55 protein-coding genes and 1 pseudogene (1 of these 56 running past the window's edge) are annotated in these 55808 nt (G+C 68.3%); 25 read left to right on the top strand and 31 right to left on the bottom strand.

The genetic code is table 11. The features are described from left to right. The 4 genes from PSV23_RS04620 to PSV23_RS04605 form a co-directional block, all read right to left on the bottom strand. On the bottom strand, window positions 1-529 hold the 5' portion of the coding sequence (locus PSV23_RS04620) for a peptidase (RefSeq protein ID WP_300466348.1). It extends 245 nt beyond the left edge of the window; the window shows 529 of its 774 coding nt (coding positions 1-529); the start codon lies at window positions 527-529; the stop codon falls past the left edge of the window. A 69-nt stretch (window positions 530-598) separates the two neighbouring features. Next, window positions 599-1426: a transglutaminase family protein gene (locus PSV23_RS04615; RefSeq protein ID WP_300466347.1), complete on the bottom strand. Its 828-nt coding sequence runs from the start codon at window positions 1424-1426 to the stop codon at window positions 599-601. Window positions 1427-1430: 4 nt separating this feature from the next. Further along, the gene (locus PSV23_RS04610) at window positions 1431-2363 is read right to left on the bottom strand and encodes an alpha-E domain-containing protein (RefSeq protein ID WP_300466346.1); all 933 of its coding nucleotides are present in this window, start codon (window positions 2361-2363) and stop codon (window positions 1431-1433) included. Window positions 2364-2510: 147 nt separating this feature from the next. Next, a complete protein-coding gene (locus tag PSV23_RS04605) occupies window positions 2511-3923 on the bottom strand; it encodes a circularly permuted type 2 ATP-grasp protein (protein WP_300466345.1) in 1413 nt (470 codons plus the stop codon). A 231-nt stretch (window positions 3924-4154) separates the two neighbouring features. Here PSV23_RS04605 and PSV23_RS04600 point away from each other — a divergent pair, with 231 nt between their 5' ends. Further along, on the top strand, window positions 4155-6728 hold the full coding sequence (locus PSV23_RS04600) for a TonB-dependent receptor (RefSeq protein WP_300466344.1): 2574 nt from the start codon (window positions 4155-4157) through the stop codon (window positions 6726-6728). Between the two features lie 11 nt (window positions 6729-6739). Continuing rightward, a complete protein-coding gene (locus PSV23_RS04595; RefSeq protein ID WP_300466343.1) occupies window positions 6740-8416 on the top strand; it encodes an alkaline phosphatase in 1677 nt (558 codons plus the stop codon). A gap of 156 nt (window positions 8417-8572) precedes the next feature. Here PSV23_RS04595 and PSV23_RS04590 read toward each other — a convergent pair whose 3' ends face one another. The 9 genes from PSV23_RS04590 to PSV23_RS04550 all read right to left on the bottom strand — a co-directional run bounded on the left by PSV23_RS04590 (window position 8573) and on the right by PSV23_RS04550 (window position 18982). Next, a complete protein-coding gene (locus tag PSV23_RS04590) occupies window positions 8573-11008 on the bottom strand; it encodes a prolyl oligopeptidase family serine peptidase (RefSeq protein ID WP_300466342.1) in 2436 nt (811 codons plus the stop codon). A gap of 65 nt (window positions 11009-11073) precedes the next feature. Beyond that, on the bottom strand, window positions 11074-11919 hold the full coding sequence (locus PSV23_RS04585; protein WP_300466341.1) for a hypothetical protein: 846 nt from the start codon (window positions 11917-11919) through the stop codon (window positions 11074-11076). Further along, window positions 11916-13181, bottom strand: coding sequence for a tyrosinase family protein (locus PSV23_RS04580; protein ID WP_300466340.1), 1266 nt, complete (start codon window positions 13179-13181; stop codon window positions 11916-11918). Before PSV23_RS04580 ends, PSV23_RS04585 begins: the two co-directional genes overlap by 4 nt. Window positions 13182-13266: 85 nt before the next feature. Continuing rightward, window positions 13267-13782, bottom strand: a complete 516-nt coding sequence (locus tag PSV23_RS04575) for a hypothetical protein (RefSeq protein ID WP_300466339.1) — start codon at window positions 13780-13782, stop codon at window positions 13267-13269. 15 nt (window positions 13783-13797) lie between these two features. Continuing rightward, entirely contained in the window at window positions 13798-15198 is a 1401-nt protein-coding gene (locus PSV23_RS04570; RefSeq protein ID WP_300466338.1) for an MBOAT family protein, read from the bottom strand. Beyond that, window positions 15199-16503 carry a GDSL-type esterase/lipase family protein gene (locus PSV23_RS04565; protein ID WP_300466337.1) on the bottom strand — a complete coding sequence of 435 codons (1305 nt, stop codon included), beginning with the start codon at window positions 16501-16503 and terminating at the stop codon, window positions 15199-15201. A gap of 2 nt (window positions 16504-16505) precedes the next feature. After that, on the bottom strand, window positions 16506-17390 hold the full coding sequence (locus PSV23_RS04560) for a DUF459 domain-containing protein (RefSeq protein WP_300466336.1): 885 nt from the start codon (window positions 17388-17390) through the stop codon (window positions 16506-16508). A gap of 127 nt (window positions 17391-17517) precedes the next feature. After that, complete coding sequence (locus PSV23_RS04555; RefSeq protein ID WP_300466335.1) at window positions 17518-17931, bottom strand: DUF2177 family protein; 414 nt, start codon at window positions 17929-17931, stop codon at window positions 17518-17520. A gap of 13 nt (window positions 17932-17944) precedes the next feature. After that, complete coding sequence (locus tag PSV23_RS04550; RefSeq protein ID WP_300466334.1) at window positions 17945-18982, bottom strand: cyclopropane-fatty-acyl-phospholipid synthase family protein; 1038 nt, start codon at window positions 18980-18982, stop codon at window positions 17945-17947. A gap of 117 nt (window positions 18983-19099) precedes the next feature. Between PSV23_RS04550 and PSV23_RS04545 the strand changes: the two genes are divergently transcribed. The 5 genes from PSV23_RS04545 to PSV23_RS04525 all read left to right on the top strand — a co-directional run bounded on the left by PSV23_RS04545 (window position 19100) and on the right by PSV23_RS04525 (window position 23902). Continuing rightward, window positions 19100-20470, top strand: coding sequence for an NAD(P)/FAD-dependent oxidoreductase (locus PSV23_RS04545; RefSeq protein ID WP_300466333.1), 1371 nt, complete (start codon window positions 19100-19102; stop codon window positions 20468-20470). After that, the gene (locus tag PSV23_RS04540) at window positions 20467-21435 is read left to right on the top strand and encodes a DUF1365 domain-containing protein (RefSeq protein WP_300466332.1); all 969 of its coding nucleotides are present in this window, start codon (window positions 20467-20469) and stop codon (window positions 21433-21435) included. Before PSV23_RS04545 ends, PSV23_RS04540 begins: the two co-directional genes overlap by 4 nt. Before the next feature lie 178 nt (window positions 21436-21613). Beyond that, complete coding sequence (locus PSV23_RS04535) at window positions 21614-22351, top strand: CoA transferase subunit A (RefSeq protein WP_300466331.1); 738 nt, start codon at window positions 21614-21616, stop codon at window positions 22349-22351. Next, a complete protein-coding gene (locus PSV23_RS04530) occupies window positions 22352-23005 on the top strand; it encodes a 3-oxoacid CoA-transferase subunit B (protein WP_300466330.1) in 654 nt (217 codons plus the stop codon). Window positions 23006-23056: 51 nt separating this feature from the next. After that, window positions 23057-23902, top strand: coding sequence for a hypothetical protein (locus PSV23_RS04525; protein ID WP_300466329.1), 846 nt, complete (start codon window positions 23057-23059; stop codon window positions 23900-23902). On the opposite strand, the gene PSV23_RS04520 is transcribed toward PSV23_RS04525, so the two are convergent. The 6 genes from PSV23_RS04520 to flgK form a co-directional block, all read right to left on the bottom strand. Further along, window positions 23899-24519, bottom strand: a complete 621-nt coding sequence (locus tag PSV23_RS04520) for an ABC-type transport auxiliary lipoprotein family protein (RefSeq protein WP_300466328.1) — start codon at window positions 24517-24519, stop codon at window positions 23899-23901. The genes PSV23_RS04525 and PSV23_RS04520 overlap by 4 nt on opposite strands. Beyond that, the gene (locus PSV23_RS04515; RefSeq protein WP_300466327.1) at window positions 24516-25454 is read right to left on the bottom strand and encodes an MlaD family protein; all 939 of its coding nucleotides are present in this window, start codon (window positions 25452-25454) and stop codon (window positions 24516-24518) included. Before PSV23_RS04515 ends, PSV23_RS04520 begins: the two co-directional genes overlap by 4 nt. A gap of 14 nt (window positions 25455-25468) precedes the next feature. Beyond that, window positions 25469-26263 (bottom strand): ABC transporter ATP-binding protein, encoded by a 795-nt coding sequence (locus tag PSV23_RS04510; protein WP_300466326.1) that lies wholly within the window; start codon window positions 26261-26263, stop codon window positions 25469-25471. Then, window positions 26260-27375, bottom strand: coding sequence for an ABC transporter permease (locus tag PSV23_RS04505; protein ID WP_300466325.1), 1116 nt, complete (start codon window positions 27373-27375; stop codon window positions 26260-26262). The genes PSV23_RS04510 and PSV23_RS04505 overlap by 4 nt, the downstream gene beginning before the upstream one ends. Before the next feature lie 170 nt (window positions 27376-27545). Then, window positions 27546-28475: a flagellin gene (locus PSV23_RS04500; RefSeq protein ID WP_300466324.1), complete on the bottom strand. Its 930-nt coding sequence runs from the start codon at window positions 28473-28475 to the stop codon at window positions 27546-27548. Further along, window positions 28475-30589, bottom strand: a complete 2115-nt coding sequence (gene flgK / locus PSV23_RS04495) for a flagellar hook-associated protein FlgK (RefSeq protein ID WP_300466323.1) — start codon at window positions 30587-30589, stop codon at window positions 28475-28477. Before flgK ends, PSV23_RS04500 begins: the two co-directional genes overlap by 1 nt. 544 nt (window positions 30590-31133) lie before the next feature. On the opposite strand from flgK, the gene PSV23_RS04490 reads away from it, so the two are divergent. The 6 genes from PSV23_RS04490 to PSV23_RS04465 all read left to right on the top strand — a co-directional run bounded on the left by PSV23_RS04490 (window position 31134) and on the right by PSV23_RS04465 (window position 36872). Beyond that, window positions 31134-32336, top strand: coding sequence for a flagellar hook-length control protein FliK (locus tag PSV23_RS04490; RefSeq protein ID WP_300466322.1), 1203 nt, complete (start codon window positions 31134-31136; stop codon window positions 32334-32336). A 3-nt stretch (window positions 32337-32339) separates the two neighbouring features. Next, window positions 32340-33023: a flagellar hook assembly protein FlgD gene (locus PSV23_RS04485; protein ID WP_300466321.1), complete on the top strand. Its 684-nt coding sequence runs from the start codon at window positions 32340-32342 to the stop codon at window positions 33021-33023. A 51-nt stretch (window positions 33024-33074) separates the two neighbouring features. Then, window positions 33075-34529, top strand: coding sequence for a flagellar hook protein FlgE (flgE, locus tag PSV23_RS04480; protein ID WP_300466320.1), 1455 nt, complete (start codon window positions 33075-33077; stop codon window positions 34527-34529). Window positions 34530-34693: 164 nt separating this feature from the next. Continuing rightward, window positions 34694-34981: a DUF1153 domain-containing protein gene (locus PSV23_RS04475; protein ID WP_055831520.1), complete on the top strand. Its 288-nt coding sequence runs from the start codon at window positions 34694-34696 to the stop codon at window positions 34979-34981. A 117-nt stretch (window positions 34982-35098) separates the two neighbouring features. Further along, window positions 35099-36310 carry a tRNA 2-thiouridine(34) synthase MnmA gene (gene mnmA, locus PSV23_RS04470; protein ID WP_370460997.1) on the top strand — a complete coding sequence of 404 codons (1212 nt, stop codon included), beginning with the start codon at window positions 35099-35101 and terminating at the stop codon, window positions 36308-36310. Then, on the top strand, window positions 36303-36872 hold the full coding sequence (locus PSV23_RS04465; RefSeq protein ID WP_300466319.1) for a hemerythrin domain-containing protein: 570 nt from the start codon (window positions 36303-36305) through the stop codon (window positions 36870-36872). The genes mnmA and PSV23_RS04465 overlap by 8 nt, the downstream gene beginning before the upstream one ends. Window positions 36873-37174: 302 nt before the next feature. Here the strand turns inward: PSV23_RS04465 and PSV23_RS04460 are convergent, their stop codons facing one another. Beyond that, complete coding sequence (locus PSV23_RS04460; RefSeq protein WP_300466318.1) at window positions 37175-38011, bottom strand: thioesterase family protein; 837 nt, start codon at window positions 38009-38011, stop codon at window positions 37175-37177. Window positions 38012-38180: 169 nt separating this feature from the next. Here PSV23_RS04460 and PSV23_RS04455 point away from each other — a divergent pair, with 169 nt between their 5' ends. Both PSV23_RS04455 and PSV23_RS04450 read left to right on the top strand, forming a co-directional pair. Next, a complete protein-coding gene (locus PSV23_RS04455; protein WP_300466317.1) occupies window positions 38181-38684 on the top strand; it encodes a helix-turn-helix domain-containing protein in 504 nt (167 codons plus the stop codon). A 69-nt stretch (window positions 38685-38753) separates the two neighbouring features. Next, window positions 38754-39935 (top strand): acetyl-CoA C-acyltransferase, encoded by a 1182-nt coding sequence (locus tag PSV23_RS04450; protein WP_300466316.1) that lies wholly within the window; start codon window positions 38754-38756, stop codon window positions 39933-39935. Here the strand turns inward: PSV23_RS04450 and PSV23_RS04445 are convergent. The 3 genes and pseudogenes from PSV23_RS04445 to PSV23_RS04435 all read right to left on the bottom strand — a co-directional run. Next, on the bottom strand, window positions 39932-40300 hold the full coding sequence (locus PSV23_RS04445) for a VOC family protein (protein WP_300466315.1): 369 nt from the start codon (window positions 40298-40300) through the stop codon (window positions 39932-39934). The two genes, PSV23_RS04450 and PSV23_RS04445, sit on opposite strands and share 4 nt — an antisense overlap. Before the next feature lie 46 nt (window positions 40301-40346). Further along, a complete protein-coding gene (locus tag PSV23_RS04440; protein ID WP_300466314.1) occupies window positions 40347-40769 on the bottom strand; it encodes a hypothetical protein in 423 nt (140 codons plus the stop codon). Between the two features lie 93 nt (window positions 40770-40862). Next, a pseudogene (locus tag PSV23_RS04435) lies at window positions 40863-41267 on the bottom strand (SRPBCC domain-containing protein); the annotation flags it as partial. A gap of 49 nt (window positions 41268-41316) precedes the next feature. On the opposite strand from PSV23_RS04435, the gene PSV23_RS04430 reads away from it, so the two are divergent. Both PSV23_RS04430 and PSV23_RS04425 read left to right on the top strand, forming a co-directional pair. Continuing rightward, window positions 41317-41856 (top strand): hypothetical protein, encoded by a 540-nt coding sequence (locus tag PSV23_RS04430; RefSeq protein WP_300466313.1) that lies wholly within the window; start codon window positions 41317-41319, stop codon window positions 41854-41856. A gap of 209 nt (window positions 41857-42065) precedes the next feature. Further along, window positions 42066-42404: a VOC family protein gene (locus PSV23_RS04425; protein WP_300466312.1), complete on the top strand. Its 339-nt coding sequence runs from the start codon at window positions 42066-42068 to the stop codon at window positions 42402-42404. Between the two features lie 416 nt (window positions 42405-42820). Here the strand turns inward: PSV23_RS04425 and PSV23_RS04420 are convergent, their stop codons facing one another. From PSV23_RS04420 to thiE, 6 genes are all read right to left on the bottom strand, one after another. Next, window positions 42821-43642 carry a hypothetical protein gene (locus PSV23_RS04420; protein WP_300466311.1) on the bottom strand — a complete coding sequence of 274 codons (822 nt, stop codon included), beginning with the start codon at window positions 43640-43642 and terminating at the stop codon, window positions 42821-42823. Window positions 43643-43654: 12 nt separating this feature from the next. Then, the gene (locus PSV23_RS04415) at window positions 43655-43822 is read right to left on the bottom strand and encodes a hypothetical protein (RefSeq protein WP_300466310.1); all 168 of its coding nucleotides are present in this window, start codon (window positions 43820-43822) and stop codon (window positions 43655-43657) included. Further along, window positions 43797-44831 carry a cytochrome d ubiquinol oxidase subunit II gene (cydB, locus tag PSV23_RS04410; protein ID WP_300466309.1) on the bottom strand — a complete coding sequence of 345 codons (1035 nt, stop codon included), beginning with the start codon at window positions 44829-44831 and terminating at the stop codon, window positions 43797-43799. The genes PSV23_RS04415 and cydB overlap by 26 nt, the downstream gene beginning before the upstream one ends. Next, window positions 44831-46252, bottom strand: a complete 1422-nt coding sequence (locus tag PSV23_RS04405) for a cytochrome ubiquinol oxidase subunit I (RefSeq protein ID WP_300466308.1) — start codon at window positions 46250-46252, stop codon at window positions 44831-44833. Before PSV23_RS04405 ends, cydB begins: the two co-directional genes overlap by 1 nt. 92 nt (window positions 46253-46344) lie before the next feature. Further along, window positions 46345-48027: a sensor histidine kinase gene (locus tag PSV23_RS04400; RefSeq protein WP_300466307.1), complete on the bottom strand. Its 1683-nt coding sequence runs from the start codon at window positions 48025-48027 to the stop codon at window positions 46345-46347. A gap of 66 nt (window positions 48028-48093) precedes the next feature. Continuing rightward, entirely contained in the window at window positions 48094-48753 is a 660-nt protein-coding gene (gene thiE, locus PSV23_RS04395; protein WP_300466306.1) for a thiamine phosphate synthase, read from the bottom strand. A gap of 115 nt (window positions 48754-48868) precedes the next feature. On the opposite strand from thiE, the gene PSV23_RS04390 reads away from it, so the two are divergent. Then, complete coding sequence (locus PSV23_RS04390) at window positions 48869-49054, top strand: bacterioferritin-associated ferredoxin (protein WP_300466305.1); 186 nt, start codon at window positions 48869-48871, stop codon at window positions 49052-49054. 158 nt (window positions 49055-49212) lie between these two features. Next, on the top strand, window positions 49213-49713 hold the full coding sequence (gene bfr, locus PSV23_RS04385) for a bacterioferritin (RefSeq protein ID WP_300466304.1): 501 nt from the start codon (window positions 49213-49215) through the stop codon (window positions 49711-49713). Here bfr and PSV23_RS04380 read toward each other — a convergent pair. Together PSV23_RS04380 and PSV23_RS04375 are read right to left on the bottom strand one after the other, a co-directional pair. Continuing rightward, the gene (locus PSV23_RS04380) at window positions 49710-50438 is read right to left on the bottom strand and encodes an ABC transporter permease (protein ID WP_300466303.1); all 729 of its coding nucleotides are present in this window, start codon (window positions 50436-50438) and stop codon (window positions 49710-49712) included. The two genes, bfr and PSV23_RS04380, sit on opposite strands and share 4 nt — an antisense overlap. Beyond that, complete coding sequence (locus tag PSV23_RS04375) at window positions 50438-51382, bottom strand: ABC transporter ATP-binding protein (RefSeq protein ID WP_300466302.1); 945 nt, start codon at window positions 51380-51382, stop codon at window positions 50438-50440. Before PSV23_RS04375 ends, PSV23_RS04380 begins: the two co-directional genes overlap by 1 nt. 104 nt (window positions 51383-51486) lie before the next feature. On the opposite strand from PSV23_RS04375, the gene PSV23_RS04370 reads away from it, so the two are divergent. The 6 genes from PSV23_RS04370 to PSV23_RS04345 all read left to right on the top strand — a co-directional run bounded on the left by PSV23_RS04370 (window position 51487) and on the right by PSV23_RS04345 (window position 55589). Beyond that, window positions 51487-51987, top strand: a complete 501-nt coding sequence (locus PSV23_RS04370; protein WP_300466301.1) for a DUF2975 domain-containing protein — start codon at window positions 51487-51489, stop codon at window positions 51985-51987. Further along, window positions 51987-52226 (top strand): helix-turn-helix transcriptional regulator, encoded by a 240-nt coding sequence (locus PSV23_RS04365; RefSeq protein WP_300466300.1) that lies wholly within the window; start codon window positions 51987-51989, stop codon window positions 52224-52226. Before PSV23_RS04370 ends, PSV23_RS04365 begins: the two co-directional genes overlap by 1 nt. 54 nt (window positions 52227-52280) lie before the next feature. Then, complete coding sequence (locus tag PSV23_RS04360) at window positions 52281-52826, top strand: tryptophan-rich sensory protein (protein ID WP_300466299.1); 546 nt, start codon at window positions 52281-52283, stop codon at window positions 52824-52826. Between the two features lie 118 nt (window positions 52827-52944). After that, on the top strand, window positions 52945-53511 hold the full coding sequence (efp, locus tag PSV23_RS04355) for an elongation factor P (RefSeq protein ID WP_300466298.1): 567 nt from the start codon (window positions 52945-52947) through the stop codon (window positions 53509-53511). Window positions 53512-53693: 182 nt separating this feature from the next. Then, the gene (locus PSV23_RS04350; protein WP_300466297.1) at window positions 53694-54497 is read left to right on the top strand and encodes an inositol monophosphatase family protein; all 804 of its coding nucleotides are present in this window, start codon (window positions 53694-53696) and stop codon (window positions 54495-54497) included. Between the two features lie 534 nt (window positions 54498-55031). After that, window positions 55032-55589, top strand: a complete 558-nt coding sequence (locus PSV23_RS04345; RefSeq protein ID WP_300466296.1) for a dihydrofolate reductase family protein — start codon at window positions 55032-55034, stop codon at window positions 55587-55589. The last annotated feature ends 219 nt before the right edge of the window (window positions 55590-55808 follow it).

Genomic DNA, 55808 nt, shown 5'->3' with positions numbered 1-55808 from the left:
CGGCCAGGGGGGAGTCGAAGGCCAGTCCGCTCTCCAGAATGGGCTTGCCGTACTTCAGCTCGCCGATCTGCAGATAGGGCGTGTCGCGCCCGCATTCGATGAAGTTCCCCTGGCTGTAGATCAGGAACAGTCCCATCTCGCCGCCCTTGATCTGACCGCCCAGCAGCATCGAGGCCGAGGTGCTCAGGCTGTCGGCCTCGAGCGCCGGGGCGATCGACAGCCGCACGCTGCGCAGGGCGTGGCCCAGGATCTGGGCGCAGCGGAACAGGGTCGGCGCCGTCTCCAGCGTCTCGGGCTCGTCGCCGACGTTCAGGTGGACGCCCTCTTTCGCCATGGCCAGGGCGGTCTGGGTGACGGACAGATTGCCGGCGGTGCAGACGCCCAGAACGCGGTCTCCGGGCCGGTCGACGACGTGGAGTTTGCGATAGGTCGAAATGCTGTCGACGCCCGCATTGGTGCGGGTGTCGGCGATCATCGCCAGACCCTCATCGACCAGCATGCCCACGCAATAGGTCATCTGGCGCGCCATCCCCGTACGGCAATCATGGGCCGACGGTATCAGATTCGCGCGACGGCGGCGCCCTCATCCGCGCCGAAGTCAGGCCTGTTGCTGGCTCTGTTGCATGTCCGCATCACGCACGTTCAGCCGCACCGCCAGCCGCTCGCCGCCCCCGCCATAGCTGGCCCCCCGCACAGGAGCCGCACCCAGATAGTCCAGCCCCGTCGCGACCCGCACATAGCGCTCGGTCGAACAGATGCCGTTGGCCGGATCGAAGCCGACCCAGCCCAGATCCTCGATCCAGGCCTCGGCCCAGGCGTGACCCGCCTCCTGGTCGTCCTGTCCGTCGCGGCGCAGCAGGTGGCCCGACACATAGCGCGCCGGCACGCCCATCTCCCGGCAACAGGCGATGAAGACATGGGCGTGGTCCTGACAGACGCCCCGGCCCAGGGCCAGGACCTCGGCGGCCGTATGCGTCGGCGTCGTCACCCCCACCTCGAACGCCACCGAACCATGAATGCCCGCCATCAACCGGTGCAGCCGCTCCAGCGGCGGATGGGCCGAAAACTCCGAGGCGAAGACCGAGATCAGCTTGTCGCGCTTCGTCAGCGCCGTGTCCCGAAGGAACACCAGCGGCGACAACCTCTCCTGGTCCCGCGGCACCACTCCGGCGGTTTCGGTCGTCACCACCTCGCCTGACACCCGCACCGTCAGGCTCTGGGTCGGCTGTTCGGTATAGAGGGTGTGGACGATGTTGCCGAATGCGTCCTCGGACTTGCGCAGACGGGCGTCGACGTCGGTCTCGACCCGCCAGTTACGCACCTGCTGGGCCTCCGACGTACGAGGCGACAACCGCAGGGTCTGGATGATGAACCGCGCCGCCCGGTCGTAGGCATAGGTGGTCGCGTGATCGATACGGATGCGCACCGGGTCAGCTCAGATACTGGTCGTGGATGGCCTGCCCGAGGCGTCCGTTCTCGCCGAGGAAGGCCTGGATGTATTCGTGCAGGCCCGACTGGAAGATGTCGTCCATGCGCGAATTGTCGAACGCCCGCATCCGCTCCGCCGCCAGCCGCTGGGCCGGGCCGCGCCGGCCATAGTCGCTGGCCAGCCGCTCCAGATAGCGCACGATCGACGCCTGACAGCTGGCCAGCGAACGCGGCATCTGGCGGTTCAGCACCAGCAGGTCGGCCACCAGCCACGGCTTGACGCTGTCGCGATAGACCCAGCGATAGGCCGTCAGCGCCGACACTTCGCGCAACAGGGTGGTCCACTGGAAATAGTCCAGCTGCCCGCCGACGCGTTCTCCCTCCGGCAGCAGCAGATGGTATTTGACGTCCAGCAGCCGCGCCGTGTTGTCGGCCCGCTCGATCGCGGCGCCCAGACGCAGGAAATAATAGCCGTCGTTGCGCAGCATGGTCCGGCTGGTCGCGCCCTCGACCGACAGGGTGACCGTCTTCACCCACTCCAGGAAGCGGGCGAACTCGTCGCGCCGGGTCGGCTGGCCCTGTTCCTCCAGGCCGTTCCAGGCCCCGTTGATCGCCTCCCACAGCTCGACCGTCAGGGCCGTGCGCACCGATCGCGCATTGGTCCGCGCGCGGGTGATGCAGGCGGTGATCGACGAGGAATTGTTCGGCGCGAAGGCGAGGAATTCCCGCACCGACTTCTCGGTCGGCGACCGGCCCAGCGCCTTGGGCGCCCCGGCCGAGGCGAGGGCGCTGGCCCACACCGTCCCGGCGTCGCCGTCTCCGCGCGTCGGGATGGCGGCGAGCCTCAGCGTGGCCTCCAGAATGCGGGCGAGGAAGTCCGCCCGCTCGATATAGCGGCCGGTCCAGTACAGGCTGTCTGCGGTGCGGCTCAGCATGTGCAATAACCGTGCATCCCCGCGAAGGCGGGGACCCAGGTTTGAGCAGCAGGCAGGCTGGTTGGGCGAACCGGCGCGGCGTCGAACACCGGCGGCGCGGCTAAAGCCTGGGTCCCCGCCTTCGCGGGGATGCACGGAAGAAAGTGCTTAAACATCCAGCACCCAGGTGTCCTTGGTCCCGCCGCCCTGGCTGGAGTTGACCACCAGCGAGCCCGGTTTCAGCGCCACGCGCGTCAGCCCGCCCGGCGCCACCTTCACCCCCTCGGGGCTCGACAGCACGAAGGGCCGAAGGTCGACGTGGCGCGGGGCCAGCTCTCCCTTGTCCAGCGTCGGCGCGGTCGACAGCGCCAGCGTCGGTTGGGCGATGAAGTCGTCGGGATCGTTGATCAGCTTCTTGCGGAACGCCTCGATCTCGCTCTTCGACGCGGCGGGCCCCACCAGCATGCCATAGCCGCCCGATCCCCCGACCTCCTTGACCACCAGCTGATCCAGTTTCGACAGCACCTCCTTCAGCGCCTCCGGCTCGCGGCAGCGCCAGGTCGGCACGTTCTTCAGGATCGGCTCCTCGCCGGTGAAGAAGCGGATGATCTCGGGCATGTAGGTATAGACCGCCTTGTCGTCGGCCACTCCCGTGCCGACGGCGTTGGCCAGGGTCACCGTTCCCGCCTGATAGGCCGTCATCAGCCCCGGCACGCCCAGCGACGAGTCCGGACGGAACGTCAGCGGATCGAGGAAGTCGTCGTCGATGCGGCGATAGACGACGTCCACCTGTTGCCGCCCCTGCGTCGTGCGCATGAAGACCTTGCCGTCGTCGACGAACAGGTCGCGCCCCTCGACCAGCTCGACCCCCAGCTTGTCGGCCAGGAAGGAGTGTTCGTAATAGGCCGAGTTGAACGGCCCCGGCGTCAGCACCACGATGGTCGGGTCCGCCCCCGCCGCCTCGGGCGCGCAGGCCCGCAGGCTGGCCAGCAGCATGTCCGTATAGGTCTCGACCGGCCGCACCGGATAGTCGGCGAACAGGTCGGGGAACAGCCGCATCATCATCTCGCGGTTCTCCAGCATGTAGGAGACTCCTGACGGGGTGCGGCAGTTGTCCTCCAGCACGTAGAAGCCGTCCTCGCCCGTCCGTACCAGATCGACGCCGGCGATATGCACCCACACCCCGCGCGGCGGCCGACGGCCCTGCATCTCGGGCACATAGTGGGGATTGGTCAGCACCAGTTCGGGCGGCAGGATGCCCGCCTTCAGGCATTCCTGCGGGCCGTAGACGTCGGCGAGGAACAGGTTCATCGCCGTGACCCGCTGGATCAGCCCGGCCTCCAGCCCGGCCCACTCGGCCGCGCCGATGATGCGGGGCACCACGTCGAACGGGATCAGCCGCTCGCTGGATTCCGCATCGCCATAGACGGCGAAGGTGATGCCCATGCGGCGGAAAAACAGCTCGGCCTGACGCGAACGCGCCTGCAGCAGGCCCTCGGGCGCCTCCGCCAGCCAGCGGGCAAGCCCGCGGTAGCTGTCGCGGACATCCGTCCCGTCACCTGACATCTCGTCGAAGGCCATACCGCTCCCGCTGCATTGATCCCGCAGCGTGACCCGACAAGCGCCGCTGAGGCAACAGGAATGTTGCGGCGCGGCAAGCGTTCCGGGCCGTCTGACGCGCCGCCGTCTCGGGGCGTCCACGGACGGTTCGTCACGGGACCGCCTTTGCAGCTTCACCTTGGCGACCTGGACCTGTCGCAGGTGCGGCATGAACCACGGCTACGCCGCACCATCCAATCGCAGGGGGCTGCCATGACTTGTCGCGTTCAACGGACCAATATCCTTCTCGGCGCCAGCGCGCTGGGCCTCGTCTGGGGGCTGGCCGGCGCGGCCTGGGCCCAGGATGTTGAGCCGGCCACACTGGACGAGGTCATCGTCACCGCCCAGCTGCGCGAGCAGAGCGCCACAGAGGTCCCCTTCGCCCTGACGGCCCTGAGCGGCGACATGCTGGAAAGCCTGGGCGTCCAGGACTTCGAGGAGCTGTCGGCCTTCACCCCCGGCCTGCTGGTGCAGAACCAGTCCCCCAACAACCCGGGCTTCGTGATGCGCGGCATCACCTCGGACTCGGGCGAAGCCACCAACGAACCACGCGTCTCGGTCTATCAGGACGGCGTCTCGATCTCGAAATCGCGCGGCTCCTGGGTCGAGCTGTTCGACGTCGAGCGGATCGAGGTCGCCAAGGGCCCCCAATCCACCCTGTACGGCCGCGGCGCCCTGATCGGTGCGATCAATGTGATCCAGAACAAGGCCGACATCGACGCCTTCGACGCGGGCGGTCGCCTGGCCTTCGGCAATCTGGACTACACCATGGTCGAGGCGATGGTGAACGCCCCCCTCAGCGACATGCTGGCCCTGCGCTTCTCCACCCGGATGAAGACCCGCGACGGCTATGTCGAGAACCTGCTGGGCGGGCCCGACTACAACGGCTTCCACACCTATGCCTACCGCCTCGGCCTGGCCTTTCAGCCGAACGACGCCTTCCGCTATGACCTGATCGCCAACTACCAGACCGACGAGGCGCCCGGCACCTCGTTCAAGGCCATGGCCTACTCACCCGCCGATCCGACCACCGGCGCCATCCTGGGCGGCCGCGATCCCTGGGACGGCGCGGCCCTGACGCCGGCCGGCACGTTCGACGGCGGCAAGGTCCTCGGCCTCGACCGGACTGTTCATGGCGTGACCGGTATTGGCCGGTTCGATTTCTCGGACGCCCTGACGCTGACTTCGACCACCGCCTACCGCGAGTTCGAGTCGTACGAGGCCTTCGATCCCGACGGCATCTCCCTGCCCCTGCTGTTCGCGGCCGAAGACGCCCAGGGCAAGCAGTTCAGCCAGGAGCTGCGCCTGAACTGGGACAACGGCGGGGCCTTCTCGGGCTTCATCGGCGCCGGCTATTTCCACGAGGACGGCTTCCAGCGCACCCCGACCGAGTTCAACGAACGCGTCGCCCTGGCCCAGCTGGCCGGACTGCTGGACGGCAATCCGGCGGCCGCCGGCACGACCGCCCTGCCCCTGGCCGCCTTCTCCAGCCCGGCCCTGATCGATCCCATCCTGGCCGCGTTCGGCATCCCCGCCCCCTTCATCCCGGGCATCCGCAACAATCTGAAGTCCTCGCATATCGAAACCGCCACCAACTCCAGCGAGCTGGAATCCTTCGATCTGTTCGGCGACGTGACCTGGCGCCCGACGGACCGGATTGAGTTCGCCCTCGGCATCCGCTGGACCCAGGACGACAAGACCAGCGGCATTTCCACCGCCGCCCTGAACGGCCGTTCCATCCTCGGCGGCCTGCTGGCGGTTCAGCAGCTTCAGGGCCAGATCGCCGCCTTGGTCGCCCAGGGCACGCCCGCCGCCCTGACCCAGGCCGCCGCCCTCGGCGCCTTCGCCAACGGCGTCGTCTTCCAGCTGGCCCAGCCCGGCGCCGCCACCGCCCCGGTGACCGCCGCCTTCCCCCTGTTCGGCCTGACCTTCCAGCCGACCGCCGGCAACGGCGACGTCATCAGCCAGGATCTCGAGGACGACGGCGTGACCTGGCGCGCCACGGCCCGCTACGCCCTGACCGACGACACCAACCTGTACGCCAACTACGCCCGCGGCCGCCGTCCGGCGGTGCTGGCTCCCCGCGCGCCGTCCTCGCCCTTCGGCGCACCGGCCTTCACCTTCGTCGACGAGGAACGGGTCGACAGCTATGAGATCGGCGCCAAGACGGCGATGATGGGCGGCGCCCTGCGGCTGGACGGCGCGGCGTATTTCTACGACTACACCAACTTCCAGACCACGGTTCAGGTCGGGACCCAGTTCATCACCACCAACGCCGGCCAGGCGACGGCTTACGGCTTCGAGGGCCAGGCCTTCTTCAGCCCCTCTGACAGCTTCGATCTGTTCGCGACGTATGCGTACAACCACTCCCGGTTCGAGGCGGGCATCTTCGACGGCAACAAATTCCGCCTGTCGCCCGACCTCCGCGCCTCGATCGGCGCGACCTGGCGCGTCGCCGTCCTCGGCGGCGAGGTCGAGGTCCAGCCGACCTACAGCTGGCAGTCGGAAACCTTCTTCGACAACGACAACGACCGCGCCGACCTGCAGACCGGCAACTTCGTCCCCGACACCGCCGTCGATGAGGTCCAGGAGGCCTATGGCCTGCTGAACCTGCGGGTCCGCTACGCCCCGTCGGACGCCAACTGGGGTCTGGAGCTGTTCGGCGACAACCTGCTGGACGAGGAATACATCAAGGACGCCGGCAACACCGGCGACGGCCTCGGCCTGCCGACCTTCATCGCCGGCGAGCCGCGCACGTATGGCGCGACCCTCAGCCTGCGCTACTAGGAGCCGAAGCGATGACCCTGCACCGCCGCGACCTTCTCGGCCTGTTCGGCGCCGGCGCGGCGGGGGCGGCTGTCCCCGCCGCCACCCGCGCGTCCTCGGCCGCCGCCTTCGTCCACGGGGTGGCCTCCGGCGATCCCCAACGCGACGGCGTGGTGATCTGGACCCGCGTCACCCCGACGGATCCGACGGTCCGCGCGGTGCGGGTCGACTGGTCGGTCTGGCGCGACGGCGACGCGGCGGCCTCCGTCGCCTCGGGCACGGTCGAGACCGGGCCGGATCGCGACTTCACCGTCAAGGTCCCGGTCGCCGGCCTGCAGCCCGGCGTCGAGTACCGCTACGCCTTCACCGCGGGCGAGACCCGCTCGCCGCAGGGCCGCACCCGCACCCTGCCCGCCGGGCCGACCCCCGATGTCGTGCTCGCCGTCGCCTCCTGCCAGCTCTATCCGGGCGGCCTGTTCAACGCCTGGGACGCGGTCTCGAAGCTGGAGCGGCTCGACGCCGTCGTCCACCTCGGCGACTACATCTACGAATACGGCGCCGAGCCCGACGCCTACGGCATGGCCTCGGGCGCTCCGCTCGGTCGCATCCCCGCGCCGGCCCACGAGATCGTCTCCCTGGCCGACTACCGGACCCGTCACGCCCAGTACAAGTCCGACCCCGACCTGCAGGCCGCCCACGCCCGCGCGCCCTTCATCTGCGTCTGGGACGACCACGAGATCGCCAACGACGCCTGGACCGCCGGGGCCGAGAACCACACGGCCGCGACCGAAGGCGACTACGCCTCGCGCAAGGCCGCGGCGCTGAAGGCCTATTTCGAATGGATGCCGATCCGCGAGCCTGCCGCCGGCCTGACGCCCGAAGCCATCCAGCGCAGCTTCGACTTCGGCGATCTGGCCAGCCTGCTGATGGTCGAGACCCGGCTGCTGGCCCGGGGTGAACAGCTGACCTGGGAGGCCGACATGCCGGTCGCCGACGGTCGCCCCGACCTCGCCGCCTTCCACACCAAACGCAACGACCCGGCCCGCGACCTGCTGGGCGACGCCCAGCGCGACTGGATCAAGTCCACGCTTCAGGCCTCCCGCGCCTCGGGCAAGCCGTGGCAGGTCATCGGCAACCAGGTGGTCATGGCCCGCGTCCAGGGTCCCGACATCACCACCATGGCCAATCCGCTGCAGATCGCGGGCCTGCTGGCCACCCTGCCGGCCGCCGTCCGCGGACAGGTCCAGCAGTCGATCGAGCTGTTCAAACTGGGCGTGCCGTTCAATCTCGACAGCTGGGACGGCTATCCCGCCGGCCGCGAGCGCCTCTACGCCGCCTTCGCCGAGGCCGGCGTCCAGCCCATCGTCCTGGCCGGCGACAGCCACGCCTTCTGGGTCGACGACCTCAGGGACGCCGCCGGCGCCCGCCGCGGCGTCGAGTTCGGGACCAGCGCCATCTCCAGCCCCTCGCCCGGCGACGCCGTGCCGCGCCTGCCGCTGGGCGCGGCCCTGATGCAGGCCAATGACGAGGTCGTCTTCTGCGACCAGTCGGCCAAGGGCTACGTCCTGCTGACCCTGACCCCGGATCAGGTGAAGGCCGAGCTGCGCACCGTCTCGACCCTGTTCGCCAAACCCTATGAGGCCAGCGTGCTGAAGACCTTCACCGTGGCGAAGACGGCGGACGGCCTGGGCGAGATCGTGGAGCTGTAATCCTTCTCCCCTCGGGGGAGAAGGTGGCTCGCGGAGCGAGACGGATGAGGGGGCTGCCCCCCATTCCGACCGCCAACCGCTGAACACGCAGGCTGAGGCCGCCAGCCCCCTCATCCGGCCCTGACGGGCCACCTTCTCCCCCGAGGGGAGAAGGCTCTATTGCGGCCCCGCGTTCTTCACATACTGGTCCAGCCAGCGGGTCATCTCCCACAGGGTGTGCCCCACGGACTCCCGCGCGCGATAGCCGTGCGCCTCCAGCGGCAGGACCACATAGCGCACCGTCGCGCCATTGCCCTTGAGCGCCGCATAGAACCGCTCCGACTGCACCGGGAAGGTGCCCGAGTTGTCGTCGGCCTCGCCGTGGATCAGCAGGATCGGCTCATTGACCCGGTTGGCGTAGGTGAAGGGCGACATCTCCGTATAGGTGTCGGTCGCCTCCCAGTAGGTCCGCTGCTCGGCCTGGAAGCCGAACGGCGTCAGGGTCCGGTTATAGGCGCCCGACCGGGCGATGCCGGTGCGGAACAGGTCGGTGTGCGCCAGCAGGTTGGCGGTCATGAAGGCGCCGTAGCTGTGTCCGCCCACGGCGATCCGGTCACGGTCGGCCACGCCCAGCTCGACCACCGCGTTGACCGCCGCCTCGGCGCTGGCCTTCAGTTGTTCGATATAGGTGTCGTTCGGCTCGGCCCCGTTGACGCCGACGATCGGCATCGAGGGATTGTCCAGCACGGCATAGCCCTGGGTCAGCAGGAACAGGTGGCTGATCCCGCCCGGGCGGGTGAAGCGGTTGGCCGTGTCGACCACCTGACCGGCCACGGCGGCGTCGGTGAACTCGGCCGGATAGGCCCACATGATCAGCGGCAGCGGACCGTCGCGGTCCTTGTCGTAACCGGCCGGCAGATACAGCGTGCCCGACAGCTGCACCCCGTCGGCGCGGGCATAGCTGATCGTCTGCTTGCTGACCCCGGCCAGTTGCGGCGCGGGATCGGGGAACTGCGTCAGGGCGGTCGGATCGCCGGCGGTCAGGTCGCGCACGAACAGGTTGGGCGGATCGTTGCGCGTCTCGCGCCGGGTCACGACCCGGCGGCCCGCCTCGTCCAGGAAGCCGACGACGCTCTCATAGTCGCCGCTGGCCGAGGTCCACAGCCGCTCTGACCGGCCGTCCGTCAGATCCATGGCGGCCAGGAACGGATACTCGCCTTCCCGCGTCGCCCCGGGTCCTGTCATCAGCACCCGGCCGTCCTGCGCGAAGCGAATGACGGGGAAGCCGTTGTCGTTGGGCTCGGTCACCGGCGAGCCGGGGTCGTTGTACCGGTCCTGATAGTTGCGCTCCAGCAGGACCCGGCCCTGCCCCGGGTTCGAGGGATCGACGACATAGCGGGTCTCGTGCCGGGTGTTGAACCACTGACTGTCGACCAGGGCGGTATCGGCGTCGCCCCACGTCACCCCGTCGTAGCGTTCCTTCAGATCGACCAGCGCAACCGGCGCACCGCTGAAAGGCGCCGCCAGGGTGAAGACCCGGTCGCGAACCTCGGCCGGGGTGCGCGGATCGCCCCCGTCCTGGGCCTCGGTCCAGACCAGGGTCGCCGGCGCGTCGGAGCGCCACTGCACGGACCGCGGCCCGGGGGCCACGGCGTCGAACGGCGTGGGAATGTTGTCCCGCAGTGGCAGGTCCGCCACCCGATGCACGACGCGACCGTCCAGATCGGTGACGACCACGTCGGCGGGAAACAGATTGGCCGGGACCACATAGCTGTAGGGCCGCTTGGCCGTCGTCTGCAGAATGTGGCGACCGTCCGGCGACACGCGCGCGCCCAGATAGACCGCCGGCGCTCCGACCGTGCGGGGCGCCCCGCTCAGCGGGACCAGCGTCAGCTGCGAGGTGAAATAGTGGTCGAACAGCGCCTCGTCGCCGGGGTCGCTCAGCAGGTCCTGATAGGTCCGCGCCGGCGCCGCACGCCCCATGCTTTCGGCCACGGTCGGCCCCGTCGGCGGCCGCGTCACGTCCGGCGCCGCGCCCCGGCCCTCGGGCGTCATCCGCACCAGCAGGCCAGAACTGTCCGGCAGCCAATCGAACGCCGCGCCGCCCGCCGCATTGACCCGGGCGTCCGTCAGCTTGCGCGCGCGGGCGCTGGCCACGTCGACGGCCCATAGCTCCAGTCCGGTCGGCGCGTCCATCAGCAGGCCGATCGACTTTCCGTCCGGCGACCAGCCGGGGGAGATGAAACGGGCATTGGCCGGAAGCTCGACCGTGCGCGCCGCGCCGCCCGCGACCGGCTGGAGGCTCAGTCCCGTCAGCCAGGTCACGCGGCTGTTCGCCGGCCCGTTGTTGCGCGGATTGATTCGATAGCCCGCCAGCCGCAGCATCGGCTCGGCCAGCTCGGCGATCGGCGGCAGATTGGCGCGGTCGAACAGCGCCAGCGTCGTGTCGTCAGGCGACAGGCTGGGCGTCGGCGTGGGTTGGGTGTCGAGGATGTCCGCGATCGGCGCCGGCGGCTGCTGATAGGTCAGCCCGTCCTGGGCCAGGGCCGGCCCGGCCACGGCGGCCAGGAGGACGAAGACGGGCAGGGCCCGATGGAGCAGATGACGACGCATTGAATTCCCCCGAACCGATCGCCCTTCTCCGGGCGCCGCACGCTAGGGTCCGAACGGAACGGGGGTCAAGGCCGCCGGCTGACCTCCCGGCCGCCGCCCTCCCGCCCACCCAGGCTGGCGCCGGTCATCGCATAGCAGCTGGCCCGGCTGGGCCGGTCCCCATGCGGCCCGCCATAGGCGGCGCGGACCGAGCACAGGTCGGCGGGGCTCAACTGCCCCTTCCAGCGGTCGGGATTGCAGTAGTTCATGATCGAGGCGGGGTCGTAATACTGCTCGTCCGCGACCTCGGCCTCGGGCGTGGTCAGACGGGCGACGCAATCGGGCGCGCGCGGGCTGACATGGTCGTGCGAAAAGCCCAGGGCGTGCCCCAGCTCATGCAGGGCGTCGGCATAGAAACAGCCTTCGCGCCCGATCGTCCCGCGCCGTCCGCAGATGCGGTTGGTGACCAGATAGTCGGCGTTCAGCGTGATCGTTCCGCCGCGCACCAGATTGACGCCCAGATGGCTGGACGAGGCGAACAGTTCGGGATCGTGCTCGATCCGCACCGGGATGCGGCGCGCACCTGATCCCGGCGCCGGACAGGCCGCCAGGATATCGAACTCGACCCGGGCCACGGCCTCCCAGGCGGCGGCCGCGTCCATCACCTTCTCGCGCGCCCAGGCGTCCCCATCGGCCGGCGCCTCGAAACACATCGGCACGCGCCCGTCCGGCCACAGATCCGCTTGCGCTGGCGGCGGCGCGGCGGCCGGCGGGGGTGGTGGTGGCGGGGGCGGGGGCGGGGGCGGAGGCGGAGGCGGAGGAGGTGGCGCGGTCACCGCCGGCGGGGCCTGATCCTGAAGCATTGAACAGGCCGCCATCGGCAGGGATACGGTCGCCAGCGCCAGCAGCAGGAGGATTCTGAAACGGCTCATGCCCAGCGGCTTTCGGTCAGGGTCAGGGTCAGGTCCAGCGCCACGGCCTGCGCGGGCGGCCGCCCGGCCTCCGGCGCCAGGTCCTCGGCCTCTGCGGTCACGGTCACGGGCGCATCCCCCTCGCCCAGCAGATTCAGCACCTCCTCGCCGAAACGGAAGGGCAGGATATAGTCGCCCGCATGATGCGCGTGCGCGCCCTCCCGCAGGTGCAGGAAGGTTGGCGACGAGCCCAGCGATATCCGGCGCCCGGCGCAGTTCATGCGGATCTCGATCGACCGGTCCAGCAGCGCCTCCGTCGCGGCCCAGGCCACCGATCCGGCCCCGGCGATCATCAGCGTGTCGTCCGCCGCTCGCATCCGCGCCACGGCCTCGGCCGGCAGGGTCACGGACAGGCCCTCTGCGCCCTCGGCCCGCATCGGGTAGACGACGCCCCCCAGCGGCTCGCGCCGCGTCGCGCCGGGCGGACCCACCTCGGGCGCGTTGAAGACCGGGAACGGATAGAGATGGTCATAGCCATAGCCGAGCGGCCGGGTTTCCAGCACGCCTGCCACCCGCCAGTCCCCCGTGTCCTCGCCCTGCCCGCCGACGAAGCCGTTCAGCGTCCGCCCGGTCCAGTCGGCCGGATAGACGCCGGCCGGCTGACGCGCGTGCCAGGTCGCCCAGACGCGGTCGACGTTGCAGTGGTGCAACCAGAAGATCGGATCGGTCGCCGCCGTCGTCAGCCGCTTCATCAGCCCGCCGACCAGCTCGTGGATGTAGTTGTGGCCATAGCCCTCGACCATGCCCGCGCCGGTCGGCAGACGGCCCGCGAAGGTCGGAAAATCATCCGAGGTCAGCCGCGACATATAGGGTGACCGGGCCCAGCGGGCGGCGTTGAAATCCAGCGTGTCGACGCCGCGCGCCCGCTGTCTCTCGTGCAGCAGGGCGTCCTGGTCCGTGATCCACGCCGGCAGGGTCCGGTGCTCCTGCGCGTCCCAATAGGGCATGGCGAAGGCGGCATGCCCCGTCAGGCCGGCGATGATCCGCTCCAGATGCAGCAGCTGCAGCCGGTGCCAGGGCAGGAACAGGCCATTGTTGTGCTGCCCGTTACGTGAATGGATCGTGTTCTGGCGAGCCCAGGACCGATCGTCCCGCCGCCGCTTCATCAGCGCCAGACCTTCGCCGAAGGCGACCACGTCGTCGCTCGTGGCGGACAGGGCGCCCGCGCCGCGCCGGATGCGGACCGGGGTCTGCGCCAGCACCGGTCCGCCCCACAGGCTCACTATCGCGGCCCCTGTCAGGGCCTGTCGTCTGTCGATTTTCACCCATGCCCCCGCACGTCTTTCCGGCGGCGAAGGTTCACCAATCTCAGCCCGGTGTCGACCCCGTGTCGCGGACCGGCGCCTGGCCGATGAACCGCGCATCCCGCGCTGCTGTCCACATTTCGCGCAGACCCTGACGCGGCATGTCCACGCCGAACACCGCCAGCTGCGCGACCCACACCTCGGACAGCTGCTCCACCGTGCCCTGCACCCAACCGGGGGCCTGCTGGCGCGACCAGTTCAGCGGCGACACGGCATTGAACACCATCAGGAAGGCGGCGATCGTGAAGATGGCGCGGCTGGTCCAGCGCCGGTCGCGCGCGGCCACGCCCTCGTCGTCCAGCGGCGGCGCGGGCGGAAAGGCGAACCGCCCCAGGGCGGTCAGGGCGTTGTCACGCGTCGGCAGGTCGTGGGCGTCGGCCGTCTCGATCCAGTCGCTGGGCGGATCCTCAGGCGGCGGCGGCAGGCTCTCGTACAGCGGCGGGAACGGCGACTCAGGCCGATGAACCGGGAACGGCTCCAGCGGGGTTTCGCCATCCTTGCCTGTCGTGTCGTCGGTCATCGCGGGTCCAACGCCTCAGAACTGGAAATAGATGAAGGGGGCGACGCCCTCGGGACGCACAGCCTCGATCAGCAGGAAGGCCGCGCCGATCAGCAGGCCCAGGGTGATGGACGGCGCCGTCTTCAGCCGCTCGGCCATCCCCTCGATGGCGCGCGGCGGCAGCCAGTGCATGGCCAGCCCCCCGACGATCAGCGTCAGCAGCAGCGGCGTCAGGGCGACCACCGGACCGATCCGGCCCAGCCCCTGCAGCATGGCCACGGCCATATCGAAGCTCTCGGCCCGGAACAGGATCCAGCCCAGACAGACGATGTGGAAGGTGACCAGCACACCGACCACGGTCGGGATGACTTTCCGGTCTCCAAACCCCGCTCTGAACAACCGCTCGATCACCTGCACGCCGCCATGCAGCGCGCCCCACGCCAGGAAGGTCCACGCCGCCCCGTGCCACAGCCCGCCCAGCACCATGGTGATGAAGACGTTGATGCAGCTCGAGATCAGCCCCTTCCGCCCGCCGCCCAGCGGCACATACAGATAGTCCCGCAGCCAGCTGGACAGGCTGATATGCCAGCGCCGCCAGAAGCTCTGCATCGAACTGGCCCGGTACGGCTGGTCGAAATTGCGCGGGAAGGAATAGCCCAGCAGGGCCGCGATCCCGATCGCCATGTCCGAATAGGCCGAGAAATCGCAATAGATCTGGACTGCATAGCCATAGACCGCCGCCGCGATGTCGATCGCGCCGTACGCCGACGGATCGAAGAAGACCGGATCGACCAGGTTCACCGAGATTTCGGACGCGATCACCGTCTTCTTGAACAGACCCCAGACGATCAGCAGCAGGCCATGCGTCGCCATCTCCCGCGTCAGCCGCGGCGTTCGGTCGAACTGCGGCAGCAGGTCCGACGCCCGCACGATCGGCCCCGCCACCAGATGCGGGAAGAAGCTCATCAACAGCATGACGTCCAGCAGGCTCTTCGCCGCCGGCGTCTTCCCGCGATGCACGTCCACGACATAGCTGATGCCCTGGAAGGTGAAGAAGCTGATCCCCACCGGCAGCACGACCTGCAGCAGCGGCAGGTCCCGCTCCCAGCCGAACCGCGTCAGCAGCTCGCCGGCCTGCTCGATGAAGAAACCATAGTATTTGAAGAAGCCCAGGATCAGCAGATTGACCGCGACCCCCAGGCCGACCAGCCACGCCTTCTTCGATCCGGGCTGCCGCGCGATCAGCGCGCCGACACCCCAGTTCAGCACCGCTGACAGGATCAGCAGGCCGACGAACCGCCAGTCCCACTGGGCGTAGAAGAACCAGCTGGCCAGCAGCAGGAACAGCTTTCGCCGCCCGTTCTCGCGGTCCAGCGACCAGGCGGTGAAATAGACGAACAGGAAGAAGACGCCGAAGGCCAGGGTCGGGAACAGCATCTATTGCGGCTCCCCCGCCGGGGTGACGCGCGCGGCCTTCCAGCCGTCATAGGCGGCCAGCAGGTCACGGCTCAGCACGCCGCCGATCCAGTCCGCCCCGGTATTGGTGAAATGCACCCGGTCGCCACGCATGAAGGGATCGTCCCTCAAGGCCAGCCGGTCCGCAGAACATTCGCCGCCCATCCGCCCACGCCAGTCCCAGAACGCCACACCCATGTCGGCGGCGACCCTCCGTTGCACGTCGCGCACCACCGCCAGCGACGGCGGCGGCGCCCGCTGGCCATCGGCGCTGCATCCGCCCGCCACGCCGCTGCGCAAGGCGTCCGGCGCCCCCAGCAGCATCAGCGACGCCGCCGGCGCCAGCCGCCGCATCCGTGCGATCTGCTCCCGCAACAGGGCCTCATAGGCCCGCCCGTGCAGCGCGTCGTCGAACCCCTCGTTGGTGCCGAACGCCAGCACGATCAGGCTGGGCCGCCACATCGCCAGCTCGGCCGCCGCGATCGCCTCGTCCCGGCTGGCCAGATCGCGCAGCGTGGCCCCGATGACCCCGAGGCTGGAGACCATCGCCCCCGGCCGCCCACCCGACAGCATGACGGAATCCATCACCACCCCCCGCTCCAGCGGGACCAGCCGCACCGACGCGGTCGGTCCCGGCAGCGCCAGTTCGCGGCACACCTCCTGATCCGGCGTCGTCCCGTTGAAATCCAGACCGCGCGCCATACCGCCCGCCTCGACCGACAGGCCCGCGCCCGGCCCTCGCGCCCGTCCGCACACCCCGACCACGGAAGCCTCCGCCCCCGGATCCAGCTCGAACCCGATCAGGGCCCCCTCGCCGCCCGTGGTCCGCATTCCGGCCAGACCGACCCGCGTTGACGGAGTCCCCGCCGACGGCTGCAGCGTCGGGCTCTCGGCGACCCAGCCCGCCGCCGCCATCCGCACCTGATAGGGCGCATAGTTGTCATAGGGCGGTCCCGGCGGCAGCACCCCGCGTCCCGCGGCGCCGAACCGGGCCTGAAGGTCGGCCCGCAGCTTGCCCGTAATCCGGTCGCCGGCGGTATGGCTGTCGCCGATCTGGAGGATATGCACCGGTCGCGTCCGCTGGCCCGCCTCGGTCGCCGCCAGCGCCTCGAACACCCCGCTCAATCCCTCGGCCTGGCACAGGCCGCCCGGACAGTCTGACTCGCCGGCGGGCGGCGCGGCTACGGCGGTATAGGGGATTTCCTGCGCCAGCCCCGCCCCGGAAGCCGCGATCCAGAGCCCGGCGGCCCAAAGTCCGGCAGAAAGGGCCGCCGCCGTCGTCGCCATCCTCAGGCGGCGGGCGCCGCGAGGGGTGCCGTCGGCCGGTCCAGTCCAGCGTCGCGCTTCAACCGCGCCGTCACCGGCGCGCTCATGCGCAGATAGCCGGCCATCGACATATGGATTCCGTCGTTGGCCCGCATCAGGGTGCGGCGGCCGCTGTCGGTCGGCAGATAGGCCTCATAGCCGCCCTCGCCGTTCGAGGTGAGGGCCGCGGTCTCGATATACGGCACGCCCAGCGCCCGCATCCGCGCCTCGACCACCCCGTTGATCAGCGTCATCTTCGCTTCGAACGACGCCCGCTTCATGCGCGGCAGGCCGACCCAGTAGACGGCCACGTCCCGGCTGCGCAGCAGGGCCACCAGATCGTCGATCCGCTTCGCATAGGCGGTCTTCCAGCCGTCCGAGCCGAACGGATGAATCTGGCCGTCCATCTCGATGCCCTGGGCGTCATTGGTGCCGAACAGCATGACCGCCACATCCACGGGCTGCTCATCCAGCTGGCCCCGCGTCCTGGCCTGGATGTCGACGTAGTCATAGCGGCTGAGGCCCGTCGACACCTGCGAGAATTTGCTCACCGTCACGTTCGGCGTGTGCTGCAGGTCGCGGTACAGGCCCGCGTACAGGCCGTCGGCCATCGAATCCCCGAACACGCCGATGCGCAGCGGTCCCTGGGCCAGTCGCGCGTCCAGCGGCGTCACCGCCGGCGCGACGGGCGCGGCGACCGCGACAGGCGCGGGCGGGCTGACGGGCGCGGGCGGCGCGGACGCCGCGGCCCTGTCGCCCAGCATGATCGTCGGATGGCGCAGCCACGCCCGGCCGTCGGGCGTCAGCACCAGCCCGGCCAGCACGCCGACCACGAAGGTCGCCGTCAGAGCATTTATGCCAGCGCGCAAACCGTCCCCCGACTGAACCCTGTTCCGTCGGACCTTTTACCTTATCGCCGCCGGACCGCCACCTCGCGCCCGCGTCACGGGAAGAAAAAGGTTAACCGAAGCGGCCCTCGGCCCCCCGGGGTCGGCGTCAGCCGAACCGCCCCTCGGCCCAGCGCGCGGCGAAATACCCCCCCAGCGCCGACAGGGTCGTCAACGCCGTGCCCCAGCACAGGTCGATGATCGTCAGCCGCGTCGACCAGACGTTCAGCGTGGCCTGATTGGTCAGGTCATAGGTCGCATAGGCCACGAACCCCAGCACCGCCCCGTTCAGCGCCGCCCTCTGCCACGCGCCTTCGCGCAGCGCCGGCTCGACCGCCAGGAACACCGTCCCCGCGATCGAGATCAGATAGAAGGCCACGGCCGCCTTCATGTCCGGCTTGTCCGCCAGGATCGGACCCAGCACCGGCTTGTACAGCCGGTCGGTCATGGTCGTCAGCCAGACCGCGTCGATGGCGGCGAAGGTCAGGCCCGCGCCCAGATAGGCGGCGACATATTTGATCATCGGTTCAGTCCCTTCAGACCGGCTTCAGCAGATAATGGCTGACCGCCCAGGTGTTTCCGTCGTCATTGCCGAACAGGCCGGCGGTCGCGAGATAGAACCGCCGCCAGCGCCGCCTCCACAGGGCCGCGTCGGCGCCGTAGGTCTCCCGCATCAGCTCCATCACCCGGTCGCCGTTGGCGTCCATATTGGCCAGCCAGTCGTCGGCGGTGCGCTTGTAGTTGACTCCGTTCCACGTCCATTCCCGCTCCACCTCGAACAGGTCCGGAAACTGCCGCATCAGGCCCCGGCTCGGCATCACGCCGCCGGTAAAGAAATGCCGGGCGATAAAGTCGCCGCTGTCGGTGTGGTCGAACCGGTACGGAGCATCTCGGTGGGTGAAGACATGTATGAACATCCGCCCGCCCGGCTTCAGCCAGCCGCGCGCCCGGGTCAGCAGCGCGCGCCAGTTGGCCATGTGCTCGAACATCTCGACCGAGACGATCCGGTCATAGCCTTCGCCCATCGGCACAGGCGGGCGGAAGTCGTTCATGTCGGCGGTGATGACCGTCAGATTGGTCAGCCCCCGCGCCGCCGCCTCGGCCTCGATGTGCTGGCGCTGCCCCTGGCTGTTCGACACGGCGGTGATGCTCGATCCGGGATACCGCTCCGCCATCCACAGGCTCAGCGAACCCCAGCCGCAGCCCAGCTCCAGCACCCGCAGGCCGTTCATCAGGGCGGCGTGGGCGCAGGTCTCCGCCAGCGCGGCCTCCTCCGCCTGGTCCAGCGTCGCCCCGGCGGACGGATAGAGGCAGCACGAGTATTTCAGCCGCTTGCCCAGACACAGCTGGAAGAACTCCGGCGGTAGTTCATAGTGCTGCTCATTGGCCGCCGCCGCGTGCTCGGCGATGGCCCGTTTCGCCATGTCGTGGGCGAAGGCCGCCTCGTCGTGCGGTCCGTCCTGGTCCAGCCGCTTGCGCGCCTCGCTGACCAGACTGTCGATCGCCGGGCGGGCGATGAAGTCCGGGAATGGCGCGTCCTGAAGCCGGCGGATGGCGGCGGTGGCGAGGCTCATGCTTTGGTCCTGACAGGCTGACGACCCGTCCAGCTACGGTCCGGCATCGCATCCGGATGTACGGCATCCATCACGGCCTCCCGCTCGTAGCTGTCCGCGAGTTTCGCTGGAGCCTGCATGCCCCCTCACCTCGTGGCCACATCCCCGACACCTCCCGGCCGGCGCATCGCCGTGGTGGGTTCTGGCATCTCGGGCCTGTCCTGCGCCTGGCTGCTGTCGCAGTCGCACGATGTAACCCTGTTCGAGGCCGACTCCCGGCTGGGCGGCCATTCCCACACCGTCGACGCCCCCTCGCCCGGTGAACCGGTCGCCGTCGATACGGGTTTCATCGTCTACAACGAGACCAACTATCCCAATCTGACGGCCCTGTTCGAACATCTGAACGTCCCGACAAAGCCGGCCTTGATGTCCTTCGCCGTGTCCATCGACGACGGCGCCTTTGAATACTGCAGCCAGGGCGTCCGCGCCCTGTTCGCCCAGAAGCGCAACTACGCCAGCCCCAAATTCTGGCGCATGATCGGCGATCTGCTGCGCTTCCAGAAACAGGCCCCGCGCGACTTGCCCGCGCTGGAGAAGTCGGGCGAAACACTCGACGCCTACCTGACCCGCGGTGGCTACGGTGACCTGTTCCGCGAGGCCCATCTGCTGCCACAGGCCGCCGCCATCTGGTCCTGCACCATGGGGCAGATGGCCAGCTATCCCGCCGCCTCCTTCGTGCGGTTCTACATGAACCACAACCTGCTCAAGGTGGACCTGAAGCCGACATGGCGCACAGTCGAAGGCGGAAGCCGGTCCTATGTGAGCCGGCTCGCGGCGGCCTTCCGCGGCCGGGTCGTCACCGAGGCGGGCGTCACCGGCGTCCTGCGCGGCCTCGACGGCGCCGCCCTGCGCTTCGCCGACGGCCGGATCGAGCGGTTCGACGCCGTCGTCCTCGCCACCCATTCCGATCAGGCGCTGGCGCTTCTGGAGTCCTCCTCGGCCGAGGATCGCCGCCTGCTGGGCGCCATCGAATATCGCCCCAACAAGGTGATCCTGCACCGGGACACCTCGCTGATGCCGAAACGGCGCAAGGCCTGGGCGGCCTGGACCCACCTCGGCTATTCGGACCGGGCCGGCGAAGGCGGCGTCACCTACTGGATGAATGAGCTTCAGAGCCTGCCCGGCCCACCGTTGTTCGTCAGCCTGAACCCCGCCAGGCCCCCCGACCCCGAACTCGTCATCGGTGAGTGGGACTATGAGCACCCCGTCTTCGACGCGGCCGCCGTCGCGGCCCAGTCGGAACTGTGGAGCCTGCAGGGCCGACGCCATGTCTGGTTCGCCGGGGCCTGGTTCGGCTCGGGCTTCCACGAGGACGGCCTGCAGGCGGGCCTGGCCGTCGCTGAACAGCTGGGCGGCGTGCGCCGTCCGTGGACCGTGGCCAACGAGAGCGGCCGCATCCATGTGCACGCCCCGGTCGGCGCGCCCGAACCGCTGACCGAGGCGGCGTGACCCTCGCCCGTTCCACAGCCCCCACAGACACTCCGTCATCCTCGGGCGTGACCCGAGGATCGGACGATCCGACGCCCGGTTTCATGGGCCGAAGCCGGGATCAGCGGATCACCACGGCCGGTCCTGGCCGCCCTGCTTCCGATACTCGGGTCAAGCCCGAGGATGACAGAGCAAGAGGAGCCGATCCCGTAGGTCTGTCATCCGCCCTCTACGTCGGCGAGGTCGTGCACCAGCGCGCCCGCACCTTCGACCACCGCTTGCGCTACCGCCTCTGGATGGTGCTGGCCGATCTCGACGAGCTGGACAGGCTGCAGGATCGCCTGCGCCTGCTTCGCCGTCGCTTCGGCCCGGTCACCCTGCGCGCCGCCGACCACGGCGACCGCTCGGGCCGCCCCCTGCGCGCCCAGATCGAGGCTCATCTGGCCGAAGCGGGCATCGACATCGTCGGCGGCCCGATCCGCCTGCTGACCATGCCGCGCATCCTCGGCTACGGCTTCAATCCGATCAGCGTCTTCTTCTGCCACACGCCCGACGGCGCCCTCGCCGCCCTGCTCTACGAAGTCACCAACACCTTTCACGAACGCCACAGCTATCTGGTCGCGGTTCCGGCGAACCAGACCGGGCCCGTGCGCCAGACGGTGGAGAAGCAGCTCTTCGTCTCCCCCTTCATGGACCGCGACCTGACCTACGACTTCACCGTCCGCTCGCCCGGCGAGGCCGTCTCCATCGTCGTGGCCGTTCGCCGGGGCGATACCCCGATCCTGACCGCCAGCTTCGCCGGCCGCCGCCGCCCCCTGACCGACGGCCAGCTTCTCCGCGTCTTCCTCACCCACCCGCTGCTGACGTGGAAGGTCACCTGGGGCATCCACTGGGAAGCGCTCAAGGTCATGTTCAAGGGCGCCCGGTACCGGGTCCGCGGCGCGCCGCCTCCTCACCCCGTGACCGTCGGCCACGTCCGGTTCTGACGTAGGTCGGCGCCATAATCGCATCGCCAACCCGGCCGCCCTTCCTGGCGGGGCGCAGTGAGACGCACGAGACGCATGAGACTGTTTTTTTCCGCTCGCCTTGCCCCTCCGGAGTCCCCACGGTAGGGACAAACCAAGGCCGCCGATATTCATCAGGCGGTGAAAATATGAGGAAGCGATGCGGAAGATCTTCCCCGACGCGAAGTCCGCGCTTGAGGGCCTGACCTTCGACGGCATGACCGTCATGTCCGGCGGCTTCGGCCTGTGCGGCATTCCCGAGCACCTGATCGCCGCCCTGCGCGACAGCGGCGCCCGGGACCTGACCGTCATCTCCAACAACGCCGGCGTCGACGGTTTCGGCCTCGGCCAGCTGCTGGAGACCCGCCAGATCGCGAAAATGATCTCGTCCTACGTCGGCGAGAACAAGGAGTTCGAGCGCCAGTATCTGGCCGGCGAGCTCCAGCTCGAGTTCAACCCCCAGGGCACCCTGGCCGAGCGCATCCGCGCCGGCGGCGCCGGCATCCCGGCCTTCTTCACCGCCACCGGCGTCGGCACCCTCGTCGCCGAGGGCAAGGAAGTCCGCAATTTCGACGGCCGCGACTACGTCATGGAGACCGGCCTCGTCGCCGACCTGTCGATCGTCAAGGCGTGGAAAGCCGACGGCCGCGGCAACCTCCAGTTCCGCAAGACCGCCCGCAACTTCAATCCGATGATGGCCACGGCCGGCAAGGTCACCGTCGTCGAGGTCGAGCACATCGTGCCGACCGGCTCGCTGGACCCTGACCAGATCCACACCCCCGGCATCTACGTCGACCGCATCGTCCTCACCGTGCCCGAGAAGCGCATCGAACAACGCACCGTCCGTGCTCGCTCAAGTAGCGAAGCGGTAGCGAAAAAAGATGGGGAGACCGCATAAATGGCCCGCACCCGCGAACAACTGGCCGCCCGCGCCGCCCGCGAGCTGCAGGACGGCTTCTACGTCAACCTCGGCATCGGCATCCCGACCCTGGTCGCCAACTACATTCCGCACGGCATGGAGGTGACCCTCCAGTCCGAGAACGGCATGCTGGGCATGGGCCCCTTCCCCTATGAGGACGAGGTCGACGCCGACCTGATCAACGCCGGCAAGCAGACCATCACCGAAATCCCCGAGAGCAGCTATTTCAGCTCGGCCGACAGCTTCGCCATGATCCGCGGCGGCCACATCAACCTGTCCATCCTCGGCGCCATGGAAGTGGCCGAGAACGGCGACATCGCCAACTGGATGATCCCCGGCAAGCTGGTGAAGGGCATGGGCGGCGCCATGGATCTGGTCGCGGGCGTGAAGCGCGTGGTCGTGGTCATGGACCACGCCAACAAGCACGGCCAGTCCAAGGTCCTGAAGGAATGCACCCTGCCCCTGACCGGCACGGGCGTGGTCAGCCGCATCATCACCGACCTGTGCGTCTTCGACGTCAAGCCGGACGGCTCGGGCCTTGAGCTGATCGAACTGGCCGAGGGCGTCACCCTCGACGAGGTCGCGAGCAAGACCGAGGCCAGCTACACCGTTGCCGCCGGCCTGAACTCGTAGTCATACTCCGCTCCGACCGGCCGCAGAGCCGGCGGGGTGGGAGTTTCGACCATGGCCGACGGCGCCTATCGCTGGCTGGGCAATGCCCCGGCGCCCGACCCCGCGCGGGTCGAGGCCCTGCACGCGGCCTGTGAAGGCGAGGGCGTCGCAAACTTCGGAGAGACGTCCCGCGCCGCCGCCGTGGAAGGCATCGACCGCGCACTGACCGCCGCCCGCGCCGACGACCTGACCGGGGTCGCCGACGGCCTGACCCGCGCCCGCGCCCTCATCGAGGAGCTGAAGCCTCAGGCGCTTGAGCCCCGCCACGGCCTGGCCGGCCTGTTCGACAGCCGCGGCAAGCGGCTGAAGCGGTTCCGCGAAACCTGGCGCGACGCGGCCGCCCGCCTGACCGACAGCGCCGCCGCCCTGACGGAACGCGTAGAGGCGGCGGGCGGCCGTTCGGGCGCACTCGAGACCGCGTGGAGCGAGCTTCGCGACGCCGTCGCCGACCTCGACGCCCACCTCGCCGCCGCCGCGCGCCGCCTGACCGGACACCCGCCCGCCGAGGACGGCGCCGTCCATCCGCTGGAAGCCCGCAAGGCGGCGCTGGACGCCTGCCGCGCCGCCGCCCTCCAGTCCCTGCCGTTGATCCGGGGCTGCCAGAACGCCGACGCCCGCACCTCGGAATCGCTCAGGGCCTGCGGCGAAGGCCTTGTCGCCTGGCGCGACGACTGGCGGGATGCGCTGGGCCTCGCCGGAAAGCGGCCGCGGCGCATCCGGCCCGACGCGGAACGGCTGGCGCGCAGCCGCGATCAGCTGCTGGCCCGCCTCGACCGGACCCTGGCCGAACTGAAGTCGCTGGGGTCGCGCCGAAACGATGTCGAAGGCAGGCTGGCCGCCCTCAAGTCGCCCCTCTAGCGTCCGCCCGTATTGGCTTCGGTCCAGGCCACGATCTGGGTGTTCAGATCGCGCGTGGCCATGTCGAACGCTTCGACGATCGACGACACCCGGTTTTCCGATGCCGGCTGTTCCACGCTGAACATCCGCTCGGCGGCGACATTGCGTTCCGGAAGGGCCGTTACTCGCGCCCGGGCCGTGATCACCACCGTGGGCGCCGCGCCCGGGACGTCATAGCGAGCCTCGAAGGCGCGCATGTCGATGTCGAGGCTGCGACCGCTGCGGATCGCCTCGCGCGGGCCGACCAGCCGCACCCGCGTGCTCTGACCGGCGAAGGCGTTCTGGAGGCTTTCCATATAGAGGTCAGCCGCAGGCGACACCCAGCGCGCGCCCTTGATGTAGGCCGTCTCGGTCCCCGTCACGCCCAGCAACCGGTCGCCCTCGACCGCCTCGGGAAACTCGACCCGTCGCAGCGCGATCGAGGTCGCGGTCGATCCCACGCTTTCCGACACGGCCGGGGCCGAACCGCCGAAGCGATAGGTCTGAACCGGATCTGGCGAACTCAGCAGGGCGCAGCCCGAAAGGGCGGCTGCGGCGACGCCGGCGGCGGTCAGCCGGATGAGGGACGAACGGATCACGGCTGGACCTCCATTTCCTTGGTCGGCGCGCGGCCGATAAAGTCGCGCGGGCTGGACCGCACCTCCTCGACGAGACCTTCCAGCGCCCGGGTGGCGTCTTCCAGACTCTGGATCGACTGCTGCAACTGCGGCAGACCTGTCGTGGCGAAGTCGGTCACGGGCTGTTCAAGCCCGCTGACGGTGCGGTTGGCCGATGCCGCCGCCTCCGCGGCCTGATCGGCCGCCCGGTTGATGTTGGCGATCGCCTGACGGCCATCGCCCTCGACCAGCTGACGCGCGCTGACGCCCAGCGCCTGATACTCGCCGATAGCCTCATTGGCCTTGGCCAGCGCCTGCTCCAGCTGGGCGAACATCCCCTTGCGGGCTTCAAGCTCGCTGGACAGGGCCTCGACGTTCTTCACGCTGGTCGAGAACGATCGGATATTGTCGTCCGAAAGCACCCGGTTGATCCGGTTCAGCGCATCCACCGTCTGGGCCAGCACCGTGCCCGAACCGCTCAGCAGCTCCGCGATCGGCGACGGCTGGCTCTGAATCACGGGCACGACATTGTCCGGATACTGGGTCTTCAGGATCGCGCTTTGCGGGTTGCCGGCGGTGATCTGGATGTAGTTCAAACCGGTGATGCCCTGCGGTTCCAGCTGGGCGCGCGAGGTCACGCGCACCGGCGTGGTCGCGTCCACCCGGATGCGGGCGATGACCTGATCGCCCTTCTTGGGATCCAGATTCAGGTCGGTCACCTCACCGACGCGGATGCCGTTGAAGTGGACCTCACCACCCTCGGACAGCCCCCGAACCGGTCCGTAGAAGACGATGTCATAGACGTCGTAGTCGTTGTTGAACTGCAGGCGGGCCAGCCAGATGCTGAACACCGCCAGCGCCGCCAGAAGGGCGATGGTGGCGATGCCGACGGCGGCGTAATGGGCGTCTCGTTCCATCGGGTCCGCTCTCCTCAGGCGGCTCTGTCGGCAGCGCGACCGCGCGGCCCCAGAAAGTATTCCTTGATCCAGGGGTGATCAGAACGCTCGAGTTCCTGAACCGTCGCCTTGGCTACAATGCGTTTGTCGGCGACCACGGCCACCTTGTCAGTGATGGCATACAGACTGTCGAGGTCGTGGGTGATCATGAACACGGTCAGACCGAGATCGTCAGCCAGCCTTCGGATCAGGTCATCAAAGGCTGCGGCCCCGATAGGATCGAGGCCGGCGGTCGGTTCGTCGAGGAACAGCAGTTCCGGATCCAGCGCCAGGGCGCGGGCGAGGCCGACGCGCTTGCGCATGCCGCCGGAAAGTTCGGCGGGCTTCAGGTGGTGTGAGTCCGGCCTCAGACCGACCATGGCGATCTTCATCTCGGCCAGCTCGCGGATCACGTTCTTTGGCAACCGGGTATGCTCGACCAGCGGCGACGCGACATTCTCGATGACGCTCAGCGCGGAGAACAGGGCGCCTTGCTGGAACAGAATCCCTGTTCGGCGCTCGACGTCAGCCTCTTCGTCCGCTGTCATGGTCGCGCGGTCGTAGCCCAGGATGCTGACCGACCCGCCCTCCGGCTCCTTGAGGCCGATGATCGAGTTCAACAGAACCGTCTTGCCGGAGCCGGAGCCGCCGACCACGCCCAACACCTCACCGCGCTCGACGACGAGATCGAGGTTTTCGTGGATGATCCGTTCGCCGAACTGGCTCAGCAGACCGCGCACCTCAATCAGATGTTCGGGCGCGCTTGCCGGATTCGCGGCCGGGGCGGTCACCAGTTCAGCTCCAGGAAGACCATCGCGAAAACGGCGTCCAGGAAGATGATGGCGAAGATGGCCTGGACCACGGCAGCGGTGACCCGGCGGCCCAGGCTCTCCACGTCACCCGCCACGGCCATGCCCTGGCGGCAGCCGATCGCCGCGATAACCACAGCGAAGACCGGCGCCTTGAGCAATCCGACCCCAAGGTGGGTGCTCATCTTCGGATCCTCGGTCATTCGCTGAATGAAGAATGCGGGCCCATAGCCGAGTTCGGCCCAGGTCACGATCAGACCGCCAAACAGACCGGCGATCATGCCGATGAAGGTCAGCAGCGGCAGCATGGCCAGCATCGCTGCAAGGCGAGGGATCACCAGCGCCTGGAACGGGTTGACCCCCATCACCTGCATGGCGTCGACCTCCTGGTTCATCCGCATCGAGCCGATCTCGGCCGCGAATGACGAGGACGACCGGCCGGCCAGCAGCACAGACGTGATGACCACGGCGAACTCACGCAGCACCGACACAGCGACCAACTGCACGGTAAAGACGCCCGCTCCGAACTGGGTCAGCAGATTGGCGCCCAGAAAGGCGATAACCGCGCCGATGAAGAAATTCGTTGTGGCGATGATCGGAATGGCGTCCAGACCCGCCCTCTCGCCCTGGCTGAACCATGCAGCCCAGCGAATCCGGCCGGGATGGCGCAGGGCCGTTCCGACCGCCACGATCAGCCGGCCGAGGAAAGCCATCGACAAGGTGGCCTCGGCCGCGATGTCGCCCACGCCGCGCCCGACCTTGGCGAAACCGCGCACCCATCCGGGAGACTGCCTGGGCGGGACGGCGCTCTCGCGCTCCAGCTTCTCGACCATGGCGTAGGTGCGGCCAGCCTCCGGACGCTGAACCCAGGCGGACTGCGGCAGAATGCAGTTGGCGGCCTGAACGATGGCCAGGGCGCCGGCCGTGTCGAACCGGCCCATGTCGGAAAGGTCCACCGCCTCGACCTTGCGGTCATGCAACCCTTCGTCGAGCCGGCGCGAGACCTGACCCAGTTCGGTCGCTGTCCAGTCGCCGGTCAGACGCAGGGTCAGACCCGGTCCGCCATCGTCGATCTGGAAATCCGCTTCAGCCATGGCCCTACCTAGATTACGCCGCCGGCTTTGCCTACGTCGCCAAACGGCAAAGCTGGGGCAGACCTCACAACGCAGCGCGGCCGTATTCGTTCGGTCACGGTTTCAGCTGTTTACGGGTCAAGGCAACCTTCGGACGCGCGCCAGGCCTGGTCGCCCGGCTGCTTGTCGTGTCAACTCAGATAGTTGAGCAGGGAGACCTGGCGGAGTTGGCCGATCACCTGGGCGGAGGCCTGGATGGCGATCTGCGACAGCTGGAGATCGGTCACCGCCTTGGCCATGTCCGCATCCGTGCGGCCCGACACCAGTTCGTCCAGCGCATTCTTCTGGGCCGTATGGCCGGTCGAAATGCTCTCCACCTGCTTGGCCAGGGAGCCGGTCTTGGCGACCTTGTCGATGACCGCCGTTGCGGCCTGTTCCAGCCGGCCGAGCTGGGTGGTCAGAAAGGTCTTCTGCGCTTCGGTCAGCTTGCCGGTCAGAGGCCCCTGCCCCACCGTTGTGTGGAAATTCTGCACGTCGCGCAGAATGCCCAGCACATCCGTGCCCAGCTCGTCGGCGAGAAAGCCGGTTTCCAGCGTCGTTCCGTCCGCGACGCGGCTGGCCGTCTTTAAGGTGTCGTTCCTGAAGACGGAGGCGACGCTGGGCGCGGCGGACAATTCGGTCAGGTTGGCCGCATCAAGCGGCGCGGTCGTGGTCGAGGCGCCGGCGAACAGGTAACCGCCCTGATGTCGCATGTTCAGGCCGCCCCGAATCGACTGGAACTGACCTTCCATCTCCAGCATGAGCGACCCTGCGGAATCCGTGGAGAGCGCGTCACCGATGGCTTCGCGCAGACCGCTGATGCCGTCGTTGATCTGGTTCATGGCCAGATCCTGGGTGGTGAGGCGCGACGTCACGGCTTCGGCTGTGTCGATGAAGCCCTGGATGCGACTCTGCGCCCCCTTCAACGCCGTCAGCGTCTCGGACTGGCGGCCAAAGCCGGTCAGATCGGTCGCGTTCTTCTGGGTCGACACCCGCTCCTGGGCCTCGGCCGACCGGATCTGGGTATTCATCAGGTTCAGCAGCGCTGACTGATAGTTTCCGTAGGTGGCGACGCGGGTCATCAGATCATCCCGATCAGCGTATCGTACATGTCCTTGCACGCCTGGATCAGGCGAGCGGAGGCGTTGAAGGCCTGCTGGTAGGTCGTCATCAGCACCAGTTCCTCGTCCAGATTGACGCCCTCGTGCGCGATCTGGCGGGAGCTGGCCTCGGTATACAGGGCGGCCGACGTCTCCTGGCGGTTCTTGGCGGCCGCCGCGCGGCCGCCAATCTCGCCGGACAGTTCGGAAGCGTAGCGCGACACCGAGATCGAACCGCCCGTCGACCCGCCGGCCGGCTGGAAATTGGACGACCGTTCCCCGGCGTCGGCCAGGATCAATGCACCGCGACCGTCGCCCGTGCTCAGGGCGGGCGTGCCGGCGGCCGCCGACAGGTTGAGTTGAGCGAGCGCCAATCTCGATGGCGTCTGGCGTATGTCAGTGCGCAACGAGAAGCCGTCGGCGCGCGACGAGCGGACCCCGCCGGCGATGCCGAACAGCTCGGTCACCGACACGCCCGACGGCGCCTGGGTCGTGGTGTCCGCCAGGACGCTGAGGGTCGGGGCCGGATTGCCGTAGCCCGTGAAGCTCAGGGAGCCGTCCGGCGCGAGGGCGAAGGCGCCGAACCGACCAATGCCCAGGGCAGGGTCGTTCAGCCTGGTGATCAGATCGCCCACCGTCCCGCCCGGCGGGACCGCGACCTCCAGATCGCGCAGCCGCGCGCCGCTTTCGCCCGTAAAACGGAACGTCAGCGTCTCGCCCGCGGTGAAGCCGTGCGGAGAGCTCACCGTCAGGCCGTTGTCGTAGAAGGCGGGGCGATCGGTCGAGATCAGGTCATTCAGGCCGAAATAGTGCGAGAAGCCCCGTCCCACCTTGTCAGACGGCGCGGTCGCATCGTCTGCGACGGCGACGCCGTTGGGAGCGGTGGCGGTGATGCTCAGCCGCCCGTTGGCGAAGCTGGCCGTGGCCGCTCCGCCCAGCTGGAGGTTCAGCTCGACCAGGAAGTTGGCTGGCGTCGTGGCCGCGCCGTTCACCGTCATGGTCGCGCCCGAGAAGACAATGTCCGCCCGGCTCTGAATGACGCCCGCAGCGTTGGTCACCGCGACCGTCGTCCGGCCAGTGAACCCCTCTATGGCGCTCACGAACGACTGGCCCACATTGCGGCCGGTCAGGCTGACCGGGGCGGGCACCGAAGAGTTGGTGTTGTGGGCCCGGTTCAGCTCATCGGCGACATGGGACACCAATTCCGCCAGCCGTTCAGCGGCCGCCGGCGCCTCGATGTCGCGCAGTTCGACCAGGCCCTTGATCTCGCCCGAGGTGACGCTGTCCAGCAACGAGCGCTTCTGGCCGCCGGGCTCGGTGATCCAGATTTCGTTGAAAGCCGTCTCGCCGGTGACCGTGCCGGCCCTGTTGTACTCCAGGGTCGCCGCGCCCTCGCCGGCCAGCAGGGTTCCCGCACCCGTGCGGATCGACACGCCGCCGACCGACCGAACCGAAACCCGGATGTCGACCAGTTCGGCCAGCTGTCCGATGAGAGCGGCCTGGGCCGTTTCCGCGCCTGAGGAGTCGCCCTCCACGGCCGTCGCGCGGGCGATCTCCAGGTTCAGGCTCTCGATCTGCTTGAGCAGGCCGTTGGTCTTCTCCACCGCGCTCTGGATGCGACCGTCGGCGTCCTCGCGAACCGCCTGGATCTGTTTGCCGATACGGCCCGCCTCGTCGAACAGGGCCTGGGTCTTGAACAGGGCGTCCTGGCGGCGCGGCGACGAGGTCGGATCTTCGGCGCTGGCGGCGAAGGCCGAGAACACGCCGTCGACCTGGGAGAAGAAGCCGCTATCCCCGCCGGGATCGCCAAACAGCGACTGAATGCGGTCGTACAGTTCGTAACGCACGCCCTCGCGCGCGGCGTTCGCGCCGGCGTTCAGGCTGGCGGCCTGAAGGAAGCGGTCCGTCGCCAGGCGGATGCGCGAAACCTCGACGCCCGAGCCCATGCCCTGGCTGGTCAGGGTGGTCTGATCCGCGATCTTGCGGACATAGCCGGGTGTGTTGACGTTGGAGACGTTGTCCGAGACCACGCGCAACTGGGTCTGGGCAGTGGCCAGCCCCGAGGTCGCCGTGTTCATGATGGCGTTCAGCGACATCCGGCGGCCTCCCTACGAGCGGCGCCCGGCAAGCTCTGCCAGCCGACGAGCGTTTTTTGCCCGGCGTTCCGCGAGAACGAATCCGGCAAGCCTTTGATTTTACGCGCTATGGCGTTTCGCGCCTGGGTCATGACCATTCAGGAGCGCAAGCGGCGGGCCAGCCGCGTTCGCACTGCTCCCAGGTCGGACGGCGCCGGGCAAGAATCGTCGGCACGCGGCAAGTTTCACCGGACACGAGGGGTCGCCACCGATCGGTTCGTTTTATTTTCTCACGTATTTTCAGCCGCTTCCTGCTGTACGTCCGGTTGGCCCGCGACTTGCGCCATGGAGTTCGAATGTCCGGCGCAGCAGGCGCCCAAGTCACCATCGCCGTTGCGACCATCCCCCGGGATTAATGTCCGCCCTCGCTCTGCCGTCCTTCATCACGTCTGCCAAAGTCGGCGCCCCGCAAGGGTCCGCCGGCTCCGCTGACGCGACCGGTTTCAAGAGCCTGCTGACAACCTGCCTGGACAAGGACGCGGCGTCCGTCGAAACGGAAGAGCCCGTGGCGACGCCCGCGAACGACGACGCGAAGGCCGCTGCGACGACGATCGTCCTGGCCCCGCCGGTTCCCGTTCCCGTACCGGTCGCTGCGCCGCCCGCCGTCCTTAAAGCGGGCGCGCCGGCGTCGCCCCCGCCCCCGGGCGAAGCCGCGCCCGAAATCGAGCCATCCACCCCGCCGCTGATCAGCAGCGCCCCGCCGCCTGTCGCCGCTTCACCGGTTACCCAGGCGAAGCCGGAAACGGCGCCGCCGGTTCGCTCTGAAGCTCCTGTATCCGGGGAGCCCATTCCGGCGGCCACCGGCGAGACCACCGGAAAAGCCGAAACGGTGGGGGCGACGGAGACTGCGAAGGCCGTCGCGGCGGCGCAGACTGTGGAGGCGAAGACTGCGGAGACGAAGGCCACCCCCGCCGCTGGCGCCGTGCCCCGGACCGCGCCGGAGCCAGCGCCCCCTCCATTGCGCGCGCTCGCCGAGCGGACCTCGCGGCCGCTTGATCGGCCGTTGGACAAGGCAGCCGACGCTTCTGCTTCCCCGCCGGCTGCGACAGCCGCCGGGGCCGTGACGGTGAGCGCATCCGCCGCCTCGAGCTCGCAGAGCGTGCCGGATCGGCAAGCGGGGCCGGGCGAGACCGCGCCCGGAGCGGGGGCGGAAGTCGCCTCCAACTCCGACGAGCCTTCCATCGACGCAGCGCCCGCGGCGCCGGAAAACGGGGCAAACTCCAGCGCGACCGCCGCTCAGGTCCGCGAGACCAGCCTGTCCGGCTTGTCACGCGCGACCATCGACGCCACGGCCCAGATCGCCGCCCAGATTCTGCGCAAGCTGGAAGGGCGTTCGACGCGGTTCGAAATGGCCCTGACGCCCGACGACCTCGGCCGGGTAGACATAAAGCTGGACATCGACTCGGAAGGCCGCCTGGCCGCCCGCCTCGCATTCGACAATCCGGCCGCGGCCACCGATCTGCGCGGCCGGGTCGACGACCTGCGGCGCGAGCTGGAGGACGCCGGCTTCCACATGGCGGACGACGCCTTCGAATTCGCGGAGCGTGACAGCGGATCCAGCGGCTTCGACCGCGGGCAGGACGCCCGTGAGGGCCAGAACCGCGCTTTCGCCGCCGCCTCCCGCCTGAACGCCGAAATCGACGTCGCCCAGCCTCCCCGCTGGATGGCGCTCACCCTCTCGCCCGCGGGCGTGGATCTGAAGGTCTGATCGATGGTTGACGCTGTCACGAGCACTAGCAACGCCGACGCCCGGATCAAGAGCGGCACGGGCATGCTGGCCTCCAATTTCGAAACATTCCTGACCCTGCTGACCTCCCAGTTGAAGAACCAGGACCCGCTGTCGCCGGTCGACTCCAACCAGTTCACCGCCCAGCTGACCCAGATGGCCGGCGTGGAACAGCAGTTGCTGACCAACGATCTGCTGAAGAGCCTGGTTTCGGCCCAGGGCGGCGGCGGCCTCGGTCAGGCGGCGACCTATATCGGCAAGGAGGCCACGGCGGCCTGGTCGGCGACCAAGATGGACGGCGGCGAGGCGAGCTGGACCTATGAACTGGGCGCCAACGCCGCCTCGGCCACGCTTCAGGTGCTGGACGGAACGGGCAAGGTCGTCTGGTCCGGCGACGCGCCGGCGAAGACCACCGGCCTGCACGAGTTCACCTGGGACGGCACGGCGACCAGCGGCAACGACGGCGAGGACGGCCAGGTCTATTCGCTGAAGATCGTCGCCAAGAACGGCGCCGGCGACGCCGTGGACGCCCAGGTTCTGACCCGCGGCCGCATCAGCGGGGTCGAGATGTACGAAGGCGAGGCCTTCCTGACCATCGGCAAGTCGATCGTGCCGCTCTCCACCATCATCGCGCTTGAAGAAACAGAGGACCCGGCCCTCGCGGCCTGATCCGCCCCTCCATGACCCTTTCAAACCGTCTTTCGTAAGGAGCCCCGCGCCATGAGTATCAACAGCGCACTTCTCGCCGGCGTGTCCGGCCTGACTGCAAACTCCGCCGCCCTGGCGGCGATCTCGCAGAACATCGCGAACGTGAACACCGTCGGCTACAAACGCACGGCCGGCGAGTTCCAGACCGTGATCAACAGCCAGTCGCAGGGCGCCGGCTATTCCGCCGGCGGCGTCATGGCCTCGGCGCGCCACTACACGAGCCAGGCCGGACAACTGCAGCGGACCACCTCCGCCACCGACCTGGGCATCGCGGGCCAGGGCTTCTTCGTCGTTACGGAGAAACCCGAGAACCTTCAGGTCACCGACACCCGCCTGTTCACCCGGGCCGGTGCGTTCAGTGTCGATAATCTGGGCTATCTGAAGAACACCGCCGGCCTGTATCTGCAGGGCTGGCCGGTGGATGCGGAAGGCAATATCGCCACCGATCCTTCGGACCTGAACCGCCTGCGCACCATCAACGTCGGCTCGGTCGGCGGCACGGCCGAGGCCACCACCCGCATCCAGTTGAACGCCAACATAAAGTCCAGCCAGCTGGTCTCCGCCGAAGCGACCGACGCCACGGCGGTTCCCGTGGGCGCCAACGCCTACGACCCCACGACCAACTCGATGGCCATGTGGGATCCTGAAACCGGCGTGGGCGTCAAACCGGACTTCGAACTGACCATCCCGGTCTCGGATTCCAAGGGCGGCCAGCGCACCGTCGCGATCGCCTTCCTGAAGAGCACGGTGCCGAACCAGTGGTATTCCGAGATCCGCGCGATCCCGGCTTCCGACGTCGTTACCGGCGCCGGCCTGACCAATGGCCAGCTGAAAACCGGACTGGTGGCCTTCACCCAGGACGGCCGGCTGGACGTGGACGCCATGACCGCGATGGGCGCGGCGGCCCTGTTCCCCGATCCCACGGCCGCAAGCCTGACGTTCGGGTCGTCGGACAGCGCCGCTCCTGCGGCCGGCGCGTTCAACTGGGCCCCGGGCCTGGGCATCGACGACCAGTCGCTGTCGTTCGACCTGTCGGCGTCCGCAGGCGGTCTTACACAATACGACAGCGCCTCGGTGGTCCAGGCCGTGCTGACCAACGGCACCGCCTTCGGCAACCTGTCCGAGGTCAAGATCGACGACACCGGCTTCGTGACCGCCATCTTCGACAACGGCGTCACGCGCCAGATCGCCCAGATCGCCCTGGCCACCTTCCCCAGCCCGGACAGCCTGTCCCAGACCTCGGGCAACGCCTATCGCGTCAGCCAGGGATCCGGCACCTACAACCTCAAGGCCGCGGGTACCGGCGGCGCGGGCCTGATCGGCGCGTCGCAGCTGGAAGCCTCGACCGTTGACCTCTCCGCCGAGTTCACGGGCCTGATCACCACCCAGCGCGCCTATTCGGCATCGTCCAAGATCATCACCACGGCCGACGAAATGCTGGCCGAGCTGATCAGCATCAAACGCTGATACCTGAGTAATGGGCCGTAAACCTCAATGAATCCTTTGTTGAATATTGAGAGGGTGGACGGAAGGCATTTTAGGCTTTCCTTCACCACGACGCTTAAACGGCCCTTAGCCGCCTCCCGCTATGGTCATGAGCTTAGTGGTGGTGGTCAATGAGGCATAAGCCCATGTTGCAAGAGCGACGTCTTAACAGCCGAGGCGAACAATATGTGGTGGGCCCGACGGGTACGCCGCTGACGATGCACGATCTTCCCCCGGCCAATACCGATCGCTGGGTGATCCGCCGCAAGGCTGAGGTGGTGGCCGCCGTGCGTGGCGGTCTGATCAGCCTGGATGACGCCCTGGCGCGTTATCGCCTGACGGCCGAGGAATTCCTGGCCTGGCAGAAGGCCATCGACAAATGGGGCATGCAGGGCCTGCGCACGACGCGGATCCAGCACTACGGCCGTCCTTAAGACATTCTCCCCGAGCCGACCGCGGCCGCTTCCGGAAACGGGGGCGGCCGTTGTCGTTTCCGGCTCCATTTTCGCCCGGCCTCGAAATCGCACGGGTTTCGCACTAGATAGCGCGCCATGACGCTCGCCGAGGACATCTGCACGGTTCCGACCATCGCCCCCATGACCGGCAAGGCCGACATGGACGCGGCGATCGAGTCGGCGCGGGTGGCGGTCGGCCTGCCGGTCGGATCGCGCGTGGTGGCGGCCATGTCGGGCGGGGTGGACTCCACCGTTGTCGCCGCCCTGCTGCACAAGGCCGGCTATGACGTCGTCGGCGTCACCCTGCAGCTCTATGACCACGGCGCGGCGCTGAAGAAGAAGGGCGCCTGCTGCGCCGGTCAGGACATCCACGACGCCCGGCTGGCGGCGGAGACCCTGGGCATTCCGCACTATGTCCTCGACTACGAAAGCCGTTTCCGCGACGCCGTCATCGACCAGTTCGCCGACAGCTATCTGGCCGGCCAGACCCCGGTGCCGTGCATACGCTGCAACCAGACGGTCAAATTCCGCGACCTGCTGGACGTCGCCCGAGACCTGGGCGCCGAAGCCATGGCCACGGGCCACTATGTCCGGCGCTCGGTCGTCAATGACCGCGTCCAGATGCGCAAGGCGATCGACCATTCGCGCGACCAGTCCTACTTCCTGTTCGCCACCACGGCGCAGCAGCTGGACTATCTGCGCTTCCCCCTGGCCGATCTGGAGAAGCCCCAGGTGCGCGGCGTGGCGCTGGAGCTGGGGCTGCGCATCGCCGCCAAGCCGGACAGCCAGGACATCTGCTTCGTGCCCAACGGCGACTACCGCACCCTGATCGACAAGCTGAGGCCGCAAGGGCGCGAGGCCGGCGACATCGTCCACATGGATGGCCGGGTGCTGGGCGGCCACTCCGGCATCACCGATTACACCATCGGCCAGCGCCGGGGTCTGAACGTCGCCGTGGGCGAGCCGCTGTTCGTGACCAGGCTGGATCCGGCGAAGCGCCATGTCATCGTCGGCCCGCGCGAGGCCCTGCTGACGGCGTCGCTGACGCTGGACGAGACCAACTGGCTGGGCGACGAGCCGGACATCGAGGCGGCGGCCGAGGCCGGCGCGCCCGTGCTGGCCCGCGTCCGCTCGACCCGACCGCCCTCCCCGGCCCGGCTGGCCCTGATCGACGGCGCCGTCGCGGTCCTGTTCGAGACCGGCGAGGAAGGCGTGGCCCCCGGTCAGGCCTGCGCCCTCTATGATCCGGCCGATCCCGACCGCCTGCTGGGCGGCGGCTTCATCAAGACGACCACCGCCATTGTCTGAGACGCCCGACGCGCTGGCGCTGGCGGCGCGAGCCGCCCTGCCGGCCGAGTTCCTCTATCTGCGGGACGCCTTTCCGCGCGACCGCTGGGCCTCGGCCCTCGACGAGACGGCCGCCTTCTGGCTGCAGATGCACGCCAGCTTCCGGGGGCATCAGGCGCATATGGACGGGCTGATCGCCCAGTGGCGGGCTAACGGGGACTCCGCGGCCCTGCATCGCCAGCTGATCCCGGCGCTGCAGTCCTTCCTGCAGCACCTCGACGGCCACCACCGCATCGAGAGCGGCCAGTATTTCCCGATGATGCGGCGGATCGAGCCGAAGATCGGGGCGGGAATCGACCTGCTGGACCGCGACCACGACGCCATCCACGAGACGCTGGAGGCCCTGTTCCGGGATGGCCTGGCCTTTCATCAGGCCATGACCGCCCGTGCGTCCGACGCCGCCGACAAGGCTGACCGGCTGTCGGACCTGATCGCCGGAAACGCCCGCCCTTTGCTGCGCCATCTGGAGGACGAGGAGGATATCGTCATCCCCCTGATCCAGCTGCGCGGCCTGCACGGCTAGCGCCTAACGGCGATCACCACAGGAATATATTCCTTACCTGCCCTTGACGGTCTCTCGGCTGAACCCATGTCAGAGGCGTCGTCTCCGGGCGACCTGGTGACGGTCTTTGAAAATCGAACAGCAGGCGCGGCGGTTCAGCGGCATCCCCGGCGAAATTTCCGATAATCTGGCGCGGTTGGCGCCCCTGATCGCGGAGACGCCGATAAAGACGTGAATTATCATGCGCTTTCGCGGTGGCACGGTTGGCGCCCCGATTCCGGAAACCGTGCCAAAAATCGATACCCGACCGGTCGCGACTGAAGCTAGGGACGCGTCGGCAGCAGTTTCCGGCGCTGTCGCACCAGGGCCAGCGGCCGTCCGTCCGGCGCGTGGGCGACGCCGTCCTCGACGGCCCAGCCGCCGCCGACGTCGCGGCTGGTGAAGTGGAAATACGCCCAGCCTTCCGGTGACGTGTCCGGCGTCAGTTCGGTCAGCAGGTCCGCGCGCAGGTCGACGCTGGCCGAGATGATCGGCGGCGCCGGAAAGGCCGTGAAATAGGTCGGGTACAGGCCGTCCAGCAGGAACAGCAGCCGGGCCTCGTCCAGCGGCGCGGCGTCGATGGTGCGCATCCAGCAGCCCAGCTCGGGCGTCTGGCCGGCGCTCTCGCCGAACAGCTTCGGACCGGCGACGAAGCGGTGGTCGATGTGGCGGGTGAACCAGGGACCGAAGAGGGGATCCAGCGGGGTCGAATCCAGAGCCTCGACCGGCGGCGGCGAGGCGGTCAGGGGCGTCAGCACCGGCCCGGCGACGTCCCGGCCGAAGGTGCCGAGGGCCTGTATGGCGAGGCGGTCGCCCTGTCCCCCTGTGACCGAGGCGTAGGCGACGTTGCGGCCGCCGCGGTTCATCACCGGGGTGAAGACCGCGTCCTCGAACCGGGCCGCCGCGAGGTACTGGATGGTCAGGGATTGAAGGGGGGCCTCGATTCCGAGGCCCCGACGCATGGCCCCGGCCGCCAGAGCCGCCATGAGTCCGCCGAACGGGGCGCCGCGCGCCTGCGGCGCCGACTGCGGGGCGTTGGAAAATCCGCCGTCCAGTCGCGTCTTCAGCCCCCCTGCGTCGTCGTCAATGAGGGTCAGGGCTTCGGCCAGGGTCTGGGTCATGCGGTGTCGTTATCGTGGAGAAAGGGCGGGCGGAAGACGGGGAGGCCTTCCGCCCGAAGTGCGGGATCAGGAAACGCCGCGGCGACTCCGTAGCCAAACAAGACTGACCCAGTCCGTCCAGATTGGCAACCCTCTTGCCAAACGGCTGACGCAGGGTCACTTTCCCACCATGGGACGCACCGCAGACTACTCTCGCCAGAGCTGTTCGATCGCCGCGACGCTCGAGATCATCGGCGATCCGTGGACCCTGCTGGTCATTCGCGACGCCTTCAACGGGGTCAGCCGGTTCGAACAGTGGCAGGAGCGGCTCGGCGTCGCCCGCAACGTCCTGGCCGCGCGGCTGAAGACCCTGGTCCAGCACGGGGTGCTGGAGCCGCACCTCTATTCCGAACGCCCGCCCCGCAACGAGTATCGTCTGACGGCCAAGGGCAAGGATCTGTACGGCGTGCTGGTCACCCTGCACGCCTGGGGCGCTCGCCATGTGTATGGCGAGACGGACTCCGGCTTCGCCATGATCCACAAGGAGTGCGGTCAGGATCTGGCGCCGCGCATCGCCTGCGGACATTGCAACGCCATCGTCAAACCGCGCGACATCCAGCTGGTCCACGCCAAGGATTGTCCGACCGTCGGCGACGTCATGCCGCGACTGGCAATCGGCGAAAAGGTCGCCTGAGCCGGTTGCCTTTCGTCTCTCCGAAGCTCATCCAGCCCCGCAATTCCTCCTCCCCAGGGTAGCCTTCCCATGTCCGACCCCGTCGTCATCGTCTCCTTCGCCCGCACCCCGATGGGGGGCTTCCAGGGCGCCCTGTCCGGCGTCAAGGCAACCGAGCTGGGCGCGGCGGCCGTCCGGGCTGCGGTCGAGCGGGCGGGCGTTCCGCCGGCGAAGGTCGAACAAATCTATATGGGCTGTGTCCTGCCGGCCGGTCTGGGCCAGGCCCCGGCCCGTCAGGCCGCCATCGGCGCGGGCCTTGGCCAGCATGTCGAGGCGACGACAGTCAACAAGATGTGCGGCTCGGGCCTGCAGGCGGTGATGATGGCCTCGGACTCGCGGGCCGCGGGCAGCGCCGACGTAATCGTCGCCGGCGGCATGGAGTCGATGTCCGGCGCACCCTACCTGATGACCAAGCACCGCGGCGGCGCCCGCATCGGCCATGACGTCATCATCGACTCCATGATGATGGACGGGCTGGAGGATGCCTATTCCCCCGGAAAGCCGATGGGGTCCTTCGCCGAAGATTCGGCCCGGACCTATCAGTTCACCCGCGAGGCCCAGGATGCTTATGCGGTCGAGAGCCTGACGCGCGCCCGTAACGCCATCGCCTCGGGCGCCTTCAAGGCCGAAATCACCCCCGTCGAGGTCACCACCCGCAAGGGCGTCGAGACGGTCGTCGAGGACGAGCAGCCCGGCAAGGCCATGCCGGAGAAGATCCCGACGCTACGCCCCGCCTTCGGCAAGGACGGCACCATCACCGCCGCCTCGGCGGCCTCGATCTCGGACGGAGCCGCCGCCCTGGTGATGACGCGAGAGAGCGTGGCCAGAGCGCTGGGCCTGCCTGTCATCGCCCGCATCGTCAGCCACGCCGCCCATGCCCATGAGCCGGGCCTGTTCACCACCGCCCCCGTTCCGGCGATCCAGAAAGCGTTGAACAAGGCCGGCTGGTCGGTCGCCGATGTCGACCTGTGGGAGATCAACGAGGCCTTCGCCGTCGTCCCCATGATCGCGATGCAGGAACTGGGCATCGACCACGTCCGGCTGAACGTCAACGGCGGCGCGACGGCCCTGGGGCACCCGATCGGGGCATCCGGCGCCCGGGTCCTCGCCACCCTGCTGAGCGCGCTTCAGGCCCGCGGTGGCAAGAAGGGAATAGCCAGCCTGTGCATCGGCGGCGGTGAAGCCGTGGCGGTGGCCGTCGAGCTGGTCTAGCCGCCGATCTGCTGCAGCACCCAGCTATTGCCGTCCGGGTCCTCGAAATGGGCGAACCACATTCCCGGACCCATTTCGTTGGCCTCGCTGACCATGACACCCCCGCCGATCAGCGTCGCGCGCGCCGCCTGAATGTCATCGACCACCAGATGCACGCCCTTGACCGAGCCCGGCTCCGCCAGGCCCAGCCCCTTGCCGAAGGCGATCGAGCAGGCCGAACCGGGCGGAGTGAGTTGAACCACCCGGAAATGCTCATTCGGAGCATGGTCGTGATCCAGCCGAAAGCCGGCTTTCTCGGCATAAAACGCCCTGGACCGGTCGATATCGGCGACGGGCAACAGGATCAGTTGAAGCTTCATATCCATGGGTTTGCTCGTGGTTCGAGTTGAGTCGGTCAGGATAAATGGCCGGCTATAACGTCTTCTGATGCACCCAGCCGCCCAGCCAGACGGCAGGCACAGCGGTGACGACCAGCGCGATCGGATACCAGTCCGGACCCAGGTTCGCGTTCATCGAGACCATGGCTCCCAGGGACCCCATCACCAGCCCTATGCCGCCCAGAACCAGGACGTGGGTCATGGGATTCGACGGGGCCAGACGGGCGGTGACATAGCCGCCAAGGATCGTGAATGCGATCCGGTAGGACAGGGCCAGAATGTTGAGCCCGGGCTCGAACATCGGCTCGCCCTCTGGGGGGTAGATCCCCAGGATGTGGAGCGGGATGTCGGTGAGGGTCGACAACGCCGCGACGGTGATGAAACCCGCCAGCACGGCGAGCACGCTTTTCAGCACGCGCTTTAGCCCGATGGCGGGCTGGTGGTCCTGAACAGTCATTCCGGTTCCCCTTTCGGATGGTTCTTCAGCCCCGGTCGGGCGCGATCAAGACCGCACGCGCCCGGCAGGCTTCGCCATCGTCGGTTCCTGCGATCAGGCGGCCATTTCTGCCAGGATGGCGTCCAGATGCGTGTATCCGGCCTCCATTCCGTCGGTCATGCCGGACATCTTCGCCCCGTACGGGGGGGGCTGCGAGGCATACAGAATGTGGGTGCGCAGGGTCGTGCCGCCGTCAACCTCGTTCAGGCTCTGTGTCACGAGGGTCTCGCCGTCGGTCCAGTCCTCGTCGAATTTCCCGGTGGTCACCGTCCGGCCATTGGGCGCGATTTCGCGGAACACGCTGGTCAGACCCATGGAGCGCCCGTCGTCATCGGCCCATTCGAACCGCAGGGCGCCGCCGACGCACAGATCGATCTCGCACACCGGCATGGACCAACCGGGAGGACCCAGCAGCCAGCGCTTCACCAGAGTAGGCTCCACCAGGGCGCGCCAAACGAACTCTCGCGGAAAGGGGCTTTCCTGCTAGCCTCCCCGGCGGGAGACACCGATGTTGCTGAACCGAAGAGGGGCGCTGGGCCTTGCCGCCCTGGCCGCCGCGCCGAAGCCGTCAGCGCTGACGCCGGGCCAGGCGTCGGCCCTCCCGGATCCAGAGGAAATCATCCGGCTCTGGCCGGGCACGGCTCCCGGGGGCGAGGCCGTGACGGTGACGCCCCGCGTCGTCGAACGCTCGACCGACCCCACCTTCCATGACCGCTTCGCCCAGTACACCACCGATCCGCTCATGATGGTGATCCGGCCCGAGCAGCCGAACGGCGCCTCGCTGCTGCTGATCCCGGGCGGCGGCTACAGGTGGGCGGTGGTGGACAAGGAAGGTCTGGACTGCGCCCGGCGGTTCGCGGCTGCCGGCGTGACCTGCTTCATCCTGCGCTACCGCCTGCCTGCCGCCGGTGTGCGGACCGAGATGCATCTGTTCGAGGAGGGCGGCCACGGCTTCGGCATCCGCCTGATCGCGGGAAGGCCCGCGGCCGTCTGGCCGGAGCTGGTTCTGGCCTGGGGCGCGAGGCACGGATGGATCACGCGGGCCTAGGAGCGGCCGTTGAGCGTACAAGCCCGGACAAGGGCGATCCAGCCGGCTGCGGACGGCGCTCGTTGGCCATCAGACGAACCAGGCCGGTCTGGCCGACACCAAGCACGATCATCGCACCGCTCCAATCTTGCGAATGATTCTCAGATTTGCGCAGGGCGCGCACCCGTGGCAAGCCCGAAAGCGGATGGCGTCGTGAATGGAGCATCCCGATGCGTGAAGACGGAAAGCTGGACTATCTCGAACTGCCGGGCGGCGCGCTGGGCGAGGTGAAGGCCTTCTACGGCGCGGCTTTTGGCTGGACCTTCCAGAACTATGGGCCGTCCTATGCGGCCTTTGATCAGGGGCTGGACGGCGGTTTCGACGCGGACGCCGGGATCGGAGCCAGGCCTCTGCCCGTTCTGTTCGCCCGTGACCTTGAGGCCATGGCGGCCAGGGTCGAGGCCGCGGGCGGACACATCGTCAAACCGATCTTCGCCTTCCCGGGCGGCCGGCGGTTCCACTTCCGCGATCCAGCGGGCAACGAACTGGCCGTGTGGTCAGAGACCTGACCCCCGCCGCGAAAAGTTGTGGCGACTGCGACCTGTCCTGCAAGCTGATGGGCGTCGCCGCGCTGGAGAAGCCGACGGGCAAAGGCGCCGGCATTTCAGCAAGACCAGCGGCTGCGACGTCTATGAAGGCCGGCCCCGGTGACTGTCGCGTGTTCAACTGCCTGTGGTTGCTGACCGAGGCGCGGGACGTCGGGTGGAACCCGACGGCGGCCGGCTTCGTCCTGCACAGTGAACAGGGTGGGGCGCGACGGGTGGTCGAATGCGATCCCGCGCGTCCCCACGACTGGCGACGCGAACCCTGTCAGACGACGCTGCGACTATGGGTCTCCGCGCCCGGCCAGGAGGTGCTGGTCTTCGCCGGAGCGTGCGGGGTGGGCTGGGGCAGGCCGACCAGCCGGTGCGTCGGGTCTGAGGAGTCAGCGCAGGTCAACCGACTGGGCGATCCCCTCGGCCATCGCCCGGTCGGCGCCGTCCAGACTCATGGTCCAGACGTGGATTTCGCGCGGGGCGTCGGGCCGCTGGAACAGGTGCTCCATCGCGTGACGCACGCCGGTCTCGGTCGAGACCACCGAGGCCCGGCCACCGGCCTCGACCATCTGGCCGCTATAGATCGGGAACTGCGACGCCGGTCCGGCATAGACCATGACGAACGATTGGTCGCCGCGGCGGATGGTGTAGATGCGGAAGTCGGGACCGGGGCGGCCCGTGACGATCTCGAAGCCCGGCGGCAGGCTCACGGTGAACGGCAGGGCGGCGCGGGCGGCGGTATCCAGCACAATGACGGCGGACACATTGGGCGGCGGGGGCGACGGAGCCGGCTCGGGCGCCGCGACCGGAGCGGATGTCGGCGCGGACGTCGAGTTGGGCGGCGTGACCGGGCCAGCGCGCGGCTGGGGCGCGGGTGTCGCCAGGACCGGCGTCGCCTCGGGCGGAGTCATTATGGGCGGCTCCGCGGTCGGGCCCGACGAGGTCACGCTCGGGGAGGTCGCCGGGCCCGACCGGGTGAACGGTGCGGCGGCCGTCGGGGACGCTGCGGCTGAGGGGGCTGCGGTCGTCGGCGCGGGCGTCACGACCGGCGCGGGGGTCGGCGCGATATAGGCGGCGGGAACGGGCGGGCCGCTGTTCAGGTCACGGGTCAGGTCGCTGGCGGGCGGCGTCGCCGGAGCGGTCTGGGCGTGGGCGGCTCCGGCCAGCGAGAGAAGGGCGGCGGTAATGAACAGGCGGACTTTCATGGACATGACCTTCGCGCCTCAGCCCGAGAACGGCAAGGCCCTCAGCGCATAGGCGACGGCGGCGGTGAGGCCGGACGCAGCCGCAGCCAGGCCAAAGAACCAGGCCAGCCGCCGCCACAGGGGGCCGCTGTCCTCGCCCGGCTCGGGCGGCGGTTCGGGCCTAATGATGATAGCCGGCCTCCGCATCGACCTTGCCCCGGAAGATCCAGTAGACCCAGGCCGTGTAGCCGAGAATGGCGGGCAGAATTACCGCCGTGCCGACCAGCATCAGACCGAGGGCGTTGTCGGGAGCCGCCGCCTGACGGAAGCTGAAGGCATAGGGAACGATATAGGGCATGAAGCTGGCGGCCAGACCCAGGTAACCCGACAGGAACAGCAGCAGGGCTCCGACGAATGGCCAACGGTGCGATCCTCGCCGCGCCATGCCGATGACCAGCCCGAGGCCGGCCAGGCCAAGGGCCGGAATGACCAGTAGCGGGGCCAGCAGCGCCCAGTCGACCGACAAACCCGAGCCGAGGTCGAAGCCCCATCGGCTGGCGATGCGCGAATGGATAAACAGTGTCGCGACGCTGACCGCCGCCAGCAGGCCGCCGACGGCGGCGGCGCTGATCAGCGTCCAGCGTTTCGCATCGCCGTGTAGACTGTCCTTCGTCTTCATCATCAGCCACGCCCCGCCCAGCAGGGCGTAGCCGGCCACGATCCCGGCGGCGACCAGCAGGGTATAGGGCGTCAACCAGTCGAAAGGACCGCCGGCGAACCGGTTGTCCTCCACCGTGACGCCCTGGATGAAGCCGCCGAGGATGAGGCCTTGAGCCACGGCCGTCAGGATCGAGCCGCCGGCGAACATCTGGGTCCAGAATTTGCGGCCCCGGTTGCGGGCGCGGAAGCGGAACTCGAAGGCCACGCCGCGCAGGATCAGGCCCGCCAGCATCAGCAGCACGGGCAGATAGAGCGCCGGCATCAGCACCGAATAGGCCAGAGGGAACGCCGCCAGCAGGCCGCCGCCGCCCAGTACCAGCCAGGTTTCGTTGCCGTCCCAGACGGGAGCGATGGTGTTCATCATCACGTCCCGCTCTTCCTTCGACTTCGCGAAGGGAAACAGGATGCCGACACCCAGATCGAAGCCGTCGAGCATCACGTAAAGCAGGACGGCTGTGGCGATCAGTCCGGCCCAGATCAGCGGCAGGTCCAGCATCAGACGCCCTCCCCCGGAGTCGTGTTCTCGGGCGCCTTGGCCAGCGCGGAACCGGGGGCCCGGTCGGGGCGCGACGCGGGCTCGGTCAGGGCCGCCACCGGTCCCTCGGCCATCAGCCGCAGGATGAACAGGGCGCCGGCGGTGAAGACCACGGCGTAGACGGTGACGTAGGCGATCAGACTGGCGGCCACCTCGGCCGCCGTCACCGGCGAAACGGCATCACGCGTCCGCAGCACGCCGTAGACGACCCATGGCTGGCGTCCGACCTCGGTCACCATCCATCCGGCCAGCACGGCGATGAAGCCGGACGGCCCCATGGCGACGCAGAACCGCAGGAACCACGGGCTCTCGAACAGACGACGCCGCCAGATGAGGATCGCGCCGACGCCGCCCAGCAGGATCATCAGCAGGCCCAGCCCGACCATGACCCGGAAACCGAAGAACGGAATGAACGGGGGCGGCTGGTCCTCGCGCGGCCAAGCGTCCAGGCCCTGGATGACCTCGTCTTTCGGCACGTTCTGGATCCAGTTGCCGACGCCGGGGATCGACACCTCGAAATGGTTCTTCTGCGCACTCCGGTCGGGGATGCCGAACAGGTGCAGCGGCTGGTCGGCGCGGGTTTCCCAATAGCCTTCGATGGCCGCGGTCTTCGACGGCTGGTGCTTGTGCGCCACCTCGCCCGACAAGTGGCCGGCCACAAGCTGCAGCGGCGCCAGCACGGCCACCAGGCCGATCGCCATGACCAGCGATATGCGGCTTTCGGTCCAGCCCGTCACGGACGGTCGGGTCCGTTCCTTGAGGACCCGGAACGCCGAGGCCGCCCCCACGACCAAGCCGGTGGTCAGGAACGCGGCCAGCAGCATGTGAACCAGCCGTGTCGGGAAGCTGGGATTGAAGATGACCTGCATGAAGTCGGTCGCCTGGAACCGGCCATCAGCCATGATCTCGAAGCCCTGCGGCGTCTGCATCCAGCTGTTGGCCGACAGGATCCAGAACGCCGAGATGGTGGTGCCGACCGCGACCAGACAGGTCGCCGTGAAATGCAGCTTGGGCCCGACCTTCTTCCAGCCGAACAGCATGACCCCCAGGAAGGACGCCTCAAGGAAGAAGGCGGTCAGGACCTCAAAGGCCAGAAGCGGGCCGATGACCCCGCCGGTCAGGCGGATGAACTCGGACCAGTTGGTGCCGAACTGGTAGCTGAGAACGATGCCCGAAACGACGCCCATGCCGAAGCTGAGGGCGAAGATTTTGACCCAGAACAGGTAGAGGACCTTGAACGCGTCCCGTTTCGTCCAGAGCCAGAGGCCCTCCAGGACGGCTAGAAACGCCGCCAGGCCAATGGTGAAGGCGGGGAACAGGATATGGAAGGCGATGGTGAAGGCGAACTGCAATCGCGACAGCAGCAGCGCGTCGAGTTCCACGGTTTTTCATCCTCACTGACCTGATGGGTCAGGAATGAGCCTGTACGGCCGCAGTGTCCATAAGCGATCCGTCGCGCGGCGGATCGCCGCGATCATGCGGCGGGCATCTCGACCCAGAAGACCGCGCCTTCGCCCGCCGTCGACGTCACGCCGATCGAACCACCCTGCAACTCGACCAGACGTTTGGCCAGGGCGAGACCGATGCCGTGCCCCTCTACCGTCGACCGCTCGAGGCCCAGACGGTTGAAGGGCTCGAACAATTGGGCCTGTTTCTCGGGCGACAGGCCGGGGCCGCGGTCGCTGACCTCGATCCGCACGCCGTCGTAGATCCTGCTCGCGCGGAAGATGACGACGCCGCCGGCCCCGCCGTATTTGACGGCGTTGGAGGCCAGGTTGGAGATGACCTGGGTCAGGCGCTGTGAATCGGCCAGGGCGATCAGACCGTCGCCCTCGCTGACCACCTCAAGCCGGACGCCCTGGGATTCGGGGCGCAGGGCCACGGCCCGTTTTACATCTTCAAGCACGCCCGGAACGTCCGTGGGCCGCAGTTCGACCTTCACGGCGCCGGACTCGGCGCGAGCGACATCCAGCAGGTCGTGGGCCAACGCCTCGACCTGACGGGCGGTCTTGACCAGCATCTCGGCCATCTCGACCTGGGTAGTCGTGACCGGCCCCAGCTGCCCGGTCTTCCACAGCTCTCCGATCCCGATCACGCCGCCGACGGGGCTCTTGATCTCGTGCGCCACATTGGCCAGCAGGCGCGACTTGGCTTCGGAAGCCCGTTCGGCGCGAGCCTGACCCGCCTTGGCGCGGTCCGACAGGCGGTCACGCTCTTCCAGCAGGGCCGCCACGAGCATGATTGGCAGATAGCCAAACAGGATCAGCAGCTGAGCCATCATGGCGCGATCCGGGCCCTGGAAAGCCATGCCGTATGGGCCGATGCCCCGCATGCTGCTGCCAACGGCCAGAATCGAGATGATGACCAGCGCCGCGGTGACACCGAGCATCCGGAGCCGGACGGCGATCAGCAGCAGCAGGGGCATGGTGACGAAGCCGATGGGCAGGTCCTGCGTGAAGACGGTAAGGCACAGGGCCGTCAGCAGGCCAAGGAGAACGACCGCCTCGACGGCGCGGGCCGGCGCGCGGAATCGCACGATCTCGCGCCGGGTCAGCGCCAGGCCGAAACTCGACAGCACGGCGACGCCCAGCGCATGGCCGAACCACCAGGTCTGGACCGTGTCCAGGAAGTTCGCTCCGTTCGTCCACCACAGCATGAGCCCCGCAAACAGGGCGGCAGGGAACGGCCCGAGGACCGCGGCGCTGACCAGAAAGCGGCAAGCGCCCTGGACGGAAGCCAAATTCAGGGTGGGAGCGAACCGGCGCGCCAGCAGAACGCAGACATAGATCTCCAGCATGTTGGCGACGGTGAAAATCAGCGTCAGTGGGGTCGAATTGCCGGCCAGCAGTTCGCCGGCCGCTATGCCCATGGCTATCAGCGCGCCGAACGACAGATCGTAGAGGGGGCCCCGCGAGGTGCGAAGCCAGACCGCGACAGCCAAGCCGCCCGCGCCCCAGAGAGCGGCCACGACCCCGGCCGACCGGGCGAAGGTGATGGCCAGGACCACCAGAACCATGACCGCCATCGCCGTGAAAATCGGCGCCAGGGGCGGGCCTACGCCGCTCGTGGGCCGCGGGATGTCGCGAGCGCGCGGAGCGGCTGACGTTGCGACGCCGGTGGCGGGCTCCAAGGGATCGAGCACTCGGCTCATCTGCATGTTTGGTCCTGGAACGACAGGTAGTCGTCGTTCCTTATGCTCGCGCTTCCTAATATCCCCTGAAGGTCAGGCGTTTGACGCGAGCTCCGCGGTCAGTTCCCGCACCGCGGCGGCCGGCCCGTCCGGATGGCGCCATACCGCCGAACTGACCGCCACGAAGTCGGCCCCGGCCCGCGCCAACCCGCCCGCGTTCCGCGTGCTGATCCCCCCGATCGCGACGCAGGGCGTCTCGACGGTCTCCTGCCAGATGGTCAGTATCTCGGGATCCGGGCGATGGACGGTCGTCTTGGTTTCCGTCGGAAAGAACGCGCCGAAAGCCACGTAATCCGCCCCGGCCTCGGCCGCATCCATCGCCAGTTCGCGGCTGTCATGGCAGGTCACGCCGATCATGGCGTCGCGGCCCATGATCGCCCGCGCATTAGCCACAGAGGCGTCGCCCTGCCCCAGATGGACGCCGTCGCAGCCGGAGCGCGCCGCCAGATCGGGCCGGTCGTTGAGGATGACCGCCACGCCGCGCGCCTGGGCGATCGGCTTCAGCGCGGCCACGGCGGCCAGAATCGTCGCGTCGTCCACGTCCTTGAGGCGGATCTGGAGCGCCGCCACCTCGCCGGCGTCCAGCGCCGCCTCGAGGTCACGGGCGAAGGCGGGGAGGTCCGGCAAGGCGGGCGGGGTGATCAGATAGAGCTGACAAGGCGGGCGCGGCGGGGTGACGGGGGACTTGGCCATGGCCGCGAAGTGCGACGGACGCGCGCCTGCGTCAACTCCGGCAATGCGAACGACTTGCATTCGCTGCCGATGGCCTGTTAGAAAGAACCATTCGCAACAAGCCTCAGGGTTCGCCTTGTACGTCTGCAACTGCAACGGCCTTCGCAAACGGGATGTCGCCGCCGCCATCGAGGCCGGCGCGACCCGGCCGCGCGATGTCTTCGCCCGCAACCAGTGCGCCGTCCAGTGCGCCAGATGTGTCTGCGAAATGCGAGAGATGATCCAGGACAGCCGCGAATCCTTCGCCATCGCCGCCGAATAGGCATCGCCTCCCTCACGGGAGATTCATTGGCAGTTTCAATGTCGTGAAAAGTATTCGCAGATGAACACAGGGCGGCGTTGCGTGCTAAAACCAGCGCTCACAGCCGGTGATTCACGACGGTCGGGTCGACCGCCGCGCCGCTGATGGAAAGAACGACGATGAAGGGCGATCCCGCGATCATCCGCACGCTCAATGCGGTCCTCACCAACGAACTGACGGCGGTGAACCAGTATTTCCTGCACGCCCGGATGTTCGAGAGCTGGGGCCTGAAGCATCTGGGCCAGGTCATCTACGACGAGTCGATCGGCGAGATGAAACACGCCGACAAGCTCATCAAGCGGGTGCTGTTCCTCGACGGCCTGCCCAATATGCAGGACCTGCACAAGCTGAAGATCGGCGAGAACGTCTTCGAGTGTTTCGGCGCCGACCTGTCGCTGGAACTGGGTGGACGGGACACGCTTCTGGCGGGCATCGCCCAGTGCGAGGCGGCATCGGACTACATCAGCCGGCAGATCCTGACCGAAATCCTCGCCGACACGGAAGAGCACATCGACTTCCTGGAGGCGCAGCACAAGCTGATCGAACAGCTGGGCGAGCAGAACTACCTGCAGTCGGCCATGACCGAGATCGCCCCGGACAGGTCGGCCACCGGCAACTAGGGCACCTCGCGCCGGGCCAGGTGGGCGACGGCGAGGGCCAGCACGACCAGACCAAGACCGCAGCCCAGCCCCAAGGCTGTGTTCACGCGCCACGCCTGAGTCGAGACCAGCATGTTGACCGGCATCTGCCACGGGAAGAAGACGCCCGCCTTCGCAGAGGTGGCGACGACCGAGAAGAAGGTCCCGCCGATGCCGACCACCAGGGCCGGCACGAAGCTGGCGAACCGCAGGGCGGTCCACAGCTGAATGGCGACCATCAGGATCGCCGCGAGGAAGACCCTGCTCATGGTCGTAGCGTAGGCGCCGATATCGAACGGTCCGGTGGGGGTCAGGGCTGGCTTCATCGTCGTGGCCAGGGTGACCGCGCCCCATGTCAGGAACAGGGTCGAGGCGCTCATGATCGCGACCACGGCCAGCACAACCATCGCCTTGGCCGCATAGAGCCGCCAGCGCGGCAGGGGCAGGCTGCGCAAATGGTCCCAGGATTTCGGCCCGTGCTCCATATGGGCGACCAGTGCGGTCAGCGCCGTGACGCTCATCGGCAGCATGAAGAAGGCCCAGATGCCGATCGAGCTGACCATCCACATCTCCCACGGCTGGGGCGCCTTGCCGCGCATCAGGTTGAAGAAGCTGAAGATGGCGATCAGCGACGGCGCCGCGACGGCCAGCAGGACGGCCAGCGACCGGTTCAGCTTGCGGAACTCCACGGACAGGACGGCGAGCATCAGACGAGCTCCGGCTGGGACTGAGTGACGGGGGCGGGGGTGGACGCCTCGCGGTAGATTCTCTCCAGCGAGCGGGCGCGGGCGCCGATCGCGAACACGGCGACGCAGGCCTCGACCAGGGCGCGGGTCATGGCCGGGACAGCGGCGTCAGGGTCGTCTCCGGGACTCAGCCGCGCGACCAGCCCGCCGTCCGCCGGGGACAGCGCGAGGTCGAAGGGTTTGAGCACGGCCGAGGCGCGAGCGACGTCGTCGATGCGCAGGGCGATCTCGGGCGCCAGGTCCGCCTTGATCCGCGCCAGCTCCCCCTCCAGCACCAGCCGCCCGTCATGGATGATGCCGACATGGGTGGCGATCTGCTCGATCTCGCCGAGCAGATGGCTGGACAGCAGGACCGTGGCGCCGGTCCGGGCGGGCAGGTCCTTGAGGAAGCGCCGCATGTCGGCGATGCCGTCGGGGTCCAGGCCGTTGGTCGGTTCATCGAGGATCAGCACCGGCGGCGCGCCCAGCATGGCCCGGGCCAGGCCCAGCCGCTGGCGCATGCCCAGTGAATAGTCCGACACGCGGCGCCGGGCGTTCGGGGTCATCTCCACCACCTCCAGCACGCGGTCGATCTCGGACGCCGGCAGCCCCAGCAGGGTGCGGGTCAGGTCGAGGTTCTGGCGCCCGGTCAGATTGGCGTAGAAGCCGTGCGCCTCCAGCAGGGCCCCGACTTTCCGCGCCGCGCCGATCCGGTCGCCGGCGACGTCGATCCCGGCGATCCGCGCCGAGCCGGAGGTCGGGCGGATCAGGCCCAGCAGCATCTTCAGCGTCGTCGTCTTGCCCGCGCCATTGCGCCCGAGGAAGCCGTAGACGGCGCGATCCGGCACGGTCATCGACACCGCGTCGACGGCGCGACGGCGACTGAAGCAGCGGGTCAGGGCCCTGGTTTCGATGGCGGCTGTCATGACGGCGCGCTCGCTTTCGTTTAAGTCTTATATAAAGTTGCGAAACTCGAGTCTTTAAGTCAAGATTAAAGATCAGACATGAATTCCGTGCCCCGGAGCGCCGTATGAGCCAGACCGATCTCGTCCGTTTCCGCCGCATGTGCGGCCAGTTCCGCTGGCTGGCGGTCTTCATGGTGGCCACCGTCGGCGGCGGCCTGCTCCTGACCTGGATCGGTGCGCCGCTGATCTTCTGGCTGCGCGAAGGCCGCCCCCCTCTGCAGCCCGGCGCCATCGCCGGCCTGATCTGGTTCAGCCCGACGGCCTTCTATCTGTTCGGCGTCTGGTCGATCGGATCAGCCATGGGTCAGTTGGCCAAGGGGCGTCTGATCCAGCCGACGCTGTCCTCGGCCCTGCGCCGCGTGGGGCTGTCGCTCGGTCTCGGCGGGGTGCTGAGCGTGTTCGTCGTATCCAACCTCGTACGGTTGATCGAGCATGGCCGCGGCGGCTTTCTGCATTTCGACGTCGCGGGGATGACCCTGGGCATGACCGGCGGCGCTCTTTTCCTGCTGGGCCGCGTCATCGACCAGGCCGGCCGGGTCCAGGCCGAGCTGGACGAGATGATCTGATGCCTGTCCGCGTGACGCTCGACGCCCTGATCGTGAAGAAGGGCCTGAAGGCGCGCGATCTGGCGGCCGAGGTGGGGCTGAGCGAGACCCAGCTTTCGCTGTTCCGCTCGGGCAAGGTGAAGGGCATCCGGTTCCGCACCCTGGCGCGGCTGTGCGCGGCGCTGGACTGCAAGCCGGGCGACCTGCTGGACTACGGGTTCGACGCCGCCGATCTGGCCCCGGCCGACGACGACGCCTGACGGAACCGCAAAGCCGCCGCGCCATTGTCTGTCCGCAGACAGGGAGAGCCATGCGTGACCGATATCGACGACATCCTCGACGACGCGCGCGACGCCGCCGGCGACTTTCTGAACGCCAACGAACGCGACATCGGCCATGTCATCCTGGGCGTGGCGGTGACGCTGGGCTTCGCCCTCGGGGCCACGCTGCTGGCGCGGAGCACGATCCAGCCGAGGCGAATGCACATGGGCGAAGATGACGGCCCGATCACCGAGCGGCCGCGCGGGCCGCTGAGCCTGATCCTGCCGGCCGTGTTCTCGGTGACGACCCTGTCGGCGGTGCGGGTCTGGAACGCGCCGGCCCGGCCTGAAAGGACCACGGCCATGGGCCTGTGGGCCGCGGCCCAGGCGCTGAACGCGGTGTGGATCGCCCTGCGCCCCACCAGCCGCGGCCTGCAGATCGCCGCCGCCATGTCGTCGGCGGGGCTGGCCGCCGCCTTCGCTCACGAGGCGCGCAAGCTCGACGAGGGCGCGGGCAAGCTGGCGTCTCCGACGGGGGGCCGCGTGCGCCTGGCCAACTTCCTCCAGCGCAAGGCCGATCACCGGCCGACGGTGCACTGACAGAGCCGCGCCCAGGCCCGCGCCTTGCCGGATGGCGCGGCATCCTCTAGGGACTGCGCCCGTTCTCGCGCGCGTCGGCGTCCGATGCGGTGCGCCTCAAATCCCTTTCCGAGACCCCATGAAAATCAACGGCAATAACATCAAGCCCGGCATGGTCATTGAGCACAACAAGGGCCTGTGGGTCGTGACCAAGGCCAGCCACGTCAAGCCGGGCAAGGGCGGCGCCTTCGCCAACGTCGAGGCCAAGAACCTTGAGACCGGCAACAAGCTGAACGAACGCTTCCGGTCGGAAGACAAGGTCGAGCGCGTCACCCTGGAACAGAAGGAGTTCTCCTATCTGTACGAGCAGGGCGACGCCCTGGTGTTCATGGACGATCAGACCTACGAGCAGACCGAGCTGCAGAAGGACTGGGTCGGCGAGGATCGGGTCGCCTATCTGCAGGACGGCATGAAGGTGGTCATCGAAATGCACGAGGACCGGCCCATCGGCCTGACCCTGCCCGACCAGGTCACCCTGGAAGTGGTCGAGACCGAGCCCACGGTGAAGGGCCAGACCGCCTCGTCCTCCTACAAGCCCGCCATCGCCAACAACGGCGTCCGCATCATGATCCCGCCCTATATGGGCGTGGGCGAGCGGATCATCGTCGACACCACGACGGGCGAATACGTCCGCCGCGCTGAGTAGTGATTAGTGGCTAGTGGCTAGTGGCTAGTGGCTGCGGTTCTTGAAGCCGCGGCCGGTTTTGTCGCTCAACCACTCATCACTGGCCACTAGCCACCAACCACTCGGCCCCATCCGGGGCCGTTGAACTTCTCCGCATCTCCGGGCCGAGCGCCTTTTCAGGACATGCGGACCAGGAGATCCCCATGGCCCTCGCCTCCGCCCTCGTTTCCGTCATGATCGATGCGGTTCGCAAGACCGCCCGCCCGATGCTGCGCGACTTCGGCGAGGTCGCCCAGTTGCAGGTGTCGCGCAAGGGGCCCGGCGACTTCGTCACCGCGGCCGACATCCGGGCCGAGGACACCCTGTACGAACTGCTGATGAAGGCCCGCCCGGGCTACGGCTTCCTGGGCGAGGAGCGCGGCATGATGGAGGGGACCGACAAGTCCCACATGTGGATCGTCGACCCGATCGACGGCACCACCAACTTCATGCACGCCATGCCCCATTTCGCCATCACGGTGGGCCTGCAGCGCACCGCGCCGGACGGGACGTCCGAGATCGTCGCCGGCGTGACCTACAACCCCGTCATGAACGAGCTGTTCTGGGCCGAAAAGGGCAAGGGCTGCTATCTGAACGACCAGCGCATCCGCGTCGCGGGGCGCCGCGACCTGTCGGAAAGCCTGGTCGCCACGGGCCTGCCCTTCATCGGCAAGACGGGCCACGCCCAGGCCATCAAGGACATCCACGCCATCGGCCAGCGCGTCGCGGGCATCCGCCGTCTGGGTTCGGCGGCGCTGGACTTCGCCTGGGTCGCGGCCGGGCGGTACGACGCCTATTATGAGCGCAACCTGCAGCCGTGGGACGTGGCGGCGGGCATCCTGTTCGTCACCGAGGCGGGCGGGGTGGTCACCACCATTGACGGCGAAGGACGGCCGGAAACGGGGGCGCAGATCCTGGCCTCGAACTCCGAACTGCATCCGCAGTTGCTGAAGGTGCTGCGGGGGTAGGCCATCCCAAACCCCGTGCATCCCCGCGAAGGCGGGGACCCAGGTTTGAGCGGCAGCCCGACCGGCTGAACGAACCAGCGCTCAGTCCGGCGGCGGCGATGAAGCCAAAGCCTGGGTCCCCGCCTTCGCGGGGATGCACGGAATTTTTGGCCGCCCGCAGGTCGTCCACGGGCAGAGAGTCTCGTAGTCCCGGGAAAAAAAGTGGAACGGCAATCCAGCAGAACAGGCATTGCCTGCGGAGGACGGTTCGCCGGCCCCTGGGCGGTGGCGGCGGCGGGTTCGACAGTGTCAAAGACCAGGCCCGGCGGGCATTTGGCTATTTTGCACGGGCCTGCGTCAGAAACGGTCGCAGGCCGGTTTTGCGGCGATCAGGCGCCTGTCAGACGGGGCGGGAGTAGCGGAATCCTGTCCCCGAAAGGGCGGGTTGGAGGGGGCGAGAGTCTCTATGTCAGCGGAGAGGATTCCGGCCCGTAGAAGTTCGATAACGCGGGCCGTGCGCTACATCTCTTCAAGCGTCTGGCTTAAACTCGCCGAATGGGACTCCTGACCTTCAGCATCAACGTAACCCTGGACGGCTGCATCGACCACCAGGAGGGCATTGCCGACGACGAGACGCACGCCTTCTTCACCCGCCTCATGGACGAGGGCGGGGCGATGCTGTGGGGCCGCATCACCTACGAGATGATGGAGAGCTACTGGCCGGCGGTCGCTCGCGGCGAGGTGGAAGCGCCGCCGGCGCTGCACGAGTGGGCGGTCAAGCTGGAGGCCAAGCCGAAGTACGTGGTGTCGTCGACGCGAACGGACTTCCCGTGGACCAACAGCCGCCACATCGACGGCGACCTGCGCACGAGCGTGCAGAGGCTCAAGGACGCGACCCCGGCCGGCGTGCTCCTCGGCAGCGGCAAGCTGGCGACCGAGCTGGACCGGCTGGATCTGATCGACGAGTACAGGTTCCTCGTCCACCCCAGGATCGCCGGCCACGGCCCGACTCTCTACCAGGGGGGGCTGTCCGGAACGCGACGGCTGGAGCTGATCTCGGCCAGGCCGCTCCGCAACGGCGCGGTCGCCATGCATTACCGGCGTGAGCGCTGATCGGGAGCAGTTCTTCGCGCCCGGCTCGCGGGCCTGCGCGTCGCAGGAAGCCTTCTCGCCGCGCAACACGGCATGTCCATTGCTTCTGTAATGGGAGCCCGGTTGATCAGGCCGGCGGCCTTGTTCGCGATGGCGGCTTCCCACCCTCAGGCGACTGTCGGCTCCCGACCCTGTGTGGACGGCTCTCCGTCGGCAAGGGGTAATCGAACTATCTGCAAC

Source organism: Brevundimonas sp. (genome assembly GCF_029946145.1).
Taxonomy (GTDB): domain Bacteria; phylum Pseudomonadota; class Alphaproteobacteria; order Caulobacterales; family Caulobacteraceae; genus Brevundimonas.
Note: the sequence above shows the minus strand (reverse complement) of the source record. Positions and strands in the feature narration are given on the sequence as shown.

Excerpts from the sequence above, each read along its gene's own strand:
- PSV23_RS04530 (WP_300466330.1), top strand. The coding sequence starts at position 22,352 with ATGGCCCGCACCCGCGAACAACTGGCCGCCCGCGCCGCCCGCGAGCTG.
- PSV23_RS04350 (WP_300466297.1), top strand. The coding sequence starts at position 53,694 with ATGGCCCTCGCCTCCGCCCTCGTTTCCGTCATGATCGATGCGGTTCGC.
- PSV23_RS04610 (WP_300466346.1), bottom strand. The coding sequence starts at position 2,363 with ATGCTGAGCCGCACCGCAGACAGCCTGTACTGGACCGGCCGCTATATC.
- PSV23_RS04595 (WP_300466343.1), top strand. The coding sequence starts at position 6,740 with ATGACCCTGCACCGCCGCGACCTTCTCGGCCTGTTCGGCGCCGGCGCG.
- PSV23_RS04505 (WP_300466325.1), bottom strand. The coding sequence starts at position 27,375 with ATGGCTGAAGCGGATTTCCAGATCGACGATGGCGGACCGGGTCTGACC.
- flgK (WP_300466323.1), bottom strand. The coding sequence starts at position 30,589 with ATGTCGCTGAACGCCATCATGAACACGGCGACCTCGGGGCTGGCCACT.
- PSV23_RS04515 (WP_300466327.1), bottom strand. The coding sequence starts at position 25,454 with ATGGAACGAGACGCCCATTACGCCGCCGTCGGCATCGCCACCATCGCC.
- thiE (WP_300466306.1), bottom strand. The coding sequence starts at position 48,753 with ATGGCCAAGTCCCCCGTCACCCCGCCGCGCCCGCCTTGTCAGCTCTAT.
- PSV23_RS04550 (WP_300466334.1), bottom strand. The coding sequence starts at position 18,982 with ATGAGCCTCGCCACCGCCGCCATCCGCCGGCTTCAGGACGCGCCATTC.
- PSV23_RS04525 (WP_300466329.1), top strand. The coding sequence starts at position 23,057 with ATGGCCGACGGCGCCTATCGCTGGCTGGGCAATGCCCCGGCGCCCGAC.
- PSV23_RS04605 (WP_300466345.1), bottom strand. The coding sequence starts at position 3,923 with ATGGCCTTCGACGAGATGTCAGGTGACGGGACGGATGTCCGCGACAGC.
- PSV23_RS04460 (WP_300466318.1), bottom strand. The coding sequence starts at position 38,011 with ATGACCCAGACCCTGGCCGAAGCCCTGACCCTCATTGACGACGACGCA.
- PSV23_RS04500 (WP_300466324.1), bottom strand. The coding sequence starts at position 28,475 with ATGACCCGCGTCGCCACCTACGGAAACTATCAGTCAGCGCTGCTGAAC.
- PSV23_RS04570 (WP_300466338.1), bottom strand. The coding sequence starts at position 15,198 with ATGCTGTTCCCGACCCTGGCCTTCGGCGTCTTCTTCCTGTTCGTCTAT.
- bfr (WP_300466304.1), top strand. The coding sequence starts at position 49,213 with ATGAAGGGCGATCCCGCGATCATCCGCACGCTCAATGCGGTCCTCACC.
- PSV23_RS04420 (WP_300466311.1), bottom strand. The coding sequence starts at position 43,642 with ATGTCCATGAAAGTCCGCCTGTTCATTACCGCCGCCCTTCTCTCGCTG.
- PSV23_RS04450 (WP_300466316.1), top strand. The coding sequence starts at position 38,754 with ATGTCCGACCCCGTCGTCATCGTCTCCTTCGCCCGCACCCCGATGGGG.
- PSV23_RS04475 (WP_055831520.1), top strand. The coding sequence starts at position 34,694 with ATGTTGCAAGAGCGACGTCTTAACAGCCGAGGCGAACAATATGTGGTG.
- PSV23_RS04600 (WP_300466344.1), top strand. The coding sequence starts at position 4,155 with ATGACTTGTCGCGTTCAACGGACCAATATCCTTCTCGGCGCCAGCGCG.
- flgE (WP_300466320.1), top strand. The coding sequence starts at position 33,075 with ATGAGTATCAACAGCGCACTTCTCGCCGGCGTGTCCGGCCTGACTGCA.
- efp (WP_300466298.1), top strand. The coding sequence starts at position 52,945 with ATGAAAATCAACGGCAATAACATCAAGCCCGGCATGGTCATTGAGCAC.
- PSV23_RS04555 (WP_300466335.1), bottom strand. The coding sequence starts at position 17,931 with ATGATCAAATATGTCGCCGCCTATCTGGGCGCGGGCCTGACCTTCGCC.
- PSV23_RS04455 (WP_300466317.1), top strand. The coding sequence starts at position 38,181 with ATGGGACGCACCGCAGACTACTCTCGCCAGAGCTGTTCGATCGCCGCG.
- PSV23_RS04415 (WP_300466310.1), bottom strand. The coding sequence starts at position 43,822 with ATGCGGAGGCCGGCTATCATCATTAGGCCCGAACCGCCGCCCGAGCCG.
- cydB (WP_300466309.1), bottom strand. The coding sequence starts at position 44,831 with ATGCTGGACCTGCCGCTGATCTGGGCCGGACTGATCGCCACAGCCGTC.
- PSV23_RS04345 (WP_300466296.1), top strand. The coding sequence starts at position 55,032 with ATGGGACTCCTGACCTTCAGCATCAACGTAACCCTGGACGGCTGCATC.
- PSV23_RS04370 (WP_300466301.1), top strand. The coding sequence starts at position 51,487 with ATGAGCCAGACCGATCTCGTCCGTTTCCGCCGCATGTGCGGCCAGTTC.
- PSV23_RS04585 (WP_300466341.1), bottom strand. The coding sequence starts at position 11,919 with ATGAGCCGTTTCAGAATCCTCCTGCTGCTGGCGCTGGCGACCGTATCC.
- mnmA (WP_370460997.1), top strand. The coding sequence starts at position 35,099 with ATGACGCTCGCCGAGGACATCTGCACGGTTCCGACCATCGCCCCCATG.
- PSV23_RS04485 (WP_300466321.1), top strand. The coding sequence starts at position 32,340 with ATGGTTGACGCTGTCACGAGCACTAGCAACGCCGACGCCCGGATCAAG.
- PSV23_RS04430 (WP_300466313.1), top strand. The coding sequence starts at position 41,317 with ATGTTGCTGAACCGAAGAGGGGCGCTGGGCCTTGCCGCCCTGGCCGCC.
- PSV23_RS04375 (WP_300466302.1), bottom strand. The coding sequence starts at position 51,382 with ATGACAGCCGCCATCGAAACCAGGGCCCTGACCCGCTGCTTCAGTCGC.
- PSV23_RS04440 (WP_300466314.1), bottom strand. The coding sequence starts at position 40,769 with ATGACTGTTCAGGACCACCAGCCCGCCATCGGGCTAAAGCGCGTGCTG.
- PSV23_RS04445 (WP_300466315.1), bottom strand. The coding sequence starts at position 40,300 with ATGGATATGAAGCTTCAACTGATCCTGTTGCCCGTCGCCGATATCGAC.
- PSV23_RS04545 (WP_300466333.1), top strand. The coding sequence starts at position 19,100 with ATGCCCCCTCACCTCGTGGCCACATCCCCGACACCTCCCGGCCGGCGC.
- PSV23_RS04565 (WP_300466337.1), bottom strand. The coding sequence starts at position 16,503 with ATGGCGACGACGGCGGCGGCCCTTTCTGCCGGACTTTGGGCCGCCGGG.
- PSV23_RS04400 (WP_300466307.1), bottom strand. The coding sequence starts at position 48,027 with ATGCAGATGAGCCGAGTGCTCGATCCCTTGGAGCCCGCCACCGGCGTC.
- PSV23_RS04425 (WP_300466312.1), top strand. The coding sequence starts at position 42,066 with ATGCGTGAAGACGGAAAGCTGGACTATCTCGAACTGCCGGGCGGCGCG.
- PSV23_RS04365 (WP_300466300.1), top strand. The coding sequence starts at position 51,987 with ATGCCTGTCCGCGTGACGCTCGACGCCCTGATCGTGAAGAAGGGCCTG.
- PSV23_RS04535 (WP_300466331.1), top strand. The coding sequence starts at position 21,614 with ATGCGGAAGATCTTCCCCGACGCGAAGTCCGCGCTTGAGGGCCTGACC.
- PSV23_RS04380 (WP_300466303.1), bottom strand. The coding sequence starts at position 50,438 with ATGCTCGCCGTCCTGTCCGTGGAGTTCCGCAAGCTGAACCGGTCGCTG.
- PSV23_RS04590 (WP_300466342.1), bottom strand. The coding sequence starts at position 11,008 with ATGCGTCGTCATCTGCTCCATCGGGCCCTGCCCGTCTTCGTCCTCCTG.
- PSV23_RS04575 (WP_300466339.1), bottom strand. The coding sequence starts at position 13,782 with ATGACCGACGACACGACAGGCAAGGATGGCGAAACCCCGCTGGAGCCG.